Consider the following 57,671-nt stretch of genomic DNA (forward strand, 5'->3'; position numbering starts at 1 on the left):
CGTGCGGACGTGTGGCCTCGTCGTGGACGTGTTCTCGCGGCCCGCCCCGCACGAGACCACCACACCGCACCACACCCGGGAGAATCGCACCATGGCCGCCAGCACCCCCGAGACCGACATCGTCGACGAGGACATCGAACCCGTCGCGGACGAGACCGCCAGCCAGGCGCAGCGCGTCGTCGCGGCCTACGCCACCGACGCCGACGAGTGCATCATGCTGCTCTCGATGCTCGGCATCGCGCCCGCCGCCAAAGCCGTCTGACCGACGCGGGGTGATCCGGGCCCGCCGGGGTACACCGGGTCCGTAGGCAGCAGGCCGGCACACGAGGCATCACGAAGGATCAGCAGTGACCGCAGAGGGTTCGGATTTCGTCGTCGTCGCCAATCGCTTGCCGGTCGATCTCGACACCGCACCGGACGGGTCCCGGCGGTGGAAGCGCAGCCCCGGCGGGCTGGTCACCGCCCTCGAGCCGATTCTGCGCAACAACAACGGCGCGTGGGTCGGCTGGCCCGGGGTGCCCGACGTCGAGGTCGAGCCGTTCGAGGACGACGGCCTCGAGCTGGTTCCCGTCCCGCTGTCCGAGCGCGAGGTCGCCGACTACTACGAGGGCTTCTCCAACGCGACCCTCTGGCCGCTCTATCACGACGTGATCGTCCGCCCCGTGTACGACCGCACGTGGTGGGAGGCGTACGTCGAGGTCAATCGCCGCTTCGCCGAAGCCACCAGTACCGCGGCGGCCCAGAACGCCACGGTGTGGATCCAGGACTACCAGCTGCAGCTGGTGCCGAAGATGCTCCGCATGCTCCGGCCCGATCTCACCATCGGCTTCTTCCTGCACATCCCCTTCCCGCCGGTCGAGCTGTTCATGCAGATGCCGTGGCGCACCGAGATCGTCGAAGGACTGCTCGGCGCCGACCTCATCGGGTTCCACCTGCCCGGCGGCGCGCAGAACTTCCTCTACCTCTCCCGCCGCCTCGCCGGCCAACCGACCTCTCGCGGCAACATCGGCGTGCGGTCGAAACTCGGTGTGGTGCAGGTGGGTTTCCGCACCGTCCGCGTGGGTGCCTTCCCCATCTCCATCGACTCCGGCGAGATGGACGAGAAGAGCAAGCGGAAGTCGATTCGCGACCGCGCCCGCGAGATCCGTGCCGAGCTGGGCGATCCGAAGGTCATCATGCTCGGCGTCGACCGCCTCGACTACACCAAGGGCATCGACGTCCGGCTGGGCGCGTTCCACGAACTGTTGCTCTCCGAGAAGGTCGATCCCGAAGACGTCGTCATGATCCAGGTGGCCACCCCCAGCCGTGAACGGGTGGAGAGTTACCGGCACATGCGCGGGGAGATCGAGAGCAAGGTCGGCCGCATCAACGGCGAGTTCGGCCGCGTCGGACATCCCGTGGTGCATTACCTCCACCGGCCGATTCCTCGCGACGAACTCATCGCCTACTACGTCGCCGCCGACGTCATGCTGGTCACCCCGATCCGCGACGGCATGAACCTGGTGGCCAAGGAGTACGTCGCCTGCCGCAGCGACCTCGGCGGAGCACTGGTGCTCAGCGAATTCACCGGCGCCGCAGCGGAACTGCGTCAGGCGTACCAGTGCAACCCGCACGATCTGGACAACGTCGCCGACGCCATGATGGCCGCCATCGAGCAGGACCCCGAGGACGGTCGTCGGCACATGCGCGCGATGCGTCGTCAGGTCCTCGCCCACGACGTCGATCGGTGGGCCCGCTCCTTCCTCGCCGCCCTCGACCGCACCGGCGAGGACACCGCCCCGACCCAGATGGTCTCCAACCGCGAGATCGGCCAGGCCACCGTCTGATGGCGTCCCCCGTCGACGTTCCGGGGGCGGCGACCGCCCAGGTGGTCCAGACCTACCGGCTTCGCGAGGACCTGGTGGTGGTCCGGCTCGTGGGAGACATGATCCCCTTCGAGCCGGGCCAGTCGCTCGCCGTCACGGTGCCCGCCGCTCCCCGCGGCGTCCGGCGGTACTCACCGGCGATGCCGCCGTCCCGCGACGGCAAGTACGAGTTCCACGTCCGCGCCGTCCCCGGCGGGTGGGTCAGCGGCAGCATCGTCACGGACACGCGCGAGGGCGACGTGTGGACTCTCGACGCTCCCGCCGGCGACCTGCGGGTCGACCCGTCCGACGACGACGTCGTGATGATCAGCGGGGGAACGGGCTTGGCTCCGATGCTGGCGATTCTGCGGGACCTCGCCCGGCGTCGCACGCCGCCGCGGGTGCGCCTCTTCATGGGCGGCCGCTCACCGCGCGACCACTACGCCGCCGACATGGTGTGGCTCATGGCCCGTGAATACCCCTGGCTGACCGTGCTTCCCGTGGCGGAGCGGCCCGAGAACCCGCCGCATCGGGACCCGTGGTTCGACGCCGCGGAGGAGAACCGGCTGCTGGCGATGCCCGACGCGACGTACGGCCCGGATCGCCTCCTGCCCGGCCGGGTGGGCGAAGCCGCGGCGCGACGGGGGCCCTATCCGAATCAGCGTGTGCTGGTGTGCGGATCGCCCGCGATGGCGTCGTTCACCGTACGGGCGCTGGAGACGACGGGAACCCCGCCGGAGAACATCCGACGGGGTTGAGAGTCGCTGGTGCTCGGGTTGCTACTGCTTGCGTGAGCGGGGCTGCCAGACGACGAGCGCGTTGCTCCGTTGCACGGGAACGAGATCCCGCCGCATACCCGCGTGCAGCTGGGCCAACTCGGCCGCCATCTCGCTGATCCGCGACTGCAGCGCCTCGACCTGATTGGTCAGCTCGATGATGCGCTTGATCCCGGCGAGGTTGACGCCCTCGTCCTGCGAGAGCCGCTGCACCTCGCGGAGGAGCGCGACGTCGCGCGGCGAGTACCGGCGCCCGCCCCCGGTGGTGCGGTGCGGTGTCACCAGCCCGAGGCGGTCGTACGTGCGCAGCGTCTGCGCGTGCATTCCGGCCAGTTCCGCGGCCACCGAGATGACGAAGATCCGGGCGTCGGGATCGGCCGCCGCATCGGCCGGGCCACCGTCGGCACGCACCCCCCGAGCAGCGCGGCTCGTGCTCGCGTCGTCCGCCATCACCCTCGCCCCTCTCCTTCTCGGTCCGCTGTGGTCAGGCGCCGGGCCACCCGGCGCGGGGATCGAATCCGCCCGCCCGCTCGGCCTCGGCGTAGTGCTCCAGTGCTTCTCGGGCAGCATCGTCCAACTCGGACGGCACCGCCACCTTCACGGTGACCAGCAGGTCACCCGTCGTCGACTTCTTCGCGATCCCCCGGCCCTTCACTCGGAACGTGCGGCCGTCCGCCGTGCCGGCCGGGACCTTCAGCCCCACCCGACCGTCGAGCGTCGGGACGGACAGCGTGGTACCGAGCACCAACTCGCTGTAGGACACCGGGATCACCAGCGTCAGGTCGTCTCCGCTGCGGCCGAACACGCGGTCCGGCGTCACGTGGACGGTGACCAGCAGATCGCCGGCACCCGCTCCGCGTAGTCCCGCCTCGCCGCGGCCGGCCACACGGACCCGCTGACCGTCCGCCACGCCCGCCGGTACCCGCACGGTCACCGAGCGGGTGCGGTTCTGCACGCCCGTTCCCCGGCAGTCGGCACACGGGTCGTCGATGATCGAACCGGTCCCGCGGCAGTCGTCGCACGGCTCGCTGAAGCCGAACGCGCCCTGGTTGCGGCTGACGACACCGGATCCGTTGCACCGCGGGCAGACCCGCGGGCTGGTGCCCGGCTTGGCGCCGCTGCCGTGGCACGTCGTGCACGACGACGGGCTGGTGATGGACAGCGGCACCGACGTTCCGGTCGCCGCGTCGCGGAAGCTCAGGGTGACGTCGGCCGTGAGGTCGCTACCCTTGCGGGGCCGCGACGCCGCCGAGGTCCTCGACTGGCCACCGCGGTTGAACAGGCCGCCGAAGATGTCGCCGAGATCGGCTCCCCCGGCGCCGCCGCCGAACAGGTCGCCGACGTCGAAACCGCCCGCCGATCCTCCGCCGCCGAAGTTGGTTCCGCCGCCGGGCGAGAACCCGCCGCGGCCGAAACCGCCACTGGCGAACAGGGATCGGGCCTCGTCGTACTCCTTGCGCTTGGCCGGATCCGACAGCACCGCGTTGGCCTCGCTGACGGCCTTGAACTTGGCCTCGGCGGTCGCGTTGCCCGGGTTGGAGTCCGGGTGATTGTCGCGCGCCAGCTTGCGGTACGCCTTCTTGATCTCGTCCTGCGACGCGGAGGAGGAGACGCCCAGCTCCTTGTAGAAGTCCTTCTCGATCCACTCCCGTTGGCTCACCGGTCGTCTCCTCCTCTCGTGTCGATCATGCGGCTCGTCGTGAACCTAGGCCGAATTCGGGCCGTCGGTGGCCGATTCGGTTCCGGTCGGGCCGTCCACGACGGCCACCATGGCCGTCCGCAGCACCCGATCCCCGGCCGTGTATCCCTTGCGGAACACGCTGCCGATCACCGGGTTGCTGCCGTCGCCCTCGTGCTGCACGGCCTCGTGGACCGCGGGGTCGAACCCGTCGCCCTCGGCGCCGAAGGACGCGACGCCCTGGGCCGTGAACACGCCTTCGAGCTTGTCCGCCACCGATTTCAGCGGCCCCGACTCGAGATCGCCGTGCTGGCGAGCCCGGTCGAGATCGTCGAGCACGGGCAGCAGCTCCGACAACACCGACGCCTTGGCGTTCTCGATGTCGGCCTGCTTGTCCCGCGCCACCCGGCGCCGGTAGTTGGCGAACTCCGCCGACAGGCGCTGCAGATCCGCAGTGCGCTCGGCGAGTTCGTCCTTCTCCGGTTCCCGGGCCTGCTCGGCGGCCGGGGCGTCGGCGGCAGTGTCGTCGGTGGCGGCACCGTCGTCCGCTGCGGAGGGCTCCCCCGCCGAGGGACCCGCGAAAGTCTCCTCGGCGGCGGGATCGACGGCGGGGTCGTTCACCTGGTCGGTGTCGTCCGCACCCATCTCGTCTTCGCTCACTTCTTGTCGGTGTCGTTCGGCTCGTCGACGACCTCGGCGTCGACGACGTCCTCACGACCGTCGGTCGGAGCGCCGTCGGCTCCCGCACCGTCGGCGGCGGCGGACTCGTAGAGCGCCTGACCCAGAGCCTGCGACTCGGTGCTCAGCTTCTCCACGGCGGCCTTGATGGCCGCGAGGTCCGTGCCGGACAGAGCCGTGCGCGCCTCGGTGATGGCCGCCTCGACCTTCTCCTTGGTCTCTGCCGGAACCTTGTCCTCGTTGTCCTTGACGAACTTCTCCGTCTGGTAGACGAGCGACTCGGCCTGGTTGCGGGTCTCGGCCTCCTCGCGACGGGTCCGGTCCTCCTCGGCGTGCGCCTCGGCGTCCTTCACCATCCGCTCGATCTCCTCCTTGGAGAGGCCGGAGCCCTCCTGGATCTTGATCGTGTTCTCCTTGCCGGTGCCCTTGTCCTTGGCGGTCACGTGGACGATGCCGTTGGCGTCGATGTCGAAGGTGACCTCGATCTGCGGCACGCCACGCGGGGCCGGGGGCAGCTCCGTCAGCTCGAAGGAGCCGAGAAGCTTGTTGTGCGAAGCGATCTCGCGCTCACCCTGGAACACCTGGATCTGCACCGACGGCTGGTTGTCGTCCGCCGTGGTGAAGGTCTCCGAGCGCTTCGTCGGGATGGTGGTGTTGCGCTCGATGAGCTTGGTCATCACGCCGCCCTTGGTCTCGATGCCGAGGGACAGCGGGGTGACGTCGAGCAGCAGGACGTCCTTGACCTCACCCTTGAGCACACCGGCCTGCAGCGCGGCGCCGACGGCGACGACCTCGTCCGGGTTCACGCCCTTGTTCGGCTCACGGCCGCCCGAGAGCTCCTTCACCAGCTCGGACACGGCCGGCATACGGGTGGAGCCACCGACGAGCACGACGTGGTCGATGTCCTTGACCGCGATGCCGGAGTCCTTGACCACGGCCTGGAACGGCGCGCGAGTGCGGTCGAGCAGGTCCGAGGTGATGCGCTGGAACTCCGAGCGGGACAGCTGCTCGTCGAGGAACAGCGGGTTCTTGTCCGCGTCGACGGTGATGTACGGGAGGTTGATCGAGGTGCTCTGGCTGGACGACAGCTCGATCTTCGCCTTCTCCGCGGCCTCGCGCAGACGCTGCAGAGCCATCTTGTCCTTGGTCAGGTCGATGCCGTTCTGGCTCTTGAACTTCTCCACGAGCCAGTCGACGATGCGCTGATCCCAGTCGTCACCACCGAGGTGGTTGTCACCGGAGGTCGCGCGGACCTCGACCACACCGTCGCCGATCTCGAGGAGGGACACGTCGAACGTGCCGCCGCCGAGGTCGAACACCAGGATGGTCTGTTCCTTCTCGCCCTTGTCCAGGCCGTACGCCAGGGCGGCCGCGGTGGGCTCGTTGACGATGCGCAGGACGTTCAGGCCGGCGATCTGGCCGGCTTCCTTGGTGGCCTGACGCTGCGCGTCCTCGAAGTACGCGGGGACGGTGATGACGGCGTCGGTGATGTCCTCGCCCAGGTACGCCTCCGCGTCGCGCTTCAGCTTCATCAGCGTGCGCGCCGAGATCTCCTGCGACGTGTACTTCTTGTCGTCGATGGCGACGGTCCAGTCGGTGCCGATGTGGCGCTTGACCGACCGGATGGTGCGGTCGACGTTGGTGACCGCCTGGTTCTTCGCGGACTGTCCGACCAGCACCTCGCCGTTCTTGGCGAAGGCGACGATGGACGGGGTGGTACGTGCACCCTCGGAGTTGGCCACCACGACCGGTTCGCCGCCCTCCAGGACGGACACGACCGAGTTGGTGGTCCCGAGGTCGATTCCGACCGCACGAGCCATGTGAGAAACCTCCTGATAGATGCTCGGGTGATTCGACAAGCTGCCTGCCTGAGCGAACTGCGCTCAAGTTTGCCTGTCGGATTCCGTACCCGTCAAGTTCTCCTTGAGTGGACCACGCTCAATGGCAGTCGTACGGCTCAACGGGTGCGGTGGGGACTTTGTTCCCGTACCCCGTCGCGGGGGTTCCGGACCTGCCCCGGCCCCACCACGCACCTGCGTGGTGGCACACGACTCGGCCGGATCGGCGGGATCCCGGAGAATCGGCGCACTCGTGTGCAGCGAGGCATGAGGCGACGGCCTCGCTCCCGGGCGCATGGTTGCTGCGCAGCGCAGCCGGATCCGCGCGCGGTCCAGGCATCCGCGCCTGCTGCAACACCGGCGGATCGCGGGAAGTGCAGCGGATCGGGGTGCGGCCCTCGGATCGGGGTGCGGCCCGCCACCGGATCGGCCTCCACCTGCCTCACCGCACACAGGTCGACCGAATGGACAGGTTCCCGTCGATCCGGCCCACCTGTGTGCAGCCAGGCAGGCCCGTCCCCGCAGCCCGCGGGGCGTTCCCATCGCGTGAACCGGGGTAGCCGGGAGGGATGACCACCCTGGACACCCTGCTGGACGAGCACGGCCGCACCTACGCCGACGAGGCCGGCATCACGCTGAAGGACACACCGTCACCGCTGTTCGAGCTCCTGGTGCTGACCCAGCTGCTGAGCGCGCGGATCTCCGCGGACATCGCCGTCGCGGCGGCGCGGGAGCTGTTCTCCGCCGGATACCGCACGCCGGAGAAGATGGCCGCGGCGTCGTGGCAGGACAAGGTGGACGCCCTCGGCCGCGGCCGCTACACCCGGTACGACGAGTCGACGGCCACCCGTCTCGGCGAGACCGCGGAGAAGGTGCGCAGCGACTACCACGGCGACCTGCGGCGGCTGGCGGAGAAAGCGGACGGAGATGTCGGGGCGGCGTCCCGGCTGCTGCAGGAGTTCGACGGCATCGGGCCGACGGGCGCGGACATCTTCCTGCGCGAGGTGCAGGACGTCTGGCCGTGGGTCGGCCCGTACTTCGACGAGAAGGCGCTGGCCGCGGCGAAGGACCTGGGGCTGCCGACGGACCCGGCGAAACTCGGCGACCGGGCACGGAGCGGCGAGCGCGCGGTGCTGGCCGCTGCGCTGGTGCGCCACTCGCTGTCGTGAATCGTGTACCCCCGGCCCCGCATTCCGGGGCCTGGACTCCACGATTCCACCTCGATTCGGAGCGACACTGAACGCATGACCCTCGACGACGTCGCCGACGAGCTCTACGGCCTGGACCCGGCCGACTTCGTCCGGGTCCGCACCGAACGGCAGAAGCAGGCCCGAGCCGACGGCGACAAGGCCCTGGCCAAGGACATCGGCGCGCTGCGCAAACCCACGACGGTCGGCTGGGTGCTCAACGTCCTGGTCCGCGACGCCGAAGACGAGGTCGGTGACCTGTTCGACCTCGGCGAGGCGCTCCGGGAAGCGCAGCAACACCTGTCCGGCGCGACCCTGCGCACCCTCACCAAGCAACGCCAGCGGGCCGTCCGCGCCCTGGCGACGCGGGCCGCCGAGATCGCCGTCGACCGTGGCCACGAGGTGGGTGACGACGTCACGCGCGAGGTGGCGTCGTCGCTCGGCGCGGCGCTCGCGGACCCGGCCGTGGCCGACGACGTGCGCGCCGGTCGCCTGCTGGGCGCGGTGGAGTACAGCGGATTCGGCCCGCTCGGCTTGGTCGCCGTCCCCGACACACCGGAGGACGCCACCCCGCCCGAGCCGTCGAGCCCACCCGAGGACGACGACGCGGCGCAGAAGAAGCAGGCCGCGAAGGAACGGAAGGAACGGGAGGAACGGGAGGAACGGGAGGAAGCCCGTCGTCACGCGGAGGCGGAGCTCGCCGACGCCCGCACGGGGTTGGACGACGCCGAGTCCGCCCTGGCCGACGCGACCGACCGCCGCGACGACGCACGCGCCGAGGTCGAGCGGCTGCGCGAGGCGCTGGAGCAGGCCGAGGAGGAGGCCGCCGCCCGGGAGCACGACGTCGACGAGGCGACCGCGGCACGGGACGCCGCCGACGCACGTGTCCGCAACGCGACGACGCGCCTCGATCGGATGTAATCGAGACGCGTCGTCGGAGCGAGTGACGTCAGGCGCAGGTGCCCGCCGTGGGCACGCCGCGGAACCGGGCGTCGATCCAGTTCAGTCCGCCGGTGAGGCCGATGAAGTCCGGCAGCACGTGGCTCAGGGCGAGACCCGGCAGGATGAACGGCAGTCGCTGCGTGTTCAGCGTGACGTTCGCACCGCGGCCGCACCACTCGCGGGAGAGCTGCTCGGCCTGGCCGTAGGGCACGATGTCGTCACCGGTGCTGGTGTCGACGTACACCGGCGAGTTCGGAGTGCGGTTGCCGACGCGGTTCTCCGCCAATACTTCTTGGGCCTCGGGGATGTTCTTCAGGTAGTCCGAGAGGGATTGGCCGTTGGCGATCCACTCGTTGGTGCGGTGGAAGCCGATGGTCAGCGCCGACTCGACGATGCACTGGTTCTCCGCCGCCGCCAGCACGGCCTTGCCGTTGGCGTTGGTGGACGCGTCGATGATCGGGATGAGCTCGGGGTTGGTGCGCTTGAGGCCGTTGACCGTGTATGCGATGACGCCCGTGAGGAACGTGCCGTCCACCTGCGACAACGTGGCGGCGAGGTCGGCCACCGGCGCACCGGCGTAGGTTCCGGCGATCTTCAGATCCGGCGCGTACTCGGGCGCCAGCTCGGTGGCGGCCGCGACGGCACCGCCGCCCTGGGAGTAGCCCCACAGGCCGACGGGCGAGTCCGGACCCACCTTCACGCCCTGCAGCTTCAGCGCCGCGCGGGCCGCGTCGAGCACCGCGTGCGCCTCGGCCGCACGGTTGACGTACGTGTGCGTACCGGGCGTGCCCAGTCCGTCGTAATCGGTGATCATGACGCCGTAGCCCTTGGACAGCAGGGCGTAGGTGGAGACCAACTCGTACTCGACCATCAGACCCAGGATCGGCTGGTAGGTCAGGACGTTGTTCAGCTGGTGCGACGGCGCGCACTGATCACCCTGGCCGTGCGTACCCGGCGCGATGACCACCAGCGGGCGCGGGCCCGGCCCGGTCCACGGCGCGGAGGGATCGATGTAGGTGCCGGTGACGGCGTTCGGCTGATCGTTCGCGTCCTGGCTGCGGTACATGACGCGCGTGGCGGTGCCCGGAATCGGCCCGTTGGGCAGCGGCAGGGACAGCGCGAGGTTCGACGGACCCGTGCGGATCAGGTCACCTTCCGCGCCCGGAGGCAGCGGATTCGGCGGGGTGTAGAAGCCGGCGGCCGGACCGGGCGGCTCGGCGACGGCCGTCGGCACTCCCAACCCGACGATGCCCAGGCACAGGGCGAGCCCCACCCCCGCAAGTTTCACAGCGCGCACGCGTCCACATCCCATCCACCCCGGGGGCGACGACGCGCCCCGACCGAACCGTTGCATCCGAGAAACTACGTGACGCCAGGCACATCCCCGACATCCGTTCGGCCCCGATCACGATTTCCGTGTCCGGTCATGGCGCGTGCTCGTCGACGCTTGGGTTCGGCCACAGAAAAAGACGAACCGGATAGCCTCGTTCACATGACCACGGACGGCCCGGCGCAGCATTCACCGTCCCCCGACAGTCGGCGTCCGCCTCCGGTGTCCGACAGTCGGCGTCCGCCTCCGCGACCCCGCATCCACGTCGACCCCCTCCACGACCCCGTCCCGGACACGCCCCCGCGCGCCGTCGGAACTGCCGTGGCGGCCGTCGCCCTCGGCGTCGTGGCAGTGCTCGCCGCCGCGGTCGCCGTCGCCGTCGACCTGACGACCGTTCGGGAGCGCCTCCGGGCGGTCGTCCTGGCCGACGCCCCCGACACCAGCGTCACCGACGCGGCCGACACCGTCACCGTCACACTCACCGTCGCCGGCGCCGTCGCGGCCGTCGTGGTCCTGCTGGGCCTGCTCGGCGCCCTGCAGCTCCGCGGGCGGAGGGCCTCCGCGCGCAACGTCCTGGTGACGACGGCGGTGCTCGCCGCCGCGGGCAGCGCGGCGTTCGTGATCGCCACCGACGACGCCGTGGCGCGGCCCTGGGTGTACGTGCCGGCGGGCGGTGCGGTGCTGCTCGTGATCGGGGCGGCGCTGGCCTTCACGTCCGCCGTCGGCCGCTGGCTTCGGGCGGCCGAGCATCGACGGACGTCGTAGTCCCTGCCGTCCCTACCGGGAGAGGCCGGCCAGGATGCCCTCGGCGCTGCGCACCGCGACCTCGCACGCCGACGCCGTGAACCGGTCCAGCAGCGGATGCGTCGAGCGCGCACGCCAGGTCCGGACGGCGGCCAGCGCGGCATCGCGCAGTTCGGACTCGGAGGCGTCCGGATCGCACCCGAGACGCGTCGCCGCATCCATCCCCTGCGCCCCGATCACCAGCGCCAACGCGGCGCGCTGATCGTCGGGGAGTCGAACCTCGCGCGCGCGCATCCGGCCGATGAGGCGCAGCTCCCGGAACCCGTGCGCGTCGGCGAGGGTGCGCCGCACCTCGTCGGCGATCTGCTGCGCGCCCGGCGTCGGGTGGTCGTGGAGAATGCGGTCGAGCGAGACCAGCGCGGAGTGCGCCTTCAACTGATCCGCGCGGTCGCCGAACTGGGCGTCGAGCACCTGGCGCAGCTCGTCCAGGCCGCTGCGTTCCACGAGTTCGCGCGCCAACGCCGGCGAGTCGCGCGTGCCCATCCGAATCAACGTGACGGCCAACCGGATTCCGAACAGGCCGAACCGGTCGGCCAGCCCGGCCCGGGTCTCGGCGTCGACGGGCAGCGGCATGTCCGGCCGGACGAACCGATCCGCGGACAGCATCGCCAGCGAGAGATCCTCCGGAGGTGCGTCCGCGAGCGCCACCAGCGCGGCGAATTCGCTCTGCCGCAACGTCCGCGCGCCCAGCGCGAGAAGACCCGCGACGGGAACGACGGCCTGACACAGACCGGTCTTCTCCAGCTCCCCCGCGAAACGCGCCGCGACGTCCTTGGCCGACAGCAGCGCATCCATGCGGCCGGCGCCGATCTCGTCGGCGCGTGACACGACACCGATGACCCCGAGCGGTCCCGATTCGCCGCCCACCGCGTCGTTGATCCGACCGAGAAACGTCGTGTCCGCGGCGCTGAGGGTCCGAAGCAGGTAGACGACGGCGTCCGCGCCGGACGCGGCGTCGTCCGGAGTGAGCATCGCGAGGGTCCGTTCGGAGACGTCGCGCGACAGCGACGACGTGCCGGGGGTGTCGACGATGGTGTTTCGCGCCAACGCCCGCGCCGGCCACTCGACGTCCAGCCGGTCGACGCGGTCGGCCGTCAGCTCGCCGAAATCGAAGCTCAGCCGGCCGTTCCGACGGACCACGGGGATCTCGGCGGCCTTGTCGCCGTCGTACCGGGCGGTGACCGACGGGGCGAGTCCGCGTCGGTACCAGGTGACGACGCGGGTGCACTCGGTGGCGTCGGTGGGCGCGATGTCCTGACCGACGAGGGCATTGAGCAACGTCGACTTGCCGGCTTTCAGCGATCCGGCGAGGGCGATCCGCAGCGGCTCGTCGAGCCGCTCGCCGCACTCCTGCACCGCTTGTCGCGCAGTAGGATCCGCCGCGTACTCGGCTCGCGCCGCGGCGACGAGGGATCGGGCTCGGTCGATCGTCGCGCTCACGCGGGCAGACCTCGCTTGCCGTCGGCGGGCGGCGCGTCCGTCGGGTCGAGGGTGCGAGCGATGCGGCGCAGCGTCGCGACGTCACTCAGCGCACGTTCGAGTTCCGCCGTGCGAGAAGCACGTTCGCTGCTCTGGAGCGTGGCGGCCTCCTGCGCGGCCTTGAGCGAATCGTCGACGGACCGCAGCGTCTGCTCGGCCACCTCGGTGAAGTGATCGCGCAGCACCCGCTGCACGGCGCGCAGCCGGTCGCGGGATTCCTTGCCCACCTGGAACGCCACGTCGTCGGTGAACTTGCGGATGGCCTGTTTCGCATCGGCGCGGCGCTTGAGGACGCGCTGTTCCTTGTCGTCCTTGTACGCCTTGCTGCCCAGCAGCACACCGGCGCCCAGGGACACGGGGTTGAGCAGGGCGAACCCCATCATCGTCGACACGAGACCGAACATGAGCACGCCGCCGTAGGACCCACGCATGCCCACCAACACCTTGGAGGTGATGCCCATGCGGCCCGACTCGAGGTCGGACAGGGAGGTGACGGGGTCCATGATGCCGTCGAGTTCGGCGAGCGCGGCGATGTCACCGGCCGGGAGCTGCCCCTCGCCGGACTCGGCGAAATGCCGAGCGACGTTCTCGGCCAGATAGATCGACCGCTCGTGTGCCCACACGAAGTTGTCGCCGACGGCGTCGGCGATCTGTGCCTGGAGCCACTCGCCGATGCGCGTCCAGTCCTTGCCCGGATCGCCCTCGTCGACGGCGGTCTCCGCCTCGCGGGTGATGTGGCGCAACCGGTCTCGCAGATCGTGGTCGATGTCGGAAGCCAGGTCGGCGATGCCGTCGGCGAGGGTCTGCTGCCACCGGCTGCTGCGTCGACGCATCTCGTCGGCGGATTCGCGGGCACGCTGCAACCCACCGACGGCCGCGGCGGCGGACTCCGGGTCGCGCAGCGCCGCCAGTTCGCTACCCAGCGCGAGGGCGACGTGCTCCGCGACCGACGTGACGTCAAGCGCCACCGCCTTGCGGGTGGTGACGGCCGCGCTGCGGACGACGCCGCGCAGGAACTCGTACAGCGCCGGGAAGCCCGACTCCTCGTCGAGCGACGTGTCCTGAAGGCGCAGGGCGTGCGAGCGCAACAACGACGAGACGGGCAGCAGCGGAACCTCGACACCCTCGCGCGACAGATGCTCGCGATCGACGTCGACGATCCGGCGCCAGTGCGGGTAGAGGTCGGTCTTGGTGATCAGGCAGGCCACGGCCGGGCACAGGTCGACGGCGCGGCGCAGGAACGCGACCTCGGGCTCGGTGAACTCCTGCGACGAATCCGACAGTACGAGAACGGCATCGGCGGAGGAAATGAGTCCCAGAGTGGCGCTGGCGTGCGGGTTGCCGTGGCCACCGACACCCGGGGTGTCCACGATGACGAGGCCGTCCGCCAACAGCGGCGAGGACACGGTGATCTCGAGGCGCAGGACGTCGCGACCCTCCGCCCGCGGATCCGACGGGGTGACGGCGTGGATGTCCTCGAACGGAATCGAGATCCGCGCCGGGTCGCCACCGGGCTGCGCGACGACCAGCTCGGCCCGACGCTCGTCGCCGTGCGCGACCATCGTCGGCACGGCCGTGGTCTCGTCGTCACCCACCGAGCAGACGTCGAGTCCGAGAAGCGAATTGACGAACTGGCTCTTGCCCTGCTTGAGCGGTCCCACCACGACGATGCGCAGCCGCGGATCGGCGACCCGCTCGCGGGCGGCCGCCACCCGATCGACCAGGTCCCGTCGGCCGGCCTTGGCCGCGACCTCGCCGGTCCGGGTGAGCAGGTCCGCGAGGGTCGTCGGCGCGTCGGCGCGAGCCGGGGTCGCCGCGGTGGCCGCCGGCACCGTGCCCTGGGGCGCATTCTGCACCGCGCCCTGGGGCGCATTCTGCACCGCGCGGTCGCGCGCATTCTGCATCGGAACACCATTTTCGTTCGAGCCGTGGGTGGGCGACGACGTGGCGGGAGACTGTGAGGTCTCACCACCTCTTTCCTACCGTAAGGGACGACCCCGCACGCGGGGAGCGCGTGCGGGGTCGTCGGTCGAGCGGGGTCGTGCCTACTGCGGGTCGTGCCTACTGCTTGTCGTGCCTACTGCGTGTCGTCGGCCTGATCGGTCGCGGTGTCGATCACGGCCTCCTGGCCGGCGTCGACGCCGCCGCCGAGAGCGCCGCCCAGTCCGCCGCCCAGCGCGCCGGTGAGGCCACCGGTGAGGCCACCCGTCACGTCGCCCGCGGTGTCGGCAACGGCACCGACCCCGCCGAACGCGTCGTCGGCGTCCACGTTCTGCCAGGTGTCGGCGACTCCACCGGTCAGATCGGCCGTGGAGTCGACCGCGCCGCCGAGCGAGCCCGCGGTGTCGACCGCGCCGCCGAGCGAGCCCGCGGCGTCGAGTGCGCCGCCGACCGTTCCGGCCGCACCCAGTGCGCCGCCGACGGCACCGCCGATGGCGCCGGCCGCGTCGGCCGCCCCACCGAGGTCTCCGGCGGTGTCGACGACCCCGCCGAGAGCGCCGGTGGTGTCGACGGTGCCGGCCAGGTCACCGACCAGGCCGGTGTCGAGCCCGAGGCCCGTGCCCAGGCCCAGCCCGGCGCCGATCGCGCCGTCCGAGGCGAGGGCACCGCCGAGCCCGGCCGTGGCGCCGGTGGCCGCGTCCAGTCCGGCTCCGGCCAGGGTGTCGGCCGCACCGACGACGCCGGCACCCAGACCGCCCGCGATCTCGCCGCCGGCGACGATGCCGCCACCGAGAACCGTGCCGAGGTTGCTGTCCACCGTGGCCGTGACGTCGAGCAGGCCGTCGGTGTCGATCGCCCCGCCCGCAGCGAGGGCGCCGTTCAGCGCGGTGTCCAGAGCGGACGTCAGCTGGCCACCCGCTCCCAGCGCCGCACCCAGGGTGCCCGCGGTGTCGACGGCGCCGGAGGCACCGAGGACCGCGCCCAGCGCGCCGCCCAGTTCGGTGCCGACGGAACCGCCGACTCCGAACGCCGCGCCCAGGGCCGCGGACAGATCGCCGGTCACACCACCGGCGGCGTCGACGACGCCGGCGACGTCGAGGGCTCCGGTGAGCGCCGTGGCCAGGTCGCCGACGAGCTCGGCGTCGGCGTCCAGCGCACCGCCCAGGGCACCGGCCACCGCACCGCCGAGATCACCGGCGAGCAGAGCCTCGGTATCCAGGTCACCGAGCACCGTGCCGCCCAGCACCGCACCCAGCGTGCCGCCCAGCCCCGCGGCGGCCGCGCCGCCCGCGCCGAGGGCACCGGCGAGGCTGCCGCTCAGGTCCAGACCGGTCTCCGGGATCGCCACCTCGCCCAGCAGTCCGAGTCCGGCTCCGATCGCGCCGGTGAGGGCACCGGTCAGCTCGGCACCGAGCTCGAGGTCGGGGGCTGCGTCCAGGACGGTGCCCAGAGCCGCCTCGAGGTCCACCCCGCCGGCCAGGAGGGCCGCCAGCTGCGCCTGCAGATCGGCGGTGAGGGCGCCGCCCAGGGCACCACCGAGGGTGCCGCCGACGGTCGCGGCGAGCTCGCCGCCCGCGGCCAGCGCGCCGCCGAGAGCAGCGCTCAGGTCGCCGGTCAGGTCGAGCCCGCCGGTCAGGCCGAGCGCGGTGTCGAGCGCGCCGGCCAGGGCAGCCGCACCGGTGCCGGTCAGGCCCAGCGCCGCGGCCAGCGCCGCACCGAGGTCCGCTCCGGCGGCCAGGTCGGTCACGCCGGACAGCGCGCCGCCGAGTGCCGCACCGACGGTGCCGGCCAGTTCGCCGCCGGCGCCGAGGGCCGCGGCCAGACCCGCGGACAGCTGCGCGGCGAGGTCGCCGGCGAGCAGGGCGTCGAGGTCCAGTCCGGTGCCGACGATGCCGGTGAGCGCACCGGTGAGGTCCGCACCCAGGTCGAGTCCGGGCACCGCACCGAGCACCGCGCCCAGTGCCGCATCGAGGTCGAGACCACCGGCGAGCAGACCCGCCAGCGTCGCCTGCAGATCCGCCGTCAGCGCACCGCCCAGAGCCGCACCCAGCGTGCCGCCCACGGTGGCCGCCAGATCGCCGCCCGCCGCCAGCGCGCCGCTCAGCGCCGCACCGACCGTCGCGGCCAGGTCACCGGTCAGGTCCAACTCACCGCCGAGGCCCAGCACCGCGTCGAGAGCGCCGGCCAGCGTCGCCGCACCGGTTCCGGTCAGGCCCAGAGCCGCAGCCAGTGCCGCACCGAGGTCCGCACCGGCCGCCAGATCCGTCACCCCGGCCAGAGCGCCACCCAGAGCCAGACCCAGCTGACCCGCGGCCTCGCCGCCGAGCGCCAGACCGGCCGTCAACGCCGCACCGAGCTGCGCCGCCAGGTCACCACCCAGCAGAGCCTGCAGGTCACCGGTGAGCAGCCCGCCCGCGCCGAGCGCGGCGGCCAGAGCACCGTCGAGATCGAGCGCCCCGCCGAGATCCAGGGCCCCGCCGAGACCGGCGCCGAGGCCGAGCACCGCGCCGAGAGCGGCGTCCAGATCGAGGCCGCCGCCGAGCAGGGCGGCCAGCTGCGCGCCCAGGTCGCCCGTCAGGTCGGCGCCGAGCACGCCGCCGAGGACGGCGCCGAAGGCCGCGCCCAGGTCGCCGGCGACCGTGCCGCCGGCGGTCAGCGCGCCGGCAAGGGCTGCGCTGAGAGTCGCGCCGAGGTCACCGGCCAGGTCGAGGTCGCCCGCCAGACCGAGTGCACCGTCGAGCGCCGCGCCGAGCTGCGCGGCCAGGCCGCCGCCGAGGCCGAGGGCGCCGGTGAGTGCCGCGCCGAGGCTGCCGCCGACACCGAGGAGCGCGTCGAGGTCCAGCCCACCCGCGGCGTCGACGACGCCGCCCAGGAGCAGGCCGAGGCCGGCACCGAACTCGCCGGCGATGTCGCCACCGGCGGCGAGGGCCGTCTCGAGGGCGCCGGAGAGCGCGGTGGTCAGGGAGCCGGCCAGCGCCGCGATCACGGTCGCGTCGAGCATCCCGGTGAGGGTGGCGCCGAGGTCGCCGGCAGCGTCGATCGCGGCACCGAGGCCGGCGGTCAGCGAGCCGGTCAGGTCGGCACCGGCGCCGAGGGCACCGCCGAGGATCACGCCGAGGCCACCGGCGAGGCCGAGGCCGCCGGTCAGCGCGGCAGCGAGTTCCGCACCGAGGGCGCCACCGGCGGTGACGGCGGTGCCGAGCACGCCGCCCAGGGCCGCGCCGAGGTTGGCGCTCAGCGCGCCGCCCAGCTCGAGGGCGCCGCCGAGGGCGCCGGACAGATCGAGAGCACCGCCGAGGTCGAGGTCGGTGATGGTGCCGAGGACGGCGTCGAGTGCTGCGGTGAGCTGAGCTCCGGCGCCTGCACCGAGGCCGAGTGCAGCGGTGAGAGCGCCGGCGAGCGTCGCGCCGAGCTCCGCGAGCACGTCGAGATCCAGCAGCCCGCCCAAGGCCAGCAGGCCCTCGAGAGCAGCGCCGAGGGCGGCACCGAACTGCGCCGCGAGCTCGCCACCGAGGGACAGGCCGTTGCCGATGACGAGCGCGAGGATGGACGTGAACTGGCCGGCGAGGTCGAGGTCCCCGAGGGTCAGGTCTCCCAGGCTGAGGGAGCCGAGATCGAAGGCGCCGAAGTCGATCGCACCGAGATCGATCGCACCCAGGTCGATGGCGCCGAAGTCGAGGTTGCCGAAGTCGAAGGCGTTGTCGAAGATGTTCAGCCCACCGAGGTCGATCGCCCCGAAGTCGAGCCCGCCGAGGTCGAGGAAGCCGAAGTCGGCGTTGCCGAAGTCGACGTTCCCGAAGTTCAGTCCGCCCAGGTCGAAGTTCCCGACGCTGTTGTCGTTGCCGACGTTGCTGATGGCGCCGATGGACCCCACGGCCAACGACCCGCCGACGAGGGACGGGGCGAAGGTGTTGGTGATGTCCCCGAAGTTGTTGGTGTTGGCGTTCGAGATCGTGTTGGTCACGTTGCCGGCGTTGACGATCGAGGCCAGGCGCGAGCCGCCGTCGAACAGGCCGGACTCGGACACCATCGGGGCGACGGCCACGATGTCGGCGGGGCAGACCTCGGGCAGGCCGGCGGCGTTCAGCGCGCGCTGCGGGTCGGCGCAGTACGCGGCGGCGGCCTTGTCGTCGCGGAGGAGGTTGAGGATGAAGTCGAGAACGGCGTTGGTGGCCATCGTGGGTGTCCGATCGTCGAGGGTCTCGGGTCGACCGATGGGTCTCGGCCGCGTTGTCATCGAAACTAGGGCGATTGGTGATCTGTCCCAACGGGGCCGAGCCCCCTTCTCGCCACCCGGGGGTTCCCGGGGGCCCGAGCCGCGCCGTTAGGGGGTATAGGGGATCGATCCCCCAGTCGGTCGGAAACGTGCTGTGATGTGTAACGAACGGTCGCCGGACGACGACGTCACGGGCGGACGGGTGACACTGCGAACGGGAGTCGGCGACATGGCGTCAGGGTTGGGCACGAAGGTCGGCACGGCCACCGCGATCGCGGTCTCGGCGGGGTCGGCCGATCTGCACGACGCCCGCGTCGTCGCGCGGCCGTCCGCACTCGAGATCGACCCGAACGGAGACGCTCGGTTCGCCGACGCCGCCGACCGCTCCGGGTCCGTCGTCCGCGGCTACGCCGGGCGGGTCGGCGACCCCGTCGACCTGGTGACCGACGACGGCCGCACCTTCTCGGGCGACGAGCTCGTCGCCCGCACGCTCGCCGGCCTGATCGAGGAAGCCGGACCGCACACGTCCGTCGTCGTCGCCCACCCCACCGAATGGTCGTCGTACACCGTCGACCGCCTGCGCTCCGCTGCGGCCGAGCGCGGCATCGAGGCGGAGTACGCCCCCGAAGCGCTCTGCACCGTCGCCTGGCTCCAGCAGACGCCCGACGCCGTCGCGGACGGTGTGGTCGCCGTCGTCGACCAGGGACAGAGCGGCACCACCGCGTCCGTCGTCCGCACCGGCGACGAGGCCGTGCTGCTCGGCCGCACCGTGCGATCCGACGACACCGGGGGCGCCGCCATCGACGGTCTCCTGCTCGAACACGTTCTCGCGCAAGTCGACACCGACGCCCTCGACCCCGCCGACCCGGCCACCGTCGATGCCCTCGCGGACCTCCGTGAGCGGTGCGCGACGGCCAAGGAGGCTCTTTCCGCCGACACCGACACCGTGGTTCCGGTTCGGTTGCCCGGCGTGTCCGCCGACGTGCGCGTGGTGCGGTCGGAACTCGAGGAACTGTTGCGGGAGAGCGCCGACGACGTCGTCCGCGTCGTCGAGGACGCCCTTCGCTCCGCGGGGGTCGACGCCGCGACCCTGTCCCGCGTGGTGCTCGCCGGCGGCGGCGGCGCGATTCCCCTTCTCACCGAGACGTTGTCCGCGAGACTTCGTGTCCCCCTCACCCTGAGTTCCGACCCGGCAGCGACGTCGGCGTGGGGCGCGGCGCTCACCGCGACCCGGCTCGCGGCGGTCGCGCCTGCTGCGGCGGCCGCGACGACCGACGACGCCGAGACCGACCTCATCGCCCCGATCGAGCGACGCCCCGAGCGCGCCCTGCCGCCCGTGCCGGTCACGCCGCACTCCCACGCCAAGCCCGCCACCGGTCGACGACGCGCGGGCGTCGTCGTCGGAGTGGCCGCGGCGGTCGCCGTGCTCGCCGCCGGCGGGCTGTCGGTCGGCGTGGCCACCGGCGTCGTCGACAACCCCATCTCCGACTCCCCCGCCACCAGCGCCGTCGTCGAACCGGCCTCGGTCGACGACGCCACCGGCGGCGAGACGACCGGAATCGGTTCCGCCGCCACGGGATCCGCGGGAGCGACGAATCCGAGCACGGGCGCGCGGATACCCGGCAGCACCGCGGCCGGATCGCCCACGACGAGCACGGCACCAGGCGCCCCGGGAGCCGCCGTTCCGACCGGCGCGGCCGAGGTTCCGGGCGTGACGGCGCCGGACGTGCAGGTGCCGTCGGTGAACGCGCCGACGCTGCCCGCCTACACGCCTCCCCCGGCGCCGACGTTCCAGGCTCCGTCCCTCCCGCAATACACGCCCCCGAACGTGGTGGGCGGCATCACCAACGGGGTCGGCGGCGTCGCCGACGGTGTCGGCGGTGTGGTGGGCGGCGTCGGCGACACGGCCGGATCGGTGGTCGGCGGCGTCGGACAGGGTGTCGGCGGGCTTCTCGGCGGACTCACCGGACAGTGACCCTCGACGACGCCCCGGCCGGAGCCACGGCCGTCGACGTCCGGGACCACTCCGCGCTGACCGTCCTCGCGCTGCGGTCGGTGGGTCTCGATCCCGACCCCTATCTGGTCTCCGAGATCGCGGCGCTGCCGATTCCCGACGCCGTGAGCGCGATCGAGCGGACGGCGGACCTGACCGACGTGTCGTCGGTGCTGCGGGGGACGGTCGGGCCGCACGGCACCACCATCCTGCTGCGCCGCGTCGCCACCGGACTGCTGGACGCGCAGATCCTCGCCCCCGACACGGCCGTCGCGTTGGCGACGGCGGGTGTTCGACTTCCCGCGCTGGCCGACTTCCTCACGCGGACAGCAGAATCGGCGACGCCCGAACAGGCACCGGCGTTATGGGACGCGGCGATCGCCGCGGGCGCCGACCCGGGCCGCGCGGCCGCGCCTCGCGCGCAGGCGCGCCTGGCCGTCGGCGACCTCGACGCCGCGGCGCAGCAGGCCGACACCGTTCTCACCGAGCCCACGAGCGACGACGAGGCCGTGCGCGGCGCGGCCCAGGTGGCGGCCACCGTCGCCCTCCGCCGCGGCGCTCCCTCGCACGCCGCCTCGGTCTACCGCTGGCTCGGCGCTGCCCGCGCGGGATCGGATGTCGCCCACGCGGTGGTGTCGCTCCTCGCCGTCGGCGAACGGGAGACGGCCGAGACCTTCTCGGGCGCGCCGTCGGCGGCGCTGCCCACCAGTGACACGGCTCGGAACGGCCTGGTCGCGGCCGGCATGCTCGCATCGGTGTCCGAAACCCCGACGGCGGCACTGGGTTCGATGCTCCGCGCCTGTGCCCTGGCCGACCCGACGACCGACGACCACCCGGCGTCGTTGGCCGGGCTTCTCGCGATACACCTGGGCGACCCGCGGACGGCGCGGGACGTGTTGACCGAGGCGTCGACGACCCGCACCGGCCTTCTCGGCGCGTGGGCCGCCATGCTCCTCGGCGACGTCGACGCCGCCGAGACCTGCATTCGCAGGACCGAACCCGAGCGCCTGGACCGACGAGACCTGTTGTGGTGGAGCGGACTCCGTGCCGCCGTCGCACGGCGACGCGGTGACACCGGGGCCCTGGCGTCCACTCTCGCCGACGCTCGTCGTCTGCTCGTGGAGGTCGAACCCGACCTCTACACCGTCCTTCCCGTCGGCGAACTGTGGCTCGCCTCGACGCGCCTCGGCGACGCGGGGCGCATCCGGCACGCCGTCGACCGCACGTCCGCGATCCTGGCCGGTCTCGGCGAGCCTCCCCTGTGGGCCACGGCGTGGCACTGGTACGGCGTCCAGGCCGCCATTCTGGCGGGAGCGCCCGCGGACCTGGTGCCGCACGCCCGAACTCTGGGAGCCCTGGCCCAACACAGTCCGCACGCCGCGGCGGTGGCGGCGGCCGGCCGCTGCTGGCTCCGCGTCCTGCAGGGCGAACCCGACGCCGACGACGTCCGCGCGTGTACCCGGTCTCTCGAACGGTTCGGCCATGCCTGGGAGGCCGCACGCTTGGCGAGCGACGCCGCCCTGCGGGTCGACGACACCCGCACCGCCACCGCACTCCTGCAGACCGCGCGCGAGATCACCTCGGCCGCATCTGTTCCCGACGCCACGTCGTCGGCCGGCGAGCTGACCGACCGCGAGGCGGAAGTGGCCCAGCTCTTGGTGCTGGGCCTGACCTACCGGGAGATCGGCGCCCGCCTGTACATTTCGGCGAAGACCGTCGAACACCACGTCGCCCGTATCCGGCGGCGGCTGGACGCCGGTTCCCGGTCGGAGTTGCTGTCGATGCTGCGCGCCGCGGGGTACGGGCAGCAGGAGGAACGCGAGCAACCATGACGCCCGACACGCCCACGACCGACACCCCCGCGCCCGGTCGCGTTCTGGGGCTGCACGTCACGGACCGGGCCGCCGTGGCGGTGGTGCTCTCGTCGACGACGGGTGAGATGGTGCGCGTGCCCGTCGTGACCGACGGTGTCCTCTATCTTCTCCCGGACGGGTCGTCCTCCCTGACGCGGCCGGACGAGCCGAGCCCGACCGTCGATGTGGTGGACCGCTTCTCCGATCACCTCGGCGATCCCGCCGGTGTGGTGTCCGCCCACGGCGCGGTCCTGCGCGCGGAGGACCTGCTGGCCACCGTGCTGCTCCTGCTGATCGACCGGGCACTGCCCGACGCGGACATCGTCGCCGTCGCACATCCGACCACGTGGTCGACGGAACAGACCGCAGCACTCCAGGATTCGCTCGCGTTCCTGTCGCTGTCCGGCGTGGACCTGGTGCCGGTCACGGGCGCTCCCGCCGGCACCGTCGACGACCACCTCGCCGTCGCCCTGGCCGCGGCCCGCACCGCCGCCGGCCTCGCACCGAGTCCCGTTCCGGGCGTCGTCGAGTCGACGGACCTCGCGCCGGAGTCGCGCCGTCGACGGCTTCCCCTCGTCGTCGGGGCCGCGGCCGCGACGATCGCGATCGCTGCCGCGGTCGCCGGGGCGATCGTCGTGACGGGCGACCGCACGGTGAGCACCGCCGTCCCCGTCATCGCCGACGCGAATCCCGCGTCCCCGACCACCACGACCCGGCCCGGGGTGTCCCGTTCGGCGGGACCGTTCCCCACGGTCCCCGCCGGTGCCGCGGTCTCCGCCGTGGACGTCGCGGCCACCGTGCCGGAGGTCGCCGCACCGGCGTCCCCGCCGGCCGCGTCGGCGCCCGTCCCGTCGCCGTCCGTGGTGCTGCCCGTCGTGCCGGTCGGTCCCCCGCCCGGACCCACCGTCGATCCGGCCCCGTCGGACTCGCCCGCTCCCGAGCCGGACCCCGTTACCGAACCCGGCGACACCGATCCTTCGGAAACGGAACCGGGCGAGTCGGACGAAGAGACGCCGGGTGACGACGAGTCCCCGAGTGTTTCGACGTCGCCGGCACCGTCGACCGCGGGATGACGACGGCGGAATTCGGGAAACATCACGGAGCCGTCTCGTAGTTCGGCGGGTGTCGGACCCAGCCGATAGGGTGGGCGTACCGGGCGTTCTGTTATCCCGGACCGACACGACTCGCCGAGGGGGACGACAGCTGTGGTTGCGCGCCGGAACACCCGTGCGGACGGGCGTCTCGGCGATGCCGCACCGGCCTCGGCGGAACTGGCCCTCGCACTCGTCGATGCAGGCACCGTGGTCGCCGCCCGCATCGACGGTGCCGAGGCGCAGCTGTTCCGGTGTCCCACCGTCGCCGGCAGCGACGCGAGCGGGCAGGTGGTCGCCGCCGCGGCCGGGACCTCGGGCTTCGTGGACGGCCTCGACCGGACGGGGGCGTGGGTCCTCGACGGCCGCCACCTGCGCACCGAGGACGTCGCCGCGGGTTTCGTCCTCTCCGTCGTCGCAGCCGTTTGCGAGCTGTACGGCCTTCCCCGCGACACCACCGTCACCGTCCTCCACCCGGCGCACCTGTCGCCCGACGCGGTCGAGGCGTTGCGCGACGGTCTCGATCACGGAGGATTCGGCGGATCGCTGCGGGCCGCCACGTCGGCCGATCCCGAGATCGCCGCCCGCTCCGAGCTGACCCCGCAGCCCCGGCTCGACCGGCCGGCCCGTCGCCGACGCCGCGCGCCCGCTCCGACCCGCGCCGCCGTGTTGGCAGCCGCGGGTGCCCTCGTCGTCCTCGTCGGCGGCGCCACGGCGGCGACCCACCTCGACGACGCCCGCGACGTCGAGCCCGCCACCTCGCGCGACGTGGTGCCGCCGGTCGGCAGCGCGACGTCGGGTGACGCGACGGCCGGTGACGCGACGCCGGAAGACCAGGCCGTCGACCCGTCGTCGACGCCGGATCCGGCCGCCCCGGAGAGCGCGCCCGCGCCGGAGGCTACGGACTCCGCTGCGGTCGAACCGCCGCCCGCGAGCGCGACCACCGTGCCCGGGTTCGCGCCGGCCCCGGGTCTCACCTCGGTGCCGGTTCCGCCCGACGGGCAGTGGCCGCCGTTCTCCGTCCCGGACCTTCCGGACCTCCCCGACCTGCCCGGTCTCCCCACCCTGCCCGAGTTCCCGCTCCCCGCCACGACGGCGCCGGCTCCGACCAGTACGGCGGCGCCGACCACGACGCCGTCCCCGAGCGGCACCACCGGCGCGGTGACGCCCACACCCTGAGGCGACCGGATACGGCTCACAGGGTTCGCTCATCTCGATGCCCTAGGCTCCTGTGCGCCCTCCGGTCGAGACCGATCGCCCCACGACCCCGGTGGACATCAGTGCCCCCGAAAGGACTTCATGCGTCACGCCGCCCTCCTTCGGTTCTCCGCCCTGCTCGGCGCCACGGTTCTCGGAACGGGTCTTTCCGCAGCCGTCGCCACCGCGGCACCGATCGAGAACGGGCCCGCCCAGCTGCCCGCGAATCGATTGCCGGCCGAGCTGGTCGCGGCCGTGCAGCGAGACCTGCATCTGAGTCCGCAGGAATACCTGGACCGCGCGGCCGCGGCGCAGCAGCTGCGGTCCTACGCCGACGACTTCCGGCAGCAGAACCCCGCCGATTTCGCGGGCGCGTGGATGGGTGACGACGGCGTCCCGGTGGTCGCCGTGACCACCACCGAGGCGGCAGCGCGCGTGGCCGACGACGGCTTCCGCAGCCGACAGTCGCCCGTGTCGGCCGACAGCCTCGACGCGTCCCTCGCCGAGTTCGGTCGCTGGGTCTCGGCGCTCCCGCGCGAGGTGTCGTCACAGATCAATTCCGCGGCCGTCGACGTGCTGCGCGGCAAGGTGGTCGTCGACATCGCCAACAGCCCGATCGGACGCGCACTCGATCTCCCGACCGCCATCGCCAACCTGCAGGTGGTTCTCTCGCCGCCGGCCCCGGCGCCCGGCGGCACTCCGGCCGTCACCGGCGGTGACGACTACGTGACGTCGTCGGAGGACCTCGCCACCGCACCACTCGAGAGCATCGAGATCTGCTCGTTCGGCTTCGCCGCCACGGACGCGTCGGGCCGCCCGGTCAGCCTCTCCGCCGGCCACTGCGATCCCGGTCCCGGCCCGGACGGCACTGCCCGCGTCTACCTCCCGTCCGGTGCGGACGTGCGGGCCAGCGCGCCCGTCGGTCGCTTCGATCGGTCCACCGTCGGCGGCCCCGCGGGACTCGACTGGTCGGTCATCGCGCTCGACGACGCCGGCGTCGCGGCCGGTCTTCACGAGCCCGCCGTGCGCGGTGCCGGAGGCACGACGCTCACGATCACCGGAACGGCGGCGCCGGTCATCGGCGCCCCGGTGTGCAAGTCCGGCCAGGCGTCGTCGTTCACGTGCGGTGTCGTCGCAGCCGACCGGGTGGAGACGCAGCTGATCCTGGGCGACGGCAGCGAAGCCACCATCCGCGGATTCGCCAGCACCGCCTGCACTCTCGCCGGCGACAGCGGCGGCGCCATCGTCACGGGCACACTCGCCCTGGGCATCACCAGCGGCTCGAACAGCGGGGGCGCCCCCAGCTGCGGCGAGGCCAATCTCGCGCTCGCGCAGTACGGCGGCACGGCGAGTCTCGGCATCCCGATCCAGGCCGTCGCCGCAGAGTCCGGCACCACGGTGCGCACGTCGTGAGAGTCCGTGCCGCCGTCGTCGCGGTCCTGCTGACGAGTACCGCGCTGGGCACCGCTCCCGCCGCGACGGCGCAGGAGCCGGTGGCCGTGACACTTGCCGACGCACTCCAGCGCGACCTCGGGCTGACCGAATTCGACTGGCACCAGCGCTCCGCTGTCGCCGCGGACCTCACGGCTTTCGCCGATCGTGCTCGCGTCGACTTCGCCGACAGCGTTGCCGGGGTGCGCCTCGACGCCACCGGGCAAGGGGTCGTCGACCTGACCAGCGGGACCACGCTCGACGCGGCACGTGCCGCGGTCCTGCGAGCCGGGTTCACCGTCGGGACCGTCGCCGCCGACGACGCACCACAGGCCACCCTCTCGGCCACGTCGATCGCCGACGCGACATCGTCGGGTGGCGACGGCATCGTCGCGTCCTCGGGCACAGCCGGTCTGCGGTGCTCGGTGGGGTTCAACGGCACCGATTCCGGTGCGCCCGTGATCGTCACGGCCGGCCACTGCGACCCGAACCTCGCCGCGGCGGGAACCTCGGGGGCCTCGCAGGTGCAGGGCCTGGACGGGTCACCGTTGGGCACCGTCGCGCGCGGGTCCCTCGACGGGCACGACTGGTCGGTCGTACGCCTGAACGACGACGTAGCGGACCGCTTCCGCAACAACGACATCCGCGTGCCGGGAGCCGCGCCGCTCGACATCACCGGTGTGGCCGAACCCGTGGTCGGCATGCCCGTCTGCAAGGCCGGCGCCACCACCGGATTCACGTGCGGCACCGTGACCGCCGTGGGACGGACCGTCGACGTCGGGGCTCGGGTGCTGCGCGACGCCGTCGTCACCGACATCTGCGCCCTGCAGGGTGACAGCGGTGGACCGTTGGTGTCCGGCACCTTGGCCGTGGGGGTCTCGAGTGCGTCCAACGTGGGGCAATACGGTCAGTGCGCCGTGGCCGACGCCGTCGCCTTCGTGTCCGGTACCGGACCGCAACTCTTCGCCACGCCCATGTCGAAGATCCTCGAGGACAATCCCGGGTTGAGCCTGCGTACGTCGTGACCAAGCACGAGACCGATCGGAATGTGTTCGGTAAAGTACCGGCCCGAGGCACTCGCCTCCGCGCCCTCGGGGTGGTGCGGGATGTCCACGAACGGAACAGAAGGAACGGCACATGGAAGAGATCATCAAGCTCGGCTTCACCATCATCGGCTACATCTTCCAGATCGTGAGCAACTCCGGCAGCTAGTCGAGCCGCAGTCGGCCCCGCAACCACACGGTTGCGGGGCCGACGTTGTTTTCCGGCCAAAACCGTTGTCGGTCAACATTTTCGACCAGTGTGGCTCGCTTCGTGGTCTGAACCACATCCGCCCCAGTGGTAACATCGAGGTGCGCAGTCGCTCCGTCGTCCGTCCGACGTCGTCGAGCTTCGATTGTCCGCACACTCACGAGGAGGTGTTCTGCCGTGCTGCGCCGAGAACCACACCCGGGCCAGGTCATCGGGTCGATCGTCACGCGAATCGGGGGTGCATCGTGACCGTCGCCGACTCGTCCGTTCCCTTCGACCGATCCGTCGGTGAGGCCACCCCCACCGTCGAGTACGCGCCGTCCACCGACCACACGGACGAGACAGCGACACCGCCCCGACAGTCCGCCGTCGTTCGACTCTGGCACCGACTCGACGGCCACCACGCCGACGCCGCTCTGCTCCTCGGAGCGCTGTCCGTGGTGACGTTCTGGGCCTTCGGCCTCGGGCTCGTTCTGGGACTCGGCGCTCTCGTGCTCGGCGCCGTTGCGCTACGGATTCCCGACGCCGATCGCATGGACGCCGGCATCGGCATTGCCGCCGGTGTGGTCGGCCTCGTCGCCGGACTGGTGTTCCTCGGAGCCACGCTGCCGTACTTCTGACCCACACACGCACAATGCCCGGCCGCGCTCGCGGCCGGGCATCGTCGTTTCCAGTTGCTGTTGCGGCAGACCGCGGTCGACCGAGAACACCCGACAACGACGCGACCCCCGCACCTCCCGAAACCGGGTTGTGCGGGGGTCGACGTGTCAGCCGTCAGACGACGGCCGGACGTGCGGGGTGAATCAGTTGGCGAACTTGGTCGTGCCGGGCGCGGCGTTGTAGGTGTTGAGCAGATCGACGCCCGCGACCACCAGGGTCGGGCCACCGGCCGTGATGGTGCCGATCAGGCCGCCGATGGGGGCACCGATGACGGCGCCGCCGAGGCACGTGGCGACAGCCAGCGGGATGGCGAGCGCGACGGGGGTTCCGCCGATGATGCAGCCGAGTCCGGCGCCGGCGATGGTGCCGGAGAGCCCACCGACGGCGGATGCGAGGGCGAGCTGCGAGCGGAAGGCCTCTTCGGCCTTCTGGTTCTCGGCCGGCGACGCGACGTTCTGCTCGAGAGCGTTCGGCGCAGCACCGATCGGAGCAGACAGGTTCGGGATCAGCTTCACGGTGCGGCCCTCGTCGGTGTACTCGACGCCGTAGGGGAACTCGACACCGTTCAAATTGAACGACAGCGGCAGGCTCAAAACCTCGTTGCCCTCGTTGTCCTCGAGGACGACGGACTTGTCGTCGTCCGAGGCGCGGAACAGACCGGCGTCGACCGTGGTGATCACGCCACCGGCCTCGACGCGGGACGCCCAGTTGATCGAGGAGTTCTCCTCGGCCGGAGCCGGAGCCGTGGTGGTGGGCTCCGCGTAGGCGGTTCCGGTCCACACCGCGAGGGAGGCAACAGCGATAGCGGAGGTCGCTACGAGTCGACGCAGGTTCATCTATGTTCCGTTCGTTCAAGGAGAGAGGTGTCGGGCCCCGACCCGTGCACTGTAGCCGTAACCGCCGACACAACCGAATCGACGGTTGGTTTCGTTCACATCAGCGCAGCTGCAGCTCGAGCTCGTGAAGGATAACAACCAGTACGCGATCGTGGTGTGTTTGTCCGCAATCGGGACGCCGTCCACGTTCGTCGGCGAGTTAGGCAGACCTTCACGCGCCGCTGGCGTACCGCGCGCCTAACGTAGCCCCCGTCACACTCTCGTCGGGCGTGGTCCACGAACCTCACCAGCGAGAACCCCTCTCGACCGAGAAGTTACCGGCCGGTAGCCTCGGGCTTGTTACTCTTCGGTAGCGAACGCCCACCGAACGCACGTCGCGAGACAGCACCTCGCGTCGACACGCGATCGGTCGGGAGAACACGACGGCGGCCCCGCCGTCGAACGAAAGGCGGCGTCATGAACGCGTTGACGATCACGCTGGGCACCGTGGGTGCGCTGCTCAGCATCGTGTGTTGGGCGTACTTCTTCCGCGGCGCCATCCTGATGGTGCGCTCGATCGCGCTGGGCCAACCGGACCGGACGCGCCTGCGTCCGTTCGTCCCCCGCTTCAAGCAGATGGTGGTGGAGTTCGCCGCGCACACGCGGATGAACAAGTTCCGCTCCGTCGGCTGGGCGCACTGGCTGGTGATGATCGGCTTCATGCTCGGCGCGATCGTTTGGTTCGAGGCCTACGGGCAGACGTTCAACCCGGAATTCCACTGGCCGCTGATCGGTGACACCGCCGTCTACCACCTGATCGACGAGCTGCTGGGCCTGGGCACCGTCATCGGAATCACCACCCTGATCATCATCCGCCAGCGCAACCACCCGCGCTCCCCCGAACGGTTGTCCCGGTTCTCCGGCTCGAACTTCCGTGCGGCGTACTTCGTCGAAGCCGTCGTCCTCATCGAGGGCCTCGGCATGATCTTCGTGAAGGCCGGCAAGATCGCCACCTACGGCCACTCGAACCCGTGGACCGACTTCTTCACCATGCGTCTCGCCGAGCTGCTGCCCGCGAGCCCGAACCTGGTGTCCGTCTTCGCCTTCGTCAAGCTGATGTCCGGCATGGTGTGGCTGCTCATCGTGGGCCGGAACATCACCTGGGGCGTCGCCTGGCACCGCTTCAGTGCCTTCTTCAACATCTACTTCAAGCGTGAGGACGACGGCGGCGTCGCGCTCGGTGCCGCCAAGCCCATGATGTCCGGCGGCAAGGTCCTCGAGATGGAGGACGCCGACCCCGATGTCGACGCGTTCGGTGCGGGCAAGATCGAGGACTTCTCCTGGAAGGGCTGGCTCGACTTCACCACCTGCACCGAGTGCGGTCGCTGCCAGTCGCAGTGCCCCGCGTGGAACACCGGCAAGCCGCTCTCGCCGAAGCTGCTCATCACGTCGCTGCGCGATCACGGCAACGCCAAGGCCCCCTACCTGCTGGCCGGTGGCCGCAAGGACATGGGCGGCGACGAGGTCGGCCTGGTCGACGCCGACGGCAAGCCGGACGAGGCCAAGCTGAACAAGATCCCGCAGTCCGCGCGGGACGAGGCCGAGCGGCCCCTGGTCGGCGAGACCACCCTCGACGACGGCGGCCTCGGCGGCATCATCGACCCCGAGGTGCTGTGGAGCTGCACCAACTGCGGTGCGTGCGTGGAGCAGTGCCCCGTCGACATCGAGCACGTCGACCACATCCTCGACATGCGTCGCTACCAGGTCCTGATCGAGTCCGAGTTCCCGCAGGAGCTCGCCGGCCTGTTCAAGAACCTGGAAAACAAGGGCAACCCGTGGGGCCAGAACGCCTCCGCCCGCACCAACTGGATCTCCGAGCTCGAGTTCGACGTCCCCGTCTTCGGTCAGGACGCCGAGACCTTCGAGGATTACGAGTACCTCTTCTGGGTCGGCTGCGCCGGCGCCTACGAGGACCGCGCCAAGAAGACCACCAAGGCCGTCGCCGAACTCCTCGCCACCGCCGGCGTGAAGTTCATGGTGCTCGGCGCGGAGGAGACCTGCACCGGTGACTCCGCCCGTCGTGCCGGCAACGAGTTCCTGTTCCAGCAGCTCGCGATGCAGAACATCGAGACCCTGAACTCCGTGTTCGAGGGTGTCGAGGAATCGCGTCGGAAGATCGTCGTCACCTGCGCGCACTGCTTCAACGCGCTCGGCAACGAGTACCCGCAGGTGGGTGGTAAGTACGAGGTGGTCCACCACACCCAGCTGCTGAACCGCCTGGTCCGGGCCAAGAAGCTGATCCCGGTCGCCACCGTCGAAGAGGACGTGACCTATCACGATCCGTGCTTCCTCGGCCGCCACAACAAGGTGTACGACGCGCCGCGCGAGCTCATGGCGGCGTCCGGCTCCACGCTCAAGGAGATGCCGCGTCACGGCGAGCGCTCCATGTGCTGTGGCGCCGGCGGTGCGCGCATGTGGATGGAAGAGAAGATCGGCAAGCGCATCAACATCGACCGTGTCGACGAGGCGCTGGACACCCTCGGCTCGAACGGCGCCGCGCCGTCGAAGATCGCCACGGGCTGCCCGTTCTGCCGCGTCATGCTCAACGACGGCGTCACCGCCCGTCAGGAGGGCGGCACCAACGAGAACGTCGAGGTCATCGACGTCTCGCAGATGCTGCTCAGCTCCATCACCCGCCTCGAGCCGAAGCAGCTCGGGGAGAACGTCAAGGTGATTCCGCGCGCCAAGCCGAAGGTCGTTCCCGCCGAGGAGCCGGTGGAGACCCCGAAGGCCGACTCCGTCGCCACCGAGGACAAGGCCGCGGCCGAGGAGAAGGGCCGCGTGTCCGAGGTCGAGGCCGCCGCGGAGGGCGCGACCCCGCCCGCCACCGCCTCGGGCAAGGGCCTCAAGATGAAGGGCCTGGCCAAGGCACCCGGCGCGAAGGCTCCGGGAGCGAAGGCCCCGGGCTCGGCGAAGCCCGCCGAATCGCCCAACGCCGACGGTGACGACGCCACCGATGCCTCTGCCGCTCCCGCCGCCCCCGCCGCCAAGCCCAAGGGGCTGGGTATGGCCGGGAAAGCGAAGGCTCCGGGTGCGAAGGGTCTGCAGGTCAAGGGTCGCCCGCCGGGTGCGAAGGCACCGGGCAAGCCGGCCGAGGCGGCGGCTCCCGCCGAGACGGAGGCTCCCGCATCGGCCCCGGCCGAGTCGGGCGCTTCCGAGTCGGGCGCTCCCGAGTCCGGTGCCACCGAGGTCAAGCCGACCGTCAAGGCCAAGGGTCTCGCGGTGAAGTCCGGGTTCAAGAAGCCGGGCGCGAAGGCTCCGGGTTCGGCGGCTCCGGCTGCCCCGGCGGAGGCAGCGGCACCGGCACCCGAGGCCACTGCTCCCGAAGCACCCGCAGCCGAGGCACCGACCTCCGAGGCGCCCGCGGCGCCCGCCGAGGTCAAGCCCACGGTCAAGGCCAAGGGGCTCGCGGTGAAGTCGGGCTACAAGAAGCCCGGCGCGAAGGCTCCCGGTGCGGCTGCCGCACCGAAGCCCGAGCCCGCAGCCACGCCGGAACCGGCCGACGAGCCCGAACCGGCCGCGGAATCGAACGGTGCCGCCGAGTCGAACGGTGCGGCCGAGTCGAACGGCTCCAAGTCCAACGGCTCGGAGTCCAACGGCACGGAGTCCAACGGCTCTGAGCGCCCCGCTCCCCCGCAGCCGAAGGCCGGCGGGTTGGGCTTCAAGTCGGGCGCGAAGGCCCCGGGCCGCAAGTCCTGACCCCACTCACCGAACACCCCCTGTACGTCGGGCAGGGGGTGTTCGGCGTTCGGGGCCTGCGCCACTGCACACGAGTCGCCCATACGGACGGGATCCCGGCGATCCGACCGACTCGTGTGCACTCGGGCATGCCGCCCCACCCGACGTCAACGCACCACGACCTCAGGCCGCGCGAGTAATGCCACACGATCCGCCCCGATCCGGCGAATCCGCAGAACTCGGCTGAATAATGCGGCGAAACTCGCACCGGACCGGGCGCATCTGCCCACAACTCGCGTCGAGCGCCGGGATCCCGTCGATCGCCCCGACCTCCGGACGCTGACGCCCGCCCGTCAGGACTCGGCGATGCGCTTGATCGCGGCGAGGGTGCGCGGGATGCCGTCGTGGGCCGCGTCGCGGCGGGCCGCGATTTCCCGTTCGGCGTCGTCGCCGTACTTGTCGTGGAAGAACTCGATGCCCTCGGGCGTGAAGTGCCACGATTCCGTCAGCCGGGTCGAGCCGTCCCCCACCGGTTCGAGGGTGTAGGCCCACCGCACGACCTTCCCGGCCACCACCCAGCCGAACTCGCGCCCGGGCTCGGCCGCCGTCACCGTGGACACGGTCTCCCAGGTGCGGTCCGGGGTGACGTTGCGCCCGGTGAACGTCGCCCCGACCCGGCCGGCCTCGGCGTCGTCGTTCCACCAGCAGGCCTGGCAGATCGGGCTCCACTCCCCGGTGCGGGTGACGTCGGAGACCAGGGCGTACAGCGCGTCGGGTGTCGTCTCGACGACGACGGAATCGGAATGCTCGAACGAAGTCACGCCTGCGAGTATGCCCACCGCCGCGGCGTCGCTCCGCCGAACGACCCTCAGCCGACGAACCACGCCAACGCACACCCCGCGCACACCACGGCCCCGACCAGCCGCACCGCATCGGCGATCAGCAACCGACGGACCGCCGCCGACGTCCGGCCACGCCCCAGCCGACCGTGCGTGGGTGCGGCGACGGCCATCGTGGTGACGCCGGAGACGGCGGCGCCGGCCACGGCGACGAGCAGCAGCGTGTCGTGCGGTCCGGCGATTAGCACCCACAGGCACGCACCCGCGAGCAGCACGTAGACCGGCGCGACCAGTCGGGTGATGCGACGGGAGTGCGCATCGTGCGCCCGCGGCCACCTTTCGTCGTCGACCTCCGCCAACGCCGGGTACACGACGCCCGTGACGGTTGCCTGGAAACCGAGGTGCAGCATTCCCGCCACCAGGAGGGCCTCCCCGGCGTTCACACCGGCGCCACCAGCTCCGGACCGTTGTTGCGCACGCTGTTGACGGCCGTCGACACTTCGTAGGGCGTCAGGTGCGGCTCGGGGATCGACTGCAGCAGGTCGGCCACGCCGGCGAGGTCGGTGAGCCCGGGGTCGAGCCAGGCCGACCACAGGTCGCCCGGCACCACAACCGGCGACCGATCGTGGATGTGGCCGAGGGTGTCGGTGGCCGTGGTGGTCAGAACGGTGGTGGACCAGAACCACTTGTTCGGGTCGTCGTCGTCCAGCGACGGGTCCGGCCAGAGTTCGTAGAGCCCGGCCATGGCCAGCACGCCGTCGGTGTGCAGGAAGTGCGGGACCTTCGCACCCTCGCGCTTCTCCCACTCGTAGTAGCCGTCGGCGGGGATCAGGCACCGCCGCTTCGCGGCCGCCTTGCGGAACGCGGGCTTCTCGGTCACGGTCTCCGACCGCGCGTTGATCAGTCGGCTGGCGATCTTCTTGTCCTTGGCCCACGACGGCACGAGTCCCCACCGGACAGTGCGGAGCTGACGGTCGTCGTCACGGTCGAGGACGATGCGCACCGGATCGGTCGGCGCCACGTTGTACGACGGCTCCGGCGGGTCACCGAGGCGGACGACGGCGTCGAACAGCGACGACAGGTCGTCGTCGGATCGGGTACTGGCGTAGCGACCACACATGCCCCCGATTCTGCTACCCCGAGGGAGCAGTGCGCACGGACGCATCGCCCCGTCCGCGCGCCGCGGAGACGGCCAGGACGGTACCGCCGCCCAGCGCCACGACGGCGACAACGGCCGCGATCACCGGTGCGCGCCCGAGCAGTTCGAGCTTCTGCGCGGCGTCCCGCGCCCGGCTGAGCTGTTCGACGCGCCCCGCCTCGGTCAGGGCGAACGACGCCTTCAGCACGGTCACCTCGGGTCGCGCGGCATCGCGGGCGAAGTACTGGTACGGCTGCTCGGCGCCGCCGACCAGGCTGCCGCTGCGTGGTTCGACGTAGATCTCCCGGGTGTTGGAGTACCACCGCGTCATCGTGACGGGCTCGTCACCGCCCAGGCCCCACTTGGCCGCCGGCAACGTCACGGTGTTGATGGGCGAAGTGGTGGTCCGGCGAAGGTCGTAGCGCTCGATCACGGACCGGAAGTGGTACACGGTCACTCCGTCCACCACGGTCTCCTCCACGAACTCGGCGGGGAAGCTGGTCTGGGAGGTGGCGTCGTAGACGGAGTAGGTCCTCTTCTCGGTGCCGAACGGAAAGCGTTGCTGCAAGCCGGTTCTCGGCACCGGTTGCGCGGGCGCGTCCGCGGTGGTCTGCAGGGTGCCGGCCGGCTCGACGGGCAGTCCGGAGCGTCGATCCAGCGTCACCCGGTCCACCGAGGCGGTGAGCAACGACGTCTCCTCCGGCCGGTCGCCACGACGCACCTGCGACGCACCCTGGAACGTCACGCGGTCGGCGTCGGACGGTTCCTCGACCGTGATGGCGCGCCGAACCGAGAGCGGGACACCGGTGGACACCGTCAGCGGGCCGGGTCCGGCGATCGACGCCGTGTCGAGGACGTCGCCTCCGAGACCCGGCGGCGTCTCGGCCACCGTGGTGGTCCGGATGTCGAGCGGCGTCCGAGCCAGACGGTCGGAGACGTAGGTGGGCAGGAGGACGGCCACCGTGGCCGCGAACGCGCCCACCAGCAGCAGCGCGCACGCCGCGCCGAGTCTCATCGAGAGCCGTAGTCGACGACGCCAGGGGAGGCGGCGGGGTCCACGCCGACCGCGGCGGCAGGGCGGACGTCGTCGGCGGCGGCCGACGTCAAGCCCACCACCGCACCCACGCCCACCGCTCCTCCGACGACCACGCTGAGCGCGGCCGCGACGATCACCCGCATCCTGTTCCTCCCCCGACAACCGGCACCCGGCCCTCCCGGACGACCGTCCGACTGTCCCATTCAGGACACCGGCCGGGTGCGTGCGAGCACGTGTGATCCGTCAGCGAGAACGACGGTGAACTCTGGACGCCGTCGTTTCACCCACCCGGGTCACGGGTACCTCGGGCAGATGCATCCAGCGCCCGACGATCGATCCCATCCCGATCGCTCCCCCGCGGACCTGTCGACGGTCCAGCTGGTGGAGCGGCTCACCACGCAGGTCAGCACCCTGGTGCGGACCGAGGTCGGCAATGCTCTCGACGAGGTCAAGTCGAAGGGCACCAAGCTCGGCGTCGGTATCGGCATCTCCGGTGCCGGTGCCCTTCTGCTCTTCCTGGGCACCGCGACCCTGGTCGCGACGGCCGTGCTCGGCCTCGCGACCGCACTCGACCCCTGGCTGGCGGCGTTGATCGTCGCTGCCGCACTCCTCGTCGTCGGCGGGATCCTCGCCGCCGTGGGGGCGTCGAAGGCCAAGAACGCCGTCCCGCCCGCGCCCGCCGCCACGGTGGCGAGCGTGCAGCGTGACGTCGACACCGTGAACGCAGCCCGGAAGGGACAGCACTCGTGACCGAGTCCAGAGAACCGAAACACGCTCTGCCCGAGGACACTCCGCCCCCGGTGGAGCAGCAGCGCGAGGAACTGGCGCAGACCGTCGAGGCCCTCGCCGCCAAGGTCGACGTCCCGGCGCGGGTGTCCGCAGCCACCCGCGAGCAGACGGAGAAGGCGCAGGACCTCGCCCGTGAGGGCGTCAGCGCCGTCAAGGAGAACCCGCAGACCGCCGGCATCTCGCTCGCGGGCGTCGCGGCGGCCCTGCTGCTGGTGTTCGTGATCCGTCGTCGACGCACGCGTCGGGAACGGAGCTTGCTGGGATGAGCGCGACCTCGAAGGCCTTCTACAAGCCCCTGTCCCTGGCCACCAGCATTCTCGGTGGCGTGCTCGCCGGGCAGCTGTTCAACCAGATCTACAAGCGGGTCGGCGAGAACGACGCCGAGATGCCCGATCCGAAGGACCTCTCCCGTACCAATCGCGAGGTGCTGATCGCCGCCGCCCTGCACGGGTTGGTCTTCGGGCTGGTCAAGGCCGGCGTGGATCGAGCGGGCGCCAAGGGTTTTCGCGCACTGGCGAACACCGATCCGAAGTGAGACGAGAGAAGGGGCACAGACGATGAGTGACGACGACGGCGCCGCATCCAGCGCACGACGCGATCTGGTGGACAAGGTGGCCGGCCGGGTCAAGGAGGTCGCCGGCGCGATCGTCGACAACGACGATCTGGCCGATCGCGGCCGTCTGCAGCAGGCCGAGGCCGAGAAGCGCCGCGAGGCCGAGGCCGACGAGACGGCCGCGTCGCTCGAGATCGAGGAGGCGGAGCAGGACATCGCCTCCACCGAGGCCGAGGCGGATGTCGCCCGCCAGAACGTCGAGGACCGCACCGACGCCAACGAGGCTGCGGCGCAGAACGATCGGCTACGGCAGCATCAGGAGGCCGAAGCCGACGCGATGCGGTGCGCGAAGGAAGCGCGGATCGCGGCCGAGACGCAGGCCGAGCGCCGGATGGCGGAGGCCGACGCCTCCCGTCGCGCCGCGGAGAACGCTGCGGCGGACGAGATCTCGGCCGCTCGTGAGGACTACGACGAGTCCCTGGACAAGGCCGACGCCCTCGAGCGCGAGGCAGCGGAGGCCCGGGAACGCGCCGCGCAGGCGGAGCGCGACCTCGAGACGAACGGAGATCAGCAGTGAGCATGTCGTTGCCGCGCCGGGTGTTGCGACTGCAGTACAACATCGCCCGACTGCCGCTCCAGGTGTTCGAGGCGACGGTGGTCAGCAGGCTCGACGGCCAGGGGCAGGTGCGATCGACCTACGAGCAGGTCGTCGGCAGTCTCGACGGCACGGTCGGCGCCCTCCTCGGTGACTCGGACCTCGCCCGCCGCGGGGAGAAGATGCGCACCGCCGCGGCCGAGCTGGCCAAGGCGACCGAGCTCGAAGCGCGCGCCCGCAAGGAGCGTGCCGACGCGGCCCGTCGCACGCAGCAGCGCGTCGACGCCGCCACCGCCGACGCGACGACGGCGCGGAAGAAGGCCGAGGCCGAACAGGAGGCCGCCGCGGACCACGAGATCGACGCCGAGGTGCAGGCCGGCAAGCAGGCCGCGGCGCGCCTCGAGGACCGCAAGGAGCGGGCCGACGAGATCGCCGACCGTCGCATCGAGGCCGCCGAGGCCGAGCGGGAGGCGAAGCTCGCGGAGGTCGAGCGCCGCGAGGAGGAGAAGAAGGAGCCTCGCCAGGCGGAGTTGGACGAGGCCGCCCGCAAGCTCGAGGAGGCCGAGGCCAAGCGCGAGGACGCCGAGCGTCTGGACGACGTCGCCGAGGCGAGCAAGGCCGCCGCGAAGGACGACTGAGCCCACCCGCCGGAAGTGGTCCCCACCCGGGCAGTCCACTTCCGGCGGGTCCGGTGTCAGTATGGACGGCGTGAGCACAACGGATTCGCGCGACCTCGACACCTCCGCAGGGCGGCAGAACGCCACGCGTCGGCTGGACCAGTCGGTCAAGCTGCAGAACGTTCTCTACGAGATCCGCGGACCCGTGCACGCCCACGCCGCCCGGCTCGAGGCCGAGGGCCACCGCATCCTCAAGCTGAACATCGGCAATCCGGCGCCGTTCGGCTTCGAGGCACCCGACGTCATCGTCCGCGACATGATCGCGGCCCTGCCCTACGCACAGGGCTATTCCGAGTCCAAGGGCATCATGTCCGCCCGCCGAGCCATCGTGACCCGGTACGAGCTGGTCGACGGCTTCCCCGAGTTGGACGTCGACGACATCTACCTGGGCAACGGCGTCTCGGAGCTCATCACGATGACGATGCAGGCGCTCCTCGACGACGGCGACGAGGTGCTGATCCCGGCACCGGACTACCCGCTGTGGACAGCCATGACGACGCTGTCCGGCGGGAAGGCCGTGCACTACATCTGCGACGAGGACAACGGCTGGAATCCCGACCTGGCCGACATCGAATCCAAGATCACGCCGCGCACCAAGGCGTTGCTGGTGATCAACCCGAACAACCCCACGGGTGCGGTGTACTCGCGAGAGGTGTTGGAGGGCATCGCGAATCTGGCGCGCAAGCACAGCCTCCTGCTGCTCGCGGACGAGATCTACGACAAGATCCTCTACGACGACGCTCAGCACGTCTCGCTGGCGTCGGTGGCGCCGGACCTGTTGTGCCTGACCTTCAACGGGCTGTCGAAGGCGTACCGGGTGGCGGGATATCGCGCCGGGTGGCTCGCGATCACCGGGCCGAAAAAGCACGCCGCCGGGTTCCTCGAGGGTGTGAACCTCCTGGCGTCGACCCGTCTGTGCCCGAACGTGCCTGCGCAGCATGCTATTCAGGTGGCACTCGGCGGCCATCAGAGCATCGAGGACTTGATCCTGCCCGGTGGACGCCTCCTCGAGCAGCGCGACGTCGCGTGGTCGAAGCTCAACGAGATCCCCGGCGTCAGTTGCGTGAAGCCGCGGGGCGCGCTGTACGCGTTCCCTCGCCTCGACCCCGAGGTGCACGACATCCACGACGACGAGAAATTGGTCCAGGACCTGTTGCTGCAGGAGAAGATCCTGGTGGTGCAGGGCACCGGCTTCAACTGGCCGGCCCACGACCACATCCGCATCGTGACCCTGCCGTGGGCGCGGGACCTGTCGACGGCGATCGAGCGGTTCGGCAACTTCCTCGCCTCGTACCGGCAGTAGCGGATGGCGGACGCACCGCGCACGATCGAGGAGTTCGTGCGGGCGCTGCCGACGGTGGAGTTGCACGTCCACCTCGAGGGGTCGATGTGGCCGAGCACGGCCAAGGCGTTGGCCGACCGCCACGACATCCCGGAGATCCCGCGCACCGAGGAGGATCTGCGGCGCTGGTTCACCTTTCGCGATTTCGCGCACTTCATCGAGGTGTACCTGACCTCGATCGGGGTGCTGCGCGATGCCGAGGACTTCGCCCGCCTGGCGTACGACAGCCTGACCGAGCTCGCGACCCACGGCGTGCCGTATACGGAGATGCACGTCAGCCTGTTCGGTCACCTCATGCGCGGTGTCGACGCCGCCGCGGTGTTCGAGGGCCTCGAGGATGGGCGACGACGCGCGGAGGCCGAGTCCGGCATCGTCGCGCGGTGGATTCCGGACTTCCCCGGTGACTTCGGAATCGAGGCTGCGGATCGGACGTTGGACGCGGTGCTCGCGCACCGGACGGAGTCGATCGTCGGGTTCGGTATCGGCGGCATCGAGGTTCCGCGCGCGCCGTTCCGCGACGTGTTCGCGCGCGCCCGTGCGCAGGGGCTGCACTCGATCCCCCATGCGGGGGAAACGGGCGGGCCGGAGCAGGTGTGGTCGGCGCTGCACGACCTCGGCGCCGACCGCATCGGCCACGGCATCGCCGCGGCCGCCGACCCCGACCTGATGGCCTACCTGGCCGACCGGGGAATCGCCGTGGACGTGTCACCGACGTCGAACCTCTGCACCCGGGTGGTCGAGCGACTCGAGGACCATCCGTTGCCCCGGTTGGTGGCGGCGGGCGTCCCGGTCACGATCAACAGCGACGACCCGTCGATGTTCGGCACCGATCTCACCCGGGAGTACCTGGCGGCCCATCGTCTCGGCCTGGACGCGGAGGCGCTGCGGGCCGCCGCGCGGACGGCTGTGGACGCGTCGTTCGCGGATCCGGCGACCCGTGCCCGCATTCGTGCAGCGTTGGAGGCCGTTCCCGCCCCGACTGTGTGACAGGTCACAACACGATGGCCATTCTTTGCACCCCCGTGACGATTGGACTCTGACTGCAGGGGTAGATTGGTCAACGAGTCCTTCGGGATTCCGAAAGCGCCGCTCGGCCCCCCACCCCCCCGGCGGGTCGCACGGTTCGGTGGCGGGAGACACCCCCCCTGCTCTCCCGCCACCTGCTTTCGTCTCTCGGCTCTCGTGCCGTTCCGGCGTTCAGCCCCTCAGACGAGCAGCGAGTTCGGTGACGCGGGCGGCGATGTCGTCGCGGACGAGCCGCATGCGGTCGATGCCCTCGATTCCCCGCTCCGACGGCTCGTCGGTGTCCCAGTTCTCGACCCGAACCCCGGCGTCCGGGTCGATCCGGGCCTCGCGGCCCAGAGTGACGACCAGGTCGACGTCGCGGAGCAGTTGCGCATCGATCGGTGTCGGGCTTTCGGCGGTGATGTCGACACCGACCTCGAGCAGCACCTCGGCGGACAGGGCGTTGACGGCCGTCCCGGGGCTCGTACCGGCGGAGTGCACGTCGACGGTGTCGCCGGCGGCAGCGCGCATCAGCCCGGCGGCCATCTGGGACTTGCCGCCGTTCTTCACGCACACGAACAGCACGGACGGTGTGGCGGTCATGTCATGACTCCTTCGCAGCCGCCCGAGCGGCTGTCTCGGGGTGGCGCGGGGTGAACCGAGGCCGAAGGGCGAGGGAAACGTAGACGAGGCCGACCAGCACCGGCACCTCGATCAACGGGCCGACGACCCCGGCGAGGGCTTGTCCGGAGGTGGCGCCGTACGTGGCGATGGCCACGGCGATGGCGAGCTCGAAGTTGTTGCCGGCGGCGGTGAACGCGAGGGTGGTGGTGCGCTGGTACCCGAGGCCCATCGCTGCGCCGAGGAGATATCCGCCGCCCCACATCAGGGCGAAGTACACCAGCAGCGGGATCGCGATGCGCACGACGTCGACCGGGTTCGACGTGATCTGCTCCCCCTGCAGGGCGAACAGGACCACGATGGTGAACAGCAGCCCGTACAGGGCCCACGGGCCGATGCGGGGGAGGACGGTCTGTTCGTACCACTCACGCCCCCTGGCCTTCTCGCCGTAGCGGCGCGTCAGGAACCCGGCGAGCAGGGGGATGCCGAGGAAGATCAGGACCGACTTCGCGATCTGCCACGCGGAGGTGTCGATGGTGGCCTGCTCGAGTCCCAGCCACCCGGGCAGGATGGAGAGGTAGAACCAGCCGAGCACGGCGAACATGACCACCTGGAACACCGAATTGATCGCCACCAGGACCGCGGCGGCCTCGCGATCGCCGCAGGCGAGATCGTTCCAGATGATCACCATGGCGATGCATCGGGCGAGGCCGACAATGATCAGGCCGGTCCGATACTCGGGCAGGTCCGGGAGAAACGCCCAGGCCAGCGCGAACATCAGCGCCGGTCCGACGATCCAGTTGAGCGCCAGTGACCCGGCAAGAAGCCGGCGGTCGCCGGTGACGGTGTCCAGGCGGTCGTAGCGGACCTTCGCCAGCACCGGATACATCATGATCAACAGGCCCAGCGCGATCGGCAGGGAGATGCCGTCGATCTCGACCGCGGACAGGGCGTCGCCGAGTCCCGGGATGTTCTTGCCGAGGAGCAGACCGGCGGCCATCGCGACACCGATCCACACCGGGAGATACCGGTCGAGGGTCGACAACTTCCCGACCACGGCGGGGTTCTCGATCGCCCGGGTCATCGCGTTCCCACCGTCGCGTCCATCCCTCGATAGTGACACGGCTACCTCTTCGGCCCCGCTGCGCTCCGCACCGCACAATCTGCTCCGCTGCGCTCCGCACCGCACAATCTGCTCCGCTGCGCTCCGCACCGCCGACTCTGGCTCCGCTGCGCTCCGCACTAGGCTCCCCCCGTGAGCCACGATCACTTCTCCGGCCCGGCCCCCATCGGGCGCACCGCCGCCCGGGTCGTCGTCGGACTGCTCACCGTCATCGGACTCGCCGCCGTCGTCGGCATGATCCTGCTCTGGCCGAGCGGACGGGACGTCGCGGTCCCCGCCCCGTTCCAGAGCTCCACCGGCGGTGCCGTCACCACGGAGTACGGCACCGTGGTGTCCCAGGACATCGGACCGTGCGGCAGTCCGTCCAACGGCCGCGTGTTCGCAAGCTCGCCCACCCCGCCCACGGTGTCCGGATTCGACTGTCGCAGAAGCATCGTCACCATCGACACGGGTACCAATGAGGGCACGCGCACCCTCCTCGAGATCACGCCGGGACCGGGCACTCCGGATCTGCGGGTCGGCGAAGAGATCCGGCTGGTCCGCGGCACCGACGACACCGGCACCGCGATCTACGCCTTCGACGACTACTCCCGCACCCTTCCGCTCGCCCTCGTCGCGGCGATCTTCGCCGTCGTCATCTGCGTCGTCGCGCGCTGGCGCGGACTGCGCGCATTGATCGGTCTGGGCATCGCGCTGGGCGTGCTGGTCGTCTTCGTCCTCCCGGCCATTCTCGACGGGCGATCGGCCATCCTCGTCGCGCTCGTCGGCGGCACCGTGATCCTGTACGGCGTCCTGTACCTGGCGCACGGACCCAACCTGCGGACGTCGTCGGCCCTGCTCGGCACGGTCGTGTCGATGGGCATCGCCGCCGTCCTGTCCGAGGGCGCGATCCGTCTGACATCGGTGACCGGGCTGTCCGAGGAACAGAACACCGACGTCCAGGCCTACCTCGACCACGTCTCCATCACCGGGCTGCTGCTGGCCGGCTTCATCATCGGCTCGCTCGGCGTGCTGAACGACGTCACCATCACCCAGGCGTCGGCCGCGTTCGAACTGGCCTCGCTCGATCCCGACGCGACCCGGCGGTCCATCTTCGCCTCCGCGATGCGCGTCGGCCGCGACCACATCGCGAGCACCGTCTACACGCTGGTGCTGGCGTACGCGGGCGGCGCTCTGCCGTTGCTCCTGCTGTTCTCGGTGGCCGGCCGGTCGATTCACGACGTCATCACCGGCGACGCGGTGGCCATCGAGATCGTTCGATCGTGCGTCGGCGGTACGGCGTTGGCCTTGTCCGTGCCCCTGACCACGGCGATCGCGGTGGTGCTGGCCCGGCCGCCCCGCCGCGGTGCGGCAGGTGCACAGAGCCGCGGTGCGGCAGGTGCACAGGGCCGCGGTGCGGCGGGAAACCGTAAGTCGACGGGGCGTCACGCGGCCGGCTGATCGGGCCTGCTCACCATGGCCCGGCTCACCACGACACAACAACGACGCACACAGAAACCACGAGCCGATCCAGTCTCGTGGTTCGTCATGAATGCCGAAACAAACTCGTGTATTGTTTCCTGAGGGTTCGGGGACCCTGCGTGACGGATTCCGTCCGCAGAAACCATCGACACGTGAAGGACCGACGCATGAGCACTACCGCCGCACTGGACGTCGACCGTATCCGGCAGATCCTCGCCACCCACGGCAAGCTCCCGGTGGCGGTCGATGCCGTGGCCGACGACGACGATCTGTACGACGCAGGCCTCACCTCGCACGCCAGCGTGAACGTCATGATCGCCCTCGAGGACGAGTTCGACGTCGAGTTCCCGGACGAGCTGCTGCAGAAGGCCACGTTCGCTTCCATCACCGCCATCGCCGACGCGCTCGCGACGCTGGAGCAGTAGGCCCGTGACCACCCTCGAACGCCCCACGCACGCGCTGTCCGTCGACGACGTCGTCGCCGTGGCCGCCCAGCACGCCGACGCCGTCGACCGTGACGCCCGCTTCCCCGCCGAATCCGTGGCGGCCATGCGCGCCGCGGGTCTGCTCTCCGCGTCGATCCCGGCCTCGCTGGGCGGCGGCGGGTACTCGCTGACCGACCTCGCACGCGTCGCACGCGCGCTCGGCGGCGCTTGCGCCTCGACCGCCATGATCTTCGCGATGCACCACACGCAGGTGATGAGCCTGTCGCGCCACGGGCTGTCCTCGCCCGCCCTCAGGGACCTGCTAGGGCGCATCGTGAGCGAGCAGTTGCTGGTCGCGTCGGCCACCACCGAGATCAACATCGGCGGCGACGTGCGGACCAGCGGCTGCGCCGTGGAGTACGACGGCGACCGGTACCGCCTCACCAAGAACGCGCCGGTGATCTCGTACGGCGAGTACGCCGACGTCGTCCTGGTCACGGCCCGTCGCTCCGTCGACAGCGCCCCCAGCGACCAGGTGCTCGTCGCCGCGCTGCGGGAGGACCTCACGCTGGAGAAGACCGGGACCTGGGACACCATGGGCTTCCGCGGCACCTGCAGCCCCGGCTTCATGCTGCACGCGACGGGGTCCGCCGAGCACGTGGTGCCGGCCCCCTACGCGGACATCTCGGCGCAGTCCATGCTGCCGTCCGCACACGTCCTGTGGGGCGGCGCGTGGACGGGCATCGCCGACGCCGCGGTGCGCAAGGCTCGGACGTCGGTGCAGAAGGCGGCCCGCAAGACGCCGGGCGTCACGCCGCCGGCCGCGGCTCGTCTGGCCGAGCTCATGGTGGTGCACCAGCAGTTGCACGACACCGTGCACACCGCCGCGACCACGTTCGACGCCCATGCCGACGACGCCCGGTTCCTCGGGTCCATCGGATTCGCTTTGTCGATCAACTCGGTCAAGGTCACGGCGTCGAACCTGCTCATCGACATCGTCGCCCGCGCGCTGCTGATCTGCGGCATCGCCGGCTACCGCGAGGACAGCGAGCTACGGATGAGCCGCCACCTCCGCGACTCCCACGGCTCGGCCATCATGGTGAGCAACGAGCGGATCCTCGCCCACAACGCCCAGCTCACGCTGGTGCACAAGGGCGTGCCGGGCGGGGGTCTCTGACATGACCTCCACCCTCGACAGGGATACGCGCACGGATCTGTCCGACCTCGATCTCGCCCGTGCCGAGTTCCGCGATCAGCTGGTCGACGCCGGCCTGCTGGTCCGCAGCTCGCTCGACGGCCTCTACGGACGCTCCGGGGTGTTCGAGGACGTCATCGACGTCATCGACACCGCCGTCCGCGCCGCCGGCCGTGAGGCCCACGGCAGCTCGGCACAGCGCTTCCGGTTCCCGCCCGTCTTCCCGCGCGAGTCCTTCGAGAAGACGGACTACATCGCGTCGTTCCCCAACCTCACCGGGGCCATCACCACCTTTACCGGCGACAACCGCGCCCATGCGGAGTTGCTCGCGGCACGGTCGGCCGGGGAGGACTGGGATCACTTCCTCGGCTCCGCCGGCACCATGCTGGTGTCCGCCGCCTGCCACCCGGCGTACTCCATGCTCACCGGTGATCTGCCCGCCGGCGGGACCACGCTGGACGTGTACGGCTACTGCTTCCGGCACGAGCCCGCAGTGGATCCGGCTCGCATGCAGGCGTTCCGGATGCACGAGTTCGTTCAGGTCGGCACCCCCGATCAGGCCGTGGAGCACCGCGAGTCGTGGATCGAGCGCGGGCAGTCCGTCCTCGATCACCTCGGCCTCGAGGCCACACCGGTGATCGCCAACGACCCGTTCTTCGGACGGGCCGGGCGCATGCTGGCGGCCAACCAGCGCAACGACAACCTCAAGACCGAGCTGGTGGTGCGGCTCTACGGCGACCTCGACGAGGGCACCGCCGTGGTCTCGTGCAACTGCCACCGCGAGCACTTCGGCCACACCTTCGACATCCGCACCGCGGACGGCGAGGAAGCCCACAGCGCGTGCGTCGGATTCGGCATGGAGCGCATCGCCCTGGCCATGTTCCGTACCCACGGCCTCGACGTCACTCGCTGGCCCAGCGCGCTCAGGCCGGCCTGATCGTTCCTCGCGTCAGGCTGTTCAGCGCCCGGACTTGCCCTCGCGGCGCGGTGGCACGTCCGGTGGGCTCGAGGGTCACGGTGTGCGGAACACCCGGCGCCAGGTGGAACCAGTTGTCCGACGGTCGGAACCCGTCCACGTCGACGCACACGTACTGAGCGGCCGACTCGGCCGCCACCTCGAGAACCCATGTGCCGTCGTCGGCGGGCTCCACGCCGGCCGTCAGCCCTACCGAATCCTGCACGGGCAGTGCGGGTCCGCCGATCAGCGTCACCGAGCGCGCCAGGACGGCGCCGTCCTGCACCAGGTCCACCACCACGGCGTCCACCGCGCGGGGGCCGAAGCGATGTGCGTGCGTCGCGTCGGTGAAGCGGCCCAGCACCGCATCCACGGTCGTACTCGCATGTCCGTGGCCCGGTAGGTCCACCGGCCACGTCCCGTCGGCGACCACGCTCCCCGTTCGACTCACGGCCCGCACGGTCACGGCGGCGCGGAGTGGATCGGCCCCGTCGTGGACGGCGTGGACGGCGAGCCCGTCCATCCCCTCGTCGGACACCAGCACGGTGGTGGGCGCATGGACCCGCGCCATCGCGTACCACGGAGCCTTGACCTCACCGTCGGAATCCGTGAAACCCCATCCCGCGCCGGGCATGAGGTCCCGCAGCGTGAGCACCAGTGCCCCGCCGCACTCGGAGTCCGGACGCCGCCAGTGCCCCAGCACCGCCGAGGTCGCCTCGCACACCGCGGCGCGGCCGTAGTCGAGGTACCGCTCCGGATCGTCGCGACGCACCAGGGACGGCTCGACGCCGAACAGCGTGCGCACGTAGTGGTCTCGCACGTCCTCGAAGTCCCACGACGATCCCCGGTCCCGCGGCACCGCGGCCTTCCATCGGGGATCGTGCCCGGCGGGGTGGGCCGAGCCGAATCGCGCGTCCACCGAGCGACGTTCGGGCGGGACCGCGAAGGCGAGCGACTCGGCCGCGAACCGCACTCCGGCCGTGCGCACGTCGGACAGCGGCCGGAGGTACCCGCCGACCCCGAACCAGTGCGCGACGCCCGCGCGGCCGTGCGTGGCCAGGTCCCCACCGGACGGCGACGACGGGACGTACGCCAGATCGGGGTACGACGACGCCAGCAGGTCCGGTATGACGCTGTCCAGCAGCGGAATACGGGCATCGTCGGCGGCGAGACCGAGCATCGTCGGCTGCTGGTAGGTCTCGCTCCCCCCGCTGACGACGACGGTGGCCGGCCCGGACGCCGCGAGAGCCGCGCGAATCTCCGCGACCACCTGCGCGGTGACGACGTCGTCGTCCGGCGGGTCGACGGTGGCGAGCATGACGTCCTGCCAGACCATGATGCCGCGCTCGGCGCACCGCGCGTGGAAGTCCGGCGTCTCGTAGACCATGGTGCCCGTCAGGCGGATCAGGTTGCCGCCGGACGCGATCACGTCGTCCAGCGCGGCGTCGAGGGCGGTCGGATCGGTCCGCAGCGAGACGGGGTCCAGCGGAACCCAGCATCCACCACGCGCGTACACGGGAATGTCGTTGAGACGGAGGGGTTCCCCCGGCCGGGACGGATCGACGTCGACCGAGCGGAATCCGACCGCCGCCGCGATACGGGTGCCGGCGGACTCGAGAACCACGTCGTGGAGCGCGGGACGGCCGTGCGTGTGCGGCCACCAACGTTCGCGCTCTCCGACGTCGACCACGGCGTCGACCGATCCGGAGCCGTCCACGGCCACCGGGTAGCTGTCGCCTCCGATCGAGACCGTCACGTCGGAGTCCGCGCGTCCCGTCACGTGAATCTCGCAGCGGCCGTGCGTCACTCGGCCGCGCACCTGCAGGTCCGGACTGGCCGGGACCACGCGGACATCACGGAACGGGCCCACCGGCACCGGCGCACCGGCGAAGACGGGGGCCCGACCGAGCATCGTGGTCCGCACCCACCGCAGCCCCTGCTGCGCGATCATCGACGAGCGCCACCGTCCGCGGGGTCGTCGACGCAGGTGAGGGGACAGCGCGCGGCAGCACACCGCCACCGCGACGGTCCGGCCGGCCAGGTCGGCGAGGTCGACCACGACGGGGACGAACATCGAGGTGCTCGACGCACGCAGCACGCCGTCCACCCAGACCTCGGACACGGTGGCGAGCCCGTCGAACACGAGCCGCCCGGGGACGTCGGGCACGGTCAGCGTGGTCTCGAACCACCAGTCGGCGCCGTCGAGGTCGTCGGTGCCGAGATCGTTGCCGTCGGATATCTGGCGACCCGCGTCCCGGAGCGCCTCGGCGACCGTCCCCGGCACCCGCGCCGGGATGCGCTCCGCCTCCGGGCCGGGTGGTGCGTCGGCCGCACCGGCGTCCGTGCGGCAGACGGTCCAGTCCGCCGCCACCGGCCCGTACCCGGTGGTCACAGCGCGGCGCGCAGGATGTCGACGGCCTGCTGCCACTTCACGGCCATGGCGTCCAACGGCTCTCGCGGATCGACGGCCCGCCCGCGGGCCGCACGAGCCATCCGGAACTGCACCGACTTCGCGCCCGTCGCGACCTCACGGAACGGTTCGGCGGCCGCGCCGGCGCCCTGGACGCCGCGACCCTCGAGGTACGCCGCCACGTCGGCTGCGAGCTCGGCCGTGGCCCCGCACTGCCGCAGCGTGCCGAACGACCACAGATGGAACGCGTCGGGACCCGACTCGCGAATCCACTCCACGTCGTCGACCACCCGCTGCGCGAGGCCCGCCACCGGGTTGTCCGTGCCGGCCCGTCGCAGATGCGTCCGGGCGACGTCCAGGTCGCGGTCGTCCTCGGTCGGGTCCACCCGAAGAACTCCGCCCTCCAGCGTGATGCGTTCGAGGTACGGCGGGAGCGCGACGGCCCCGTCCGGAACCTCCAGGCCGAGAACGCGATCGAAATCGTCCCCGGACAGCCGGAACAGGCCGGCGTTGTGGAAGTAGTCCATCTCCCGCGCGGCCCGGTCGATCCGGGTGGGCACCACCGTGGTCTTGGTGTGCTGCAGTCCGTACGACACCCCGGCGGTGTCCGGAAGGTGGAACGCGTCCACCTCCACGGTGCTGGCGACGCCGTCCTCGATGTTCTCGATCAGGTGCTCCGCGAACGGCTTCCACACGTTCATCTCGTTCACCTCGATGCCGTGCAGGCGCCGCAGATCCTCCGGCTGGTACTTCACGAAGTCCCACTGCCGACCGTCGAACCCGGCGCCGAGGACGAACGACGCGGCCGGCACCGGATCCACACCCGACGCGTGCAACACCTCGATCCATAGATCGACGTAGCAATTGGTCTCCGACCAGATGCGGTCCGTCGTGTGCACGGCGTGCGGGCGGTACGTGCCCGGGTCGAGACCGTCCAGGAGGGGGGTCGTGGTCTGCACCTTCGTGTCCTCGTTCCTCTGTCGAACCGTTGGTCGTGTCCCCCGACACCGTGTGTGCGCCGATCCCGCGAGGGATCGGCCGGATTCAGTTGGCCGTACCGAGCCGGGACCCGATGTCGTCGCCCCAGCTGTCCGGGAACCCGTCCCCGTCGGCGTCCTCGTCGCTCGCCGCCGTGGTGGGAGCCACCGACGTTCCCCGCGGGTCGGTCGCCACGGTGGCGGTGGGCGGTGCGGCGGGTCCGGCGCCGTCCGGTCCGTCCATCGGCGTGGCCGTCCCCAGGTACGCCCAGGCGGCGGCACCGGCCGCGACGATGATCAACGCCACCACGAGGACGGCGGTCCACAGGCGGCGGCGCTGCGGGCCGGGCGGTGGGTCGTCGAGCAGGTCCCAGTCCGCGTCGTCCTGCACGGGCGCGGTCTCGACCGCCGAGTACGCGAACGACCGGGAGTCCCGACGGTCGGGCTCTTCGTGCGCGCGGGGCTCGGGACCGGCACCTGGCACAGCAGCATCGGGAGCGGCGGGCCGATCGACGGCAGGTGCCGGGGTCTCGACCGCCGGGACGTCGGGTTCCAGGGAGGGTTCCGGGGAGGGTTCCGGCGAGGACTCGGGGGAGGCCTCGACCACCCGCCCGGCCGGCACGGCGTTGGCGGCCGCCGCCACCTCCGGCAGGATCGGCGCCAGCCGCTCCTCGACCACCGCCCGCACGAGCGGCACGGCCGCCCCGCCGCCGGTGAGCACCACGGCCTCTGTGGCCCGACCGACGTCGCGCACCAGGGCGGCGACCCGATCGACGAGGTCCTCCAGCGACGGCCGGAGAGCGTCCTCGAAATCGGCGCGGGTGATCAGGGTGACCGGCCCGTCCGGACCGGACGCCGGGGTCCGGGCCGCGGTGGACGTCGACAGCGATTCCTTCACCGACCGGCAGAACGTGAGGATCTCCGGCGACTCGCGGTCGCCGTCACGGGGGCCGAGGATGCCCTGCGCACGCAGATGGTCGAGCACGATCAGGTCGCACGCGTCGCCGCTCGGCGACGGCCACCGCACCTCGTCGACCACCCGGTCCTCGTCGACCCCCACGACGGTCACGCCGGTCCCGGTTCGCCCGAAGTCGAGCACCACCACGGTCGCGCACCCGGTCCGCACCGGAGCAGCAGCACGGAAGTCGGCACCGCCGACGGCGCCACGAGAGTCACGAGCGTCGTCACGCACCGACGCGGCGACCGGCGCACCGACCGTCTCTCGCATCAGCGCGACTCCACTCGCGTTGTCATCTCTCACAACTCTCCCGGACGGACACCCACCGGCGGATCGGCAAACCGGTCCTCGTGAGCGTTATGGCGGACAAAAGAATCTTCCGGTATGTTAAAGCCAGCAATAGGGTACTGCGCCGTCGTTTCCAGTCACAAACACGACCGGATCACACCTTACTGCCTGGTAGTGCGATGCGCGACCGGGTGGGACGGCATCGGCAGCGCAGCCGATACCCCGGACGTACTGCTCCGAGCGGGGCCGGAGCAGAAGTCGACGGACGGGGGCGACCACATTGCCGGCATCGCCCGCATCGGACTGGTTCGCGAGCGGGAACCAGGCACCTTCTGGTTCCACCTCACAGAAACAGCGGTGCGGACGGACACGCCGTGTGCACCCCCACCGGGGCACGCACACCCACGAGAGGGAAAGGCTATGGACCCCGATGACACCCGCATCCGTGACGGCCACTTCGACGGTGCAGGTCCACATGACCGGCGCCGAGTGGTTCGCCACCACTCCGGGCGGGCTCAACCGGTACTTCACCGACCTGTTCCAGGCCCTGCACGCCCGGCCGGACACCCGCGTCAGCGCGTCGGCCTTCGGGAGCGCGGCCGCTGGTGGGCACTCGTGGGGGCCCAGCTCCGGCTCCACGGTGGCTCGCGTGTGGACCTCGCTCCGCGATGACCGCGGACTGAGTTCCTCCACCGTCGTCGATCGTCACTTCAGCCTGTTCGGCCGCCCGGCTCTGGGTCGCCGGGGCCGGCTGCCCTCGGTCGCGCACTTCCACGGTCCGTGGGCCGCGGAGAGCGCCGCCTCCGGCGAGAGTCCCGCCGCGGTCCGCGCCAAGTACTGGGTGGAGCGGCTGCGTTTCCTGGACATCGATCGATTCGTCGTCCTCTCCGAGCACTCCGCCCGGCTGTTGCGGACCGACTACGGCGTCGACGCCGACCGCATCCGCGTCATCGCACCCGGCGTCGACCTCGCGCGCTTCACCGTCCCGGCCGAGCGCGGGTCCGACCGCCCGACCGTGCTGTGCGTGCGTCGACTCGAGAACCGCATGGGCATCGACCGCCTGATCGCGGCCTGGCCGGCGGTGGCGTCGGCCCATCCCGACGCCCGGCTGCTCGTCGTCGGCGAGGGCACGCAGGAGGGTGCGCTGCGCGCGCTCGCCGCGAGCTCGCCGGCGTCGTCGTCCATCGAGTTCCTCGGTCGCGTCGACGACGCGCGGCTGCGCAACCTCTACGCCGCGGCCACCGTGTCGGTGGTCCCGACGGTCGCGCTCGAGGGCTTCGGGCTGATCGCCCTGGAATCGTGCGCCGTCGGGTGCCCGCCCGTGGTCACCGACTGCGGCGGCCTGCCGGACGCCGTCGCCGGTCTGGACCCCTCGCTGATCGTTCCGGCCGGGGACAGCGACGCGCTCGCGGCCCGCCTCATCACCGCTCTCGACGGTGTCGTGCCCGGCGCCGAGGCATGCCGCGCCCACGCGGAACGCTTCTCCTGGGACTCCGCCGCGGCCGAGCACGTCGAGTTGTATCGGGAGGTGGCGTCGTGACCCGGGCCCTGTTCCTCGCCCACACCGCCGCCCCGTCGGGCGCCGAGATCGCCCTGCACCGTCTGGTCCGGTCGATGCGTGACACCGACGTCACCGTGGCGTTCACCGAGTACGGCCCCATGGTCGAGCGCGTCCGGGCCGACGGTATTGACACCGTCGTCGTCGACGGATCGTTCGACAGCCGCACGGTGACCATCGGCGGCCTCTCCCCGGCGCGGGTGCTCCGCGGCGTCACCGGACTGGTCCGGTTGGGCTGGGAGGTCGGCGGCCTCGCGCGGGGGCGCGGCGCCGACGTGCTCGTCGCCGAATCCACCAAGGCCCTGCTCATGGGCACCGTCGCGTCACGACGTGCCGGCATCCCGTTGGTGTGGCATTCGCACGATCGCATCTCGGCCGAGTACTTCGGCACCGTGCTCTCCGCCGTCCTGCGTCTGCTGGGCCGGGTGGTCTGTGCCGGCTTCGTCGCCAACAGCGTGTCGACGCTCGACTCGCTGCCCGCGCGTCACCGCCCGTCGGTGGTCGCCTACCCGGGCATCGACCCGACGGGCCGCAGCCCGCTGCGCCGCGCGCAGGCCGAGCCCGACCGCACGGTGCTGTGCCTCGTGGCGCGCCTGACGCCGTGGAAGGGACACGTGGTGCTGCTCGACGCGCTCGCGCGGATGACGACGCGCCCCGAGCGGGTCTACCTCGTCGGCGGCACGTTCTTCGGTGAGGAGCCGTACCGCGCGGACCTCGAGGAGCGCGCGGCCACACTCGACGTCCCCGTCGTCTTCACCGGGCACGTCGACGATCCCACCGAGTACATGCGCCGGTCCGACGTCCTGGTGCACTGCACCCTCACCGCGGAGCCCTTCGGCCAGGTGATCGTCGAGGGCATGCTGGCCGGCTGCGCCGTCGTGGCGTCGGGACCGGGCGGACCCGCCGAGATCGTGCGCGACGGGGTCGACGGCCTGCTCGTGCCCTCGGGTGACCCGGCCGTCCTCGCCGCGGCGTTGGATCGCCTCGTCGCGGACCGTGGTCTGCGCACGCGGCTCGCCGAGGCCGCACCGGCCCGCGCCGCCGAGTTCGACGTGGCCGAATCCGCCCGTGCCGTCGAGGATTTCCTCGCCCGCATCGTCGGTCGGCCCGCGCCGGTGCGCGCGCTGCCCGGGTCGGAGTCGCAGTCGGAGGGAGAATCCCGTGTGGGATGACGCCACCGACCGCATCGACCTGACGGGACGTACCGAGCCCGGCGCGCCCGAGACACGGCGTCGGCGCCTGCGGGTTCCGCCGCGCCTCGCGGCGATCCGCGACATCGCGTTCGTCAGCTTCGGGAAGTACGGGCAGTACCTGGTCACCATCGTCACGCTGCCGCTGACCGCCCGCATCCTCGGCACCGAGGGCCTGGGCCTGCTCGCCATCGGCATGTCGGCCTACTTCATCGGCGCGCTGCTGGTGGACATGGGCATCACGACGTTCCTGGCCGCGATGATGAACTCCGAGAACGTCAATCGGCTCCGCGGCAACTACCTGGCCCTGCGCGCCGGGGTGCTGAGCACGATGGGCGTCGCGCTCGCGCTGGGCATGCTGGTCGACGCCCACGTCCACCTCCACATGGTGCTGCTCGGACTGTTCGCGGGCGGCGTCTCGTCGTTCGGCGACGACTGGGTTCTGGTGGCGGAGGCCAGGTTCGGCATCGGCGTCGTGTACCAGTCCATCGGCCGCGTCCTCTACCTGGTGCTGCTGGTCGGTCTGCTCCCGCACTTCCCCAGCGCGTCGGTGGCCATGCTGTGCCTCCTGCTCTCGACGCTGGTGAACGTGGTGCTCACTTGGCGCCTGACGCTCACCGAGCACGGTCTGCCGTCGCGGCCCGACGGGGTGGTCGCCATGGTGAGAATGGGTGCGCCCGTGCTCACGTCGCGTCTGCTCATCACCAGCTACGGTCAGGGCGCGGCCAGCTTCTACTCGGTCGCACTCACCGCGGCGTCCCTCGGACTGTTCTCCGCCAGCGACCGGTTGGTGCGGGCGTTCCAGTCGCTGCTCGACGCCATCGGTTACGGGCTGCTGCCCCGGCTGGCGCGGGGACGCGAGGACCACTTCTGGGGCAACGCGTTCCGCGGGCTCGGCGCCACCGTCGCCCTCGCCGCGGGCGTCTCGGTGGTCCTGTGGATCGCCGCCCCGTGGGTCATTCCGCTGATCTTCGGCGCCGAGTTCACCGGCGCCGTCGAGATCATGCGCGTGCAGGCGTTCATCCTGCCCTTCACCGCGCTGACCTCGTTCGTCACGACGGCCGTGCTGCCGGTCCAGCAGGACACCCGCGGGACGTTGATCGGCGCCGTCGTCGGCGCGATCTTCGCGGGCGGCGCGCTGCTCGCCGCGGTGGCCACCGGGTCGGTCTGGGCGCTGGTCTTCGGCACGTTCACCTGCGAGATCGCCGTTGCCACCTGGTATCTGCTGCGCGTGCGCATGCTGCGTCGGCGCAGCGACGTCCGCCGGGACGACGCGATCACCCAGCCGCTCGTTCCGGTGCGGCTTGCCGCTCCGGGAGGTGAGCGATGAGAATCCTCTTCCTCGGTGACGACTGGGTGGGCAGCAACGCACGCTCGATGGCCGACGGGTTCCGCGAGGCGGGTCACGACGTCCTGGTGATCGACACGACCCCCGTCGCCCTCCCCGGTCGACTCACCCCGCCGTGGGTCTACGCCAAGCTCGGTCGCGGACGTGCGCCGTGGGTCCTGGCCGACCTGCACCGGCGGATCGACGCCGCGGCACGGGATTTCCGGCCCGACATGCTGTTCTGCTTCCGCACCGTGCATCTGGACCAGGATCGGCTGCTGGCCCTGCCTGCCGCCGTCCGCGTGCACTACAGCCCGGACGACGTCGCCAACCCGTACAACACCACGCCTGAGTACCTGCGGCGCGAACGGGACTGGGACCTGGTGATCACCACCAAGGAACACAACGTCCCGGAACTCGCCGAGCGCGGGGCGCGGGAGACGCTGTTCGTCCTCAGCGCCTACGACCCGGCGTGGCACCGGCCCACCGCGCGACGATCCCCGCAGGAGTTCACCGTCGGCTTCGTCGGCGCGTGCCGCCCCGACCGGCGCGACTTCGTCACCGATCTCGCCCGCATCCACGGCGCACGCATGGCCGTTCTGGGTCCCGGCTGGCGTCGTGTTCCCGCGCTGCGGGCCACCTCGGCGCACCTCGGCGGTGCGGTGTACGGCGAGGAGTTCTCCAACGCCGTCGCCTCGATCGGCGCCAACCTGGTGCTGCTGAACTCCGACAACCGCGACACCCACACGTGCCGCACCTTCGAGGTGCCGGCGGCGGGTGGACTGTTCGTCGGGGAGCGTACGCACGAGCACGCCCGGCTGCTCGACGACGGAACCGAGTGCCGCCTGTTCTCCACCCCCGAGGAGCTCGCCGAGATCCTGGCGTGGGCCGAGACGGAACCGGACAAGGCCCGGGACATGGCCGAGCGCGGCCGGGTCCGCATCGTGGCCGACGGTCACGCGTACGTCGACCGCGCCCGCGAGATCACGGCGGCGATCCGATGAGCGCCGTGACGTCCGTCGTGGTGACGGCACTCGCGCTGACGGCGCTGCTGATCGCGGGCCTGAACCTGCGCGGCGTCGCGCGCGTCTTCGTGGTGGCCCAGGTCGCGTACTGGTCACTCAGCTACGTCGCACGCCCCGTCGTGCTGCTGTGGGTGCTGCCGGAACCGCAGTTCGCCGACAGTCTCGCCGACCCGCGCCTGGCCACCATGGGCTACGACAAGGGCATCGCCGAGGTGCTGAAGCCGGTGACGTTCGGCCTGTGGTTCTACGTCGCCCTGGTGGTGGCGTACGTGCTGTGGCAGCGCTCCCGGAACGTCGTCCCCCGCTCCCCCGTCGCCCCGACCGCGGACCCGGATTTCTTCCGCGGTCTCGCCGTCGTCTACGTGATGGGTCTCGGCGGGCGCTTCGTCTCGTGGGCCACCGGCAGCGCCGGTTCGGCCGGCGAGGTCACCAGCGCCAACCCCTTCCTCGATTTCGCCGCCACAATGGCCACCGTGGGTGCGTTGGGGCTCATCGTCTTCGCCCGCCCGGCGACGTGGCAGCGCACCACGATCCTGCTCGGCTTCCTGCTGGGCATGGAGCTGGTCTGGACGGTGATCGTGGAGTCCAAGACGCCCGTCATGGGTGCGGCCCTCGCGGTCGCGGTGCGGTTCGCCTTCATCGGCTGGACCCGCCGGACCGTGCTCGGCGTCGCCGGCATCTCGGTCACGGCCATCGGCGCGTTCGGCCTCCTGCAAGCGCTCAAGGTCGATCCGGAGACCGAGGCCATCAGTGCGCTCGCCGAGGCGAGCTATCCCCCTGTGGTGCAGCCGTTCCTGCCGATCCTGCGCCGGTTCGACCTGCTCGAGGCGGCCACCGACGCGTACTTCATGAACGGGCGGGAGTGGATCTCGCACCTCGACGTCGCGCGCAACGCCGTCCTCAACTTCATTCCGTCGCAGATCCTGGGGGCGGAGAAGTTCCAATCCGGAACCGCCTGGGCACAACAGGTTCGCGGCTCCTCGGTCGACATGCGGACCGTCTCGGTCTCGCTCGCCGAGGGCAACATCAGCGAGGGTTTCGTCCTCGGCGGTTACGCCGGGGTGGCGGTCTCCATGACCTTCACCTTCGTCATGGTGCTGATCACCGTGCGCATACTCACCGCGCGCCACTTCGTCCCGGTGGTGCTCGGGCTGACGCTCATCGAGTACCCGGTGCTCTTCGAGCGCGGAATCCTCGGCACCACCGAATCTCTCGGCAAGTCTCTCCAACTCGCGATCCTGGTCTGGATCGTGACGCTCGTGGTCGGGGAGTACGGCAGACAGTCGCGGGCGATACCGCCGCCCACGACCTTCGACTACCCCGACATCGACAGTCGACGTAAAGGATCGCCATCATGGGTCTGAACGATTACTTCGAGATCGCCAAGCGGCGCTGGATGATCATCCTCGCGTGCGTCGTCGCCGGGATCGTTGCCGGCGCGG

50 protein-coding genes (1 of these 50 cut by a window edge) are annotated in these 57,671 nt (G+C 71.3%); 31 read left to right on the forward strand and 19 right to left on the reverse strand.

What is annotated here, in order from left to right; all coding sequences use genetic code 11:
• The first annotated feature begins 91 nt into the window (after window positions 1–91).
• The 3 genes from A3Q40_RS20635 to A3Q40_RS14895 all read left to right on the forward strand — a co-directional run bounded on the left by A3Q40_RS20635 (window position 92) and on the right by A3Q40_RS14895 (window position 2,602).
• Complete coding sequence (locus A3Q40_RS20635; RefSeq protein ID WP_167322910.1) at window positions 92–262, forward strand: hypothetical protein; 171 nt, start codon at window positions 92–94, stop codon at window positions 260–262.
• An 85-nt stretch (window positions 263–347) separates the two neighbouring features.
• A complete protein-coding gene (locus tag A3Q40_RS14890; protein ID WP_068103299.1) occupies window positions 348–1,826 on the forward strand; it encodes an alpha,alpha-trehalose-phosphate synthase (UDP-forming) in 1,479 nt (492 codons plus the stop codon).
• Window positions 1,826–2,602 (forward strand): FAD-binding oxidoreductase, encoded by a 777-nt coding sequence (locus A3Q40_RS14895; RefSeq protein ID WP_068103300.1) that lies wholly within the window; start codon window positions 1,826–1,828, stop codon window positions 2,600–2,602. Before A3Q40_RS14890 ends, A3Q40_RS14895 begins: the two co-directional genes overlap by 1 nt.
• Before the next feature lie 21 nt (window positions 2,603–2,623).
• Here the strand turns inward: A3Q40_RS14895 and A3Q40_RS14900 are convergent, their stop codons facing one another.
• The 4 genes from A3Q40_RS14900 to dnaK are packed head-to-tail and all read right to left on the reverse strand — an operon-like array spanning window position 2,624 to window position 6,796.
• The gene (locus A3Q40_RS14900) at window positions 2,624–3,070 is read right to left on the reverse strand and encodes a heat shock protein transcriptional repressor HspR (RefSeq protein ID WP_068103302.1); all 447 of its coding nucleotides are present in this window, start codon (window positions 3,068–3,070) and stop codon (window positions 2,624–2,626) included.
• Window positions 3,071–3,104: 34 nt separating this feature from the next.
• The gene (gene dnaJ, locus A3Q40_RS14905; protein WP_068103303.1) at window positions 3,105–4,280 is read right to left on the reverse strand and encodes a molecular chaperone DnaJ; all 1,176 of its coding nucleotides are present in this window, start codon (window positions 4,278–4,280) and stop codon (window positions 3,105–3,107) included.
• Window positions 4,281–4,325: 45 nt separating this feature from the next.
• Window positions 4,326–4,943, reverse strand: coding sequence for a nucleotide exchange factor GrpE (gene grpE / locus A3Q40_RS14910; RefSeq protein ID WP_068106338.1), 618 nt, complete (start codon window positions 4,941–4,943; stop codon window positions 4,326–4,328).
• 11 nt (window positions 4,944–4,954) lie between these two features.
• Window positions 4,955–6,796: a molecular chaperone DnaK gene (gene dnaK, locus A3Q40_RS14915; RefSeq protein ID WP_068103305.1), complete on the reverse strand. Its 1,842-nt coding sequence runs from the start codon at window positions 6,794–6,796 to the stop codon at window positions 4,955–4,957.
• A gap of 587 nt (window positions 6,797–7,383) precedes the next feature.
• Here dnaK and A3Q40_RS14920 point away from each other — a divergent pair.
• Both A3Q40_RS14920 and A3Q40_RS14925 read left to right on the forward strand, forming a co-directional pair.
• On the forward strand, window positions 7,384–7,983 hold the full coding sequence (locus A3Q40_RS14920) for an endonuclease (protein ID WP_068103307.1): 600 nt from the start codon (window positions 7,384–7,386) through the stop codon (window positions 7,981–7,983).
• 75 nt (window positions 7,984–8,058) lie between these two features.
• Window positions 8,059–8,922 (forward strand): hypothetical protein, encoded by an 864-nt coding sequence (locus A3Q40_RS14925; RefSeq protein ID WP_068103308.1) that lies wholly within the window; start codon window positions 8,059–8,061, stop codon window positions 8,920–8,922.
• 28 nt (window positions 8,923–8,950) lie between these two features.
• On the opposite strand, the gene A3Q40_RS14930 is transcribed toward A3Q40_RS14925, so the two are convergent.
• On the reverse strand, window positions 8,951–10,255 hold the full coding sequence (locus A3Q40_RS14930) for a lipase family protein (RefSeq protein ID WP_068103310.1): 1,305 nt from the start codon (window positions 10,253–10,255) through the stop codon (window positions 8,951–8,953).
• A gap of 180 nt (window positions 10,256–10,435) precedes the next feature.
• On the opposite strand from A3Q40_RS14930, the gene A3Q40_RS14935 reads away from it, so the two are divergent.
• Window positions 10,436–11,038: a hypothetical protein gene (locus tag A3Q40_RS14935; protein WP_157889606.1), complete on the forward strand. Its 603-nt coding sequence runs from the start codon at window positions 10,436–10,438 to the stop codon at window positions 11,036–11,038.
• 12 nt (window positions 11,039–11,050) lie between these two features.
• Here the strand turns inward: A3Q40_RS14935 and A3Q40_RS14940 are convergent, their stop codons facing one another.
• From A3Q40_RS14940 to A3Q40_RS14950, 3 genes are all read right to left on the reverse strand, one after another.
• The gene (locus tag A3Q40_RS14940) at window positions 11,051–12,517 is read right to left on the reverse strand and encodes a dynamin family protein (protein WP_068103314.1); all 1,467 of its coding nucleotides are present in this window, start codon (window positions 12,515–12,517) and stop codon (window positions 11,051–11,053) included.
• Window positions 12,514–14,460 carry a dynamin family protein gene (locus A3Q40_RS14945; RefSeq protein WP_082833941.1) on the reverse strand — a complete coding sequence of 649 codons (1,947 nt, stop codon included), beginning with the start codon at window positions 14,458–14,460 and terminating at the stop codon, window positions 12,514–12,516. The genes A3Q40_RS14940 and A3Q40_RS14945 overlap by 4 nt, the downstream gene beginning before the upstream one ends.
• A gap of 173 nt (window positions 14,461–14,633) precedes the next feature.
• A complete protein-coding gene (locus A3Q40_RS14950) occupies window positions 14,634–18,674 on the reverse strand; it encodes an IniB N-terminal domain-containing protein (RefSeq protein ID WP_068103316.1) in 4,041 nt (1,346 codons plus the stop codon).
• Window positions 18,675–18,942: 268 nt separating this feature from the next.
• Here A3Q40_RS14950 and A3Q40_RS14955 point away from each other — a divergent pair, with 268 nt between their 5' ends.
• The 7 genes from A3Q40_RS14955 (at window position 18,943) to A3Q40_RS14985 (ending at window position 28,149) form a co-directional block, all read left to right on the forward strand.
• On the forward strand, window positions 18,943–20,688 hold the full coding sequence (locus tag A3Q40_RS14955; protein ID WP_069973048.1) for an Hsp70 family protein: 1,746 nt from the start codon (window positions 18,943–18,945) through the stop codon (window positions 20,686–20,688).
• Window positions 20,685–22,538 (forward strand): helix-turn-helix transcriptional regulator, encoded by a 1,854-nt coding sequence (locus tag A3Q40_RS14960; protein WP_068103320.1) that lies wholly within the window; start codon window positions 20,685–20,687, stop codon window positions 22,536–22,538. Before A3Q40_RS14955 ends, A3Q40_RS14960 begins: the two co-directional genes overlap by 4 nt.
• Window positions 22,535–23,632 (forward strand): hypothetical protein, encoded by a 1,098-nt coding sequence (locus A3Q40_RS14965; RefSeq protein ID WP_068103322.1) that lies wholly within the window; start codon window positions 22,535–22,537, stop codon window positions 23,630–23,632. The genes A3Q40_RS14960 and A3Q40_RS14965 overlap by 4 nt, the downstream gene beginning before the upstream one ends.
• A 132-nt stretch (window positions 23,633–23,764) precedes the next feature.
• Window positions 23,765–24,829, forward strand: coding sequence for a hypothetical protein (locus A3Q40_RS14970; protein ID WP_068103324.1), 1,065 nt, complete (start codon window positions 23,765–23,767; stop codon window positions 24,827–24,829).
• Window positions 24,830–24,949: 120 nt separating this feature from the next.
• Window positions 24,950–26,260: a S1 family peptidase gene (locus A3Q40_RS14975; RefSeq protein ID WP_068103326.1), complete on the forward strand. Its 1,311-nt coding sequence runs from the start codon at window positions 24,950–24,952 to the stop codon at window positions 26,258–26,260.
• Entirely contained in the window at window positions 26,257–27,303 is a 1,047-nt protein-coding gene (locus A3Q40_RS14980) for a S1 family peptidase (protein ID WP_068103328.1), read from the forward strand. Before A3Q40_RS14975 ends, A3Q40_RS14980 begins: the two co-directional genes overlap by 4 nt.
• Window positions 27,304–27,774: 471 nt before the next feature.
• Entirely contained in the window at window positions 27,775–28,149 is a 375-nt protein-coding gene (locus A3Q40_RS14985) for a hypothetical protein (RefSeq protein ID WP_068103329.1), read from the forward strand.
• A 183-nt stretch (window positions 28,150–28,332) separates the two neighbouring features.
• Here A3Q40_RS14985 and A3Q40_RS14990 read toward each other — a convergent pair whose 3' ends face one another.
• Window positions 28,333–29,025, reverse strand: a complete 693-nt coding sequence (locus tag A3Q40_RS14990; protein WP_068103331.1) for a hypothetical protein — start codon at window positions 29,023–29,025, stop codon at window positions 28,333–28,335.
• Window positions 29,026–29,481: 456 nt separating this feature from the next.
• On the opposite strand from A3Q40_RS14990, the gene A3Q40_RS14995 reads away from it, so the two are divergent.
• Window positions 29,482–32,763, forward strand: coding sequence for a heterodisulfide reductase-related iron-sulfur binding cluster (locus A3Q40_RS14995; RefSeq protein WP_068103333.1), 3,282 nt, complete (start codon window positions 29,482–29,484; stop codon window positions 32,761–32,763).
• Between the two features lie 332 nt (window positions 32,764–33,095).
• On the opposite strand, the gene A3Q40_RS15000 is transcribed toward A3Q40_RS14995, so the two are convergent.
• The 5 genes from A3Q40_RS15000 to A3Q40_RS19870 are packed head-to-tail and all read right to left on the reverse strand — an operon-like array spanning window position 33,096 to window position 35,898.
• Entirely contained in the window at window positions 33,096–33,563 is a 468-nt protein-coding gene (locus A3Q40_RS15000) for an SRPBCC family protein (protein WP_068106345.1), read from the reverse strand.
• Window positions 33,564–33,610: 47 nt separating this feature from the next.
• Entirely contained in the window at window positions 33,611–34,024 is a 414-nt protein-coding gene (locus tag A3Q40_RS15005) for a hypothetical protein (RefSeq protein ID WP_157889607.1), read from the reverse strand.
• Window positions 34,021–34,701, reverse strand: coding sequence for an SOS response-associated peptidase (locus A3Q40_RS15010; protein WP_068103335.1), 681 nt, complete (start codon window positions 34,699–34,701; stop codon window positions 34,021–34,023). The genes A3Q40_RS15005 and A3Q40_RS15010 overlap by 4 nt, the downstream gene beginning before the upstream one ends.
• A 13-nt stretch (window positions 34,702–34,714) precedes the next feature.
• A complete protein-coding gene (locus A3Q40_RS15015) occupies window positions 34,715–35,734 on the reverse strand; it encodes a DUF3068 domain-containing protein (RefSeq protein WP_068103337.1) in 1,020 nt (339 codons plus the stop codon).
• Window positions 35,731–35,898 (reverse strand): DUF2613 family protein, encoded by a 168-nt coding sequence (locus A3Q40_RS19870; RefSeq protein WP_157889608.1) that lies wholly within the window; start codon window positions 35,896–35,898, stop codon window positions 35,731–35,733. Before A3Q40_RS19870 ends, A3Q40_RS15015 begins: the two co-directional genes overlap by 4 nt.
• 169 nt (window positions 35,899–36,067) lie before the next feature.
• Here A3Q40_RS19870 and A3Q40_RS15020 point away from each other — a divergent pair, with 169 nt between their 5' ends.
• The 7 genes from A3Q40_RS15020 (at window position 36,068) to add (ending at window position 40,698) form a co-directional block, all read left to right on the forward strand.
• Window positions 36,068–36,505, forward strand: coding sequence for a phage holin family protein (locus A3Q40_RS15020; RefSeq protein WP_068103338.1), 438 nt, complete (start codon window positions 36,068–36,070; stop codon window positions 36,503–36,505).
• Window positions 36,502–36,810 carry a DUF3618 domain-containing protein gene (locus A3Q40_RS15025; RefSeq protein WP_068363784.1) on the forward strand — a complete coding sequence of 103 codons (309 nt, stop codon included), beginning with the start codon at window positions 36,502–36,504 and terminating at the stop codon, window positions 36,808–36,810. The genes A3Q40_RS15020 and A3Q40_RS15025 overlap by 4 nt, the downstream gene beginning before the upstream one ends.
• Window positions 36,807–37,079, forward strand: coding sequence for a DUF4235 domain-containing protein (locus A3Q40_RS15030; RefSeq protein ID WP_068103340.1), 273 nt, complete (start codon window positions 36,807–36,809; stop codon window positions 37,077–37,079). Before A3Q40_RS15025 ends, A3Q40_RS15030 begins: the two co-directional genes overlap by 4 nt.
• A gap of 22 nt (window positions 37,080–37,101) precedes the next feature.
• Window positions 37,102–37,674 (forward strand): hypothetical protein, encoded by a 573-nt coding sequence (locus tag A3Q40_RS15035; RefSeq protein WP_068103342.1) that lies wholly within the window; start codon window positions 37,102–37,104, stop codon window positions 37,672–37,674.
• On the forward strand, window positions 37,671–38,330 hold the full coding sequence (locus A3Q40_RS15040; protein WP_069972968.1) for a hypothetical protein: 660 nt from the start codon (window positions 37,671–37,673) through the stop codon (window positions 38,328–38,330). Before A3Q40_RS15035 ends, A3Q40_RS15040 begins: the two co-directional genes overlap by 4 nt.
• 61 nt (window positions 38,331–38,391) lie before the next feature.
• Complete coding sequence (locus A3Q40_RS15045; protein WP_068103346.1) at window positions 38,392–39,672, forward strand: pyridoxal phosphate-dependent aminotransferase; 1,281 nt, start codon at window positions 38,392–38,394, stop codon at window positions 39,670–39,672.
• 3 nt (window positions 39,673–39,675) lie between these two features.
• Window positions 39,676–40,698 carry an adenosine deaminase gene (add, locus tag A3Q40_RS15050; protein WP_068103348.1) on the forward strand — a complete coding sequence of 341 codons (1,023 nt, stop codon included), beginning with the start codon at window positions 39,676–39,678 and terminating at the stop codon, window positions 40,696–40,698.
• 210 nt (window positions 40,699–40,908) lie between these two features.
• Here the strand turns inward: add and A3Q40_RS15055 are convergent, their stop codons facing one another.
• Both A3Q40_RS15055 and arsB read right to left on the reverse strand, forming a co-directional pair.
• On the reverse strand, window positions 40,909–41,319 hold the full coding sequence (locus A3Q40_RS15055) for an arsenate-mycothiol transferase ArsC (RefSeq protein WP_068103350.1): 411 nt from the start codon (window positions 41,317–41,319) through the stop codon (window positions 40,909–40,911).
• Between the two features lies 1 nt (window position 41,320).
• On the reverse strand, window positions 41,321–42,421 hold the full coding sequence (gene arsB / locus A3Q40_RS15060) for an ACR3 family arsenite efflux transporter (RefSeq protein ID WP_068103352.1): 1,101 nt from the start codon (window positions 42,419–42,421) through the stop codon (window positions 41,321–41,323).
• Between the two features lie 171 nt (window positions 42,422–42,592).
• On the opposite strand from arsB, the gene A3Q40_RS15065 reads away from it, so the two are divergent.
• The 4 genes from A3Q40_RS15065 (at window position 42,593) to A3Q40_RS15080 (ending at window position 46,478) form a co-directional block, all read left to right on the forward strand.
• Window positions 42,593–43,900: a YibE/F family protein gene (locus tag A3Q40_RS15065; RefSeq protein WP_235606321.1), complete on the forward strand. Its 1,308-nt coding sequence runs from the start codon at window positions 42,593–42,595 to the stop codon at window positions 43,898–43,900.
• Window positions 43,901–44,088: 188 nt separating this feature from the next.
• Window positions 44,089–44,346, forward strand: coding sequence for an acyl carrier protein (locus A3Q40_RS15070; RefSeq protein WP_068106353.1), 258 nt, complete (start codon window positions 44,089–44,091; stop codon window positions 44,344–44,346).
• A gap of 4 nt (window positions 44,347–44,350) precedes the next feature.
• On the forward strand, window positions 44,351–45,523 hold the full coding sequence (locus tag A3Q40_RS15075) for an acyl-CoA dehydrogenase family protein (RefSeq protein ID WP_068103355.1): 1,173 nt from the start codon (window positions 44,351–44,353) through the stop codon (window positions 45,521–45,523).
• A 1-nt stretch (window position 45,524) separates the two neighbouring features.
• Window positions 45,525–46,478 carry an amino acid--[acyl-carrier-protein] ligase gene (locus A3Q40_RS15080; protein WP_068103357.1) on the forward strand — a complete coding sequence of 318 codons (954 nt, stop codon included), beginning with the start codon at window positions 45,525–45,527 and terminating at the stop codon, window positions 46,476–46,478.
• On the opposite strand, the gene A3Q40_RS15085 is transcribed toward A3Q40_RS15080, so the two are convergent.
• The 3 genes from A3Q40_RS15085 to A3Q40_RS15095 form a co-directional block, all read right to left on the reverse strand.
• On the reverse strand, window positions 46,465–48,888 hold the full coding sequence (locus A3Q40_RS15085) for a glycosyl hydrolase 2 galactose-binding domain-containing protein (protein WP_082833943.1): 2,424 nt from the start codon (window positions 48,886–48,888) through the stop codon (window positions 46,465–46,467). The two genes, A3Q40_RS15080 and A3Q40_RS15085, sit on opposite strands and share 14 nt — an antisense overlap.
• Window positions 48,885–49,865 (reverse strand): DUF1839 family protein, encoded by a 981-nt coding sequence (locus A3Q40_RS15090; RefSeq protein ID WP_068103359.1) that lies wholly within the window; start codon window positions 49,863–49,865, stop codon window positions 48,885–48,887. The genes A3Q40_RS15085 and A3Q40_RS15090 overlap by 4 nt, the downstream gene beginning before the upstream one ends.
• 85 nt (window positions 49,866–49,950) lie before the next feature.
• On the reverse strand, window positions 49,951–51,111 hold the full coding sequence (locus tag A3Q40_RS15095) for a hypothetical protein (RefSeq protein ID WP_157889609.1): 1,161 nt from the start codon (window positions 51,109–51,111) through the stop codon (window positions 49,951–49,953).
• 493 nt (window positions 51,112–51,604) lie between these two features.
• Here A3Q40_RS15095 and A3Q40_RS15100 point away from each other — a divergent pair, with 493 nt between their 5' ends.
• From A3Q40_RS15100 to A3Q40_RS15125, 6 genes are all read left to right on the forward strand, one after another.
• Window positions 51,605–52,669 carry a glycosyltransferase family 4 protein gene (locus A3Q40_RS15100; protein ID WP_068103363.1) on the forward strand — a complete coding sequence of 355 codons (1,065 nt, stop codon included), beginning with the start codon at window positions 51,605–51,607 and terminating at the stop codon, window positions 52,667–52,669.
• A complete protein-coding gene (locus A3Q40_RS15105; RefSeq protein WP_068103364.1) occupies window positions 52,666–53,859 on the forward strand; it encodes a glycosyltransferase family 4 protein in 1,194 nt (397 codons plus the stop codon). Before A3Q40_RS15100 ends, A3Q40_RS15105 begins: the two co-directional genes overlap by 4 nt.
• Window positions 53,860–53,926: 67 nt before the next feature.
• Window positions 53,927–55,207 carry a lipopolysaccharide biosynthesis protein gene (locus A3Q40_RS15110; RefSeq protein ID WP_157889740.1) on the forward strand — a complete coding sequence of 427 codons (1,281 nt, stop codon included), beginning with the start codon at window positions 53,927–53,929 and terminating at the stop codon, window positions 55,205–55,207.
• Window positions 55,204–56,208: a CgeB family protein gene (locus A3Q40_RS15115; RefSeq protein ID WP_068103365.1), complete on the forward strand. Its 1,005-nt coding sequence runs from the start codon at window positions 55,204–55,206 to the stop codon at window positions 56,206–56,208. Before A3Q40_RS15110 ends, A3Q40_RS15115 begins: the two co-directional genes overlap by 4 nt.
• Window positions 56,205–57,593: a hypothetical protein gene (locus A3Q40_RS15120; RefSeq protein WP_068103367.1), complete on the forward strand. Its 1,389-nt coding sequence runs from the start codon at window positions 56,205–56,207 to the stop codon at window positions 57,591–57,593. Before A3Q40_RS15115 ends, A3Q40_RS15120 begins: the two co-directional genes overlap by 4 nt.
• Window positions 57,584–57,671 carry the start of a Wzz/FepE/Etk N-terminal domain-containing protein gene (locus tag A3Q40_RS15125; RefSeq protein WP_068103369.1) on the forward strand. Its footprint extends 2,027 nt past the window's final position, so 88 of the gene's 2,115 nt are visible here — the first part of the coding sequence; the start codon lies at window positions 57,584–57,586; its stop codon lies beyond the right edge, outside the window. Before A3Q40_RS15120 ends, A3Q40_RS15125 begins: the two co-directional genes overlap by 10 nt.

It is taken from the genome of Rhodococcus sp. PBTS 1 (assembly GCF_001620025.1).
GTDB lineage: Bacteria > Actinomycetota > Actinomycetes > Mycobacteriales > Mycobacteriaceae > Rhodococcoides > Rhodococcoides kroppenstedtii.

Excerpts from the sequence above, each read along its gene's own strand:
- A3Q40_RS15120 (WP_068103367.1), top strand. The coding sequence starts at position 56,205 with ATGAGCGCCGTGACGTCCGTCGTGGTGACGGCACTCGCGCTGACGGCG.
- add (WP_068103348.1), top strand. The coding sequence starts at position 39,676 with ATGGCGGACGCACCGCGCACGATCGAGGAGTTCGTGCGGGCGCTGCCG.
- A3Q40_RS15010 (WP_068103335.1), bottom strand. The coding sequence starts at position 34,701 with ATGTGTGGTCGCTACGCCAGTACCCGATCCGACGACGACCTGTCGTCG.
- A3Q40_RS14895 (WP_068103300.1), top strand. The coding sequence starts at position 1,826 with ATGGCGTCCCCCGTCGACGTTCCGGGGGCGGCGACCGCCCAGGTGGTC.
- A3Q40_RS14990 (WP_068103331.1), bottom strand. The coding sequence starts at position 29,025 with ATGAACCTGCGTCGACTCGTAGCGACCTCCGCTATCGCTGTTGCCTCC.
- A3Q40_RS14955 (WP_069973048.1), top strand. The coding sequence starts at position 18,943 with ATGGCGTCAGGGTTGGGCACGAAGGTCGGCACGGCCACCGCGATCGCG.
- A3Q40_RS14920 (WP_068103307.1), top strand. The coding sequence starts at position 7,384 with ATGACCACCCTGGACACCCTGCTGGACGAGCACGGCCGCACCTACGCC.
- A3Q40_RS19870 (WP_157889608.1), bottom strand. The coding sequence starts at position 35,898 with ATGCGGGTGATCGTCGCGGCCGCGCTCAGCGTGGTCGTCGGAGGAGCG.
- A3Q40_RS15030 (WP_068103340.1), top strand. The coding sequence starts at position 36,807 with ATGAGCGCGACCTCGAAGGCCTTCTACAAGCCCCTGTCCCTGGCCACC.
- A3Q40_RS14945 (WP_082833941.1), bottom strand. The coding sequence starts at position 14,460 with ATGCAGAATGCGCGCGACCGCGCGGTGCAGAATGCGCCCCAGGGCGCG.
- A3Q40_RS15015 (WP_068103337.1), bottom strand. The coding sequence starts at position 35,734 with ATGAGACTCGGCGCGGCGTGCGCGCTGCTGCTGGTGGGCGCGTTCGCG.
- A3Q40_RS14930 (WP_068103310.1), bottom strand. The coding sequence starts at position 10,255 with ATGGGATGTGGACGCGTGCGCGCTGTGAAACTTGCGGGGGTGGGGCTC.
- arsB (WP_068103352.1), bottom strand. The coding sequence starts at position 42,421 with ATGACCCGGGCGATCGAGAACCCCGCCGTGGTCGGGAAGTTGTCGACC.
- A3Q40_RS15080 (WP_068103357.1), top strand. The coding sequence starts at position 45,525 with ATGACCTCCACCCTCGACAGGGATACGCGCACGGATCTGTCCGACCTC.
- grpE (WP_068106338.1), bottom strand. The coding sequence starts at position 4,943 with ATGGGTGCGGACGACACCGACCAGGTGAACGACCCCGCCGTCGATCCC.
- A3Q40_RS20635 (WP_167322910.1), top strand. The coding sequence starts at position 92 with ATGGCCGCCAGCACCCCCGAGACCGACATCGTCGACGAGGACATCGAA.
- A3Q40_RS15095 (WP_157889609.1), bottom strand. The coding sequence starts at position 51,111 with ATGCGAGAGACGGTCGGTGCGCCGGTCGCCGCGTCGGTGCGTGACGAC.
- dnaK (WP_068103305.1), bottom strand. The coding sequence starts at position 6,796 with ATGGCTCGTGCGGTCGGAATCGACCTCGGGACCACCAACTCGGTCGTG.
- A3Q40_RS14995 (WP_068103333.1), top strand. The coding sequence starts at position 29,482 with ATGAACGCGTTGACGATCACGCTGGGCACCGTGGGTGCGCTGCTCAGC.
- A3Q40_RS15045 (WP_068103346.1), top strand. The coding sequence starts at position 38,392 with ATGGACGGCGTGAGCACAACGGATTCGCGCGACCTCGACACCTCCGCA.
- A3Q40_RS14935 (WP_157889606.1), top strand. The coding sequence starts at position 10,436 with ATGACCACGGACGGCCCGGCGCAGCATTCACCGTCCCCCGACAGTCGG.
- A3Q40_RS15035 (WP_068103342.1), top strand. The coding sequence starts at position 37,102 with ATGAGTGACGACGACGGCGCCGCATCCAGCGCACGACGCGATCTGGTG.
- A3Q40_RS15070 (WP_068106353.1), top strand. The coding sequence starts at position 44,089 with ATGAGCACTACCGCCGCACTGGACGTCGACCGTATCCGGCAGATCCTC.
- A3Q40_RS15020 (WP_068103338.1), top strand. The coding sequence starts at position 36,068 with ATGCATCCAGCGCCCGACGATCGATCCCATCCCGATCGCTCCCCCGCG.
- A3Q40_RS14900 (WP_068103302.1), bottom strand. The coding sequence starts at position 3,070 with ATGGCGGACGACGCGAGCACGAGCCGCGCTGCTCGGGGGGTGCGTGCC.
- A3Q40_RS14965 (WP_068103322.1), top strand. The coding sequence starts at position 22,535 with ATGACGCCCGACACGCCCACGACCGACACCCCCGCGCCCGGTCGCGTT.
- A3Q40_RS15100 (WP_068103363.1), top strand. The coding sequence starts at position 51,605 with ATGACCGGCGCCGAGTGGTTCGCCACCACTCCGGGCGGGCTCAACCGG.
- A3Q40_RS14950 (WP_068103316.1), bottom strand. The coding sequence starts at position 18,674 with ATGGCCACCAACGCCGTTCTCGACTTCATCCTCAACCTCCTCCGCGAC.
- A3Q40_RS15115 (WP_068103365.1), top strand. The coding sequence starts at position 55,204 with ATGAGAATCCTCTTCCTCGGTGACGACTGGGTGGGCAGCAACGCACGC.
- A3Q40_RS14975 (WP_068103326.1), top strand. The coding sequence starts at position 24,950 with ATGCGTCACGCCGCCCTCCTTCGGTTCTCCGCCCTGCTCGGCGCCACG.
- A3Q40_RS14925 (WP_068103308.1), top strand. The coding sequence starts at position 8,059 with ATGACCCTCGACGACGTCGCCGACGAGCTCTACGGCCTGGACCCGGCC.
- A3Q40_RS15055 (WP_068103350.1), bottom strand. The coding sequence starts at position 41,319 with ATGACCGCCACACCGTCCGTGCTGTTCGTGTGCGTGAAGAACGGCGGC.